The organism is Candidatus Phycorickettsia trachydisci (assembly GCF_003015145.1).
Taxonomy (GTDB): domain Bacteria; phylum Pseudomonadota; class Alphaproteobacteria; order Rickettsiales; family Rickettsiaceae; genus Phycorickettsia; species Phycorickettsia trachydisci.
The window spans coordinates 980,413-1,038,083 of the sequence record NZ_CP027845.1 but is presented as its reverse complement, the minus strand read 5'-3'; the positions used below and the strand labels follow the sequence as shown (position 1 = coordinate 1,038,083).

The 57,671-nt window shown below is 34.4% G+C and carries 43 protein-coding genes and 2 tRNA genes (2 of these 45 only partly in view); 22 read left to right on the top strand and 23 right to left on the bottom strand.

The genetic code is table 11. The features are described 5' to 3' along the window. A protein-coding gene (locus tag phytr_RS04525) for a phosphatase PAP2 family protein (protein WP_106874689.1) crosses the window boundary here: on the bottom strand, positions 1-559 show its 5' portion. The gene continues 149 nt to the left of window position 1, outside the view; the window shows 559 of its 708 coding nt (coding positions 1-559); it begins with the start codon at positions 557-559; the stop codon falls past the left edge of the window. A gap of 12 nt (positions 560-571) precedes the next feature. Here phytr_RS04525 and phytr_RS04520 point away from each other — a divergent pair, with 12 nt between their 5' ends. After that, positions 572-2,245: a ribonuclease J gene (locus tag phytr_RS04520; RefSeq protein ID WP_106874688.1), complete on the top strand. Its 1,674-nt coding sequence runs from the start codon at positions 572-574 to the stop codon at positions 2,243-2,245. Further along, a complete protein-coding gene (locus phytr_RS04515) occupies positions 2,232-3,218 on the top strand; it encodes a polyprenyl synthetase family protein (protein ID WP_106874687.1) in 987 nt (328 codons plus the stop codon). Before phytr_RS04520 ends, phytr_RS04515 begins: the two co-directional genes overlap by 14 nt. 62 nt (positions 3,219-3,280) lie before the next feature. On the opposite strand, the gene phytr_RS04510 is transcribed toward phytr_RS04515, so the two are convergent. After that, entirely contained in the window at positions 3,281-6,085 is a 2,805-nt protein-coding gene (locus tag phytr_RS04510) for a sodium:solute symporter family transporter (RefSeq protein WP_106874686.1), read from the bottom strand. A 53-nt stretch (positions 6,086-6,138) separates the two neighbouring features. Further along, positions 6,139-8,736, bottom strand: coding sequence for a sodium:solute symporter family transporter (locus tag phytr_RS04505; protein ID WP_106874685.1), 2,598 nt, complete (start codon positions 8,734-8,736; stop codon positions 6,139-6,141). A 263-nt stretch (positions 8,737-8,999) separates the two neighbouring features. Between phytr_RS04505 and elbB the strand changes: the two genes are divergently transcribed. After that, positions 9,000-9,656, top strand: a complete 657-nt coding sequence (elbB, locus tag phytr_RS04500) for an isoprenoid biosynthesis glyoxalase ElbB (protein ID WP_106874684.1) — start codon at positions 9,000-9,002, stop codon at positions 9,654-9,656. Between the two features lie 4 nt (positions 9,657-9,660). Here elbB and phytr_RS04495 read toward each other — a convergent pair whose 3' ends face one another. After that, on the bottom strand, positions 9,661-10,167 hold the full coding sequence (locus phytr_RS04495; RefSeq protein ID WP_106874683.1) for a hypothetical protein: 507 nt from the start codon (positions 10,165-10,167) through the stop codon (positions 9,661-9,663). A 253-nt stretch (positions 10,168-10,420) separates the two neighbouring features. Here phytr_RS04495 and phytr_RS04490 point away from each other — a divergent pair, with 253 nt between their 5' ends. Beyond that, positions 10,421-15,883, top strand: coding sequence for an ankyrin repeat domain-containing protein (locus phytr_RS04490; protein ID WP_106874682.1), 5,463 nt, complete (start codon positions 10,421-10,423; stop codon positions 15,881-15,883). Positions 15,884-16,039: 156 nt separating this feature from the next. Here phytr_RS04490 and phytr_RS04485 read toward each other — a convergent pair whose 3' ends face one another. Beyond that, positions 16,040-17,614 (bottom strand): ankyrin repeat domain-containing protein, encoded by a 1,575-nt coding sequence (locus phytr_RS04485; RefSeq protein WP_106874681.1) that lies wholly within the window; start codon positions 17,612-17,614, stop codon positions 16,040-16,042. A gap of 307 nt (positions 17,615-17,921) precedes the next feature. On the opposite strand from phytr_RS04485, the gene phytr_RS04480 reads away from it, so the two are divergent. Both phytr_RS04480 and phytr_RS04475 read left to right on the top strand, forming a co-directional pair. Then, on the top strand, positions 17,922-19,250 hold the full coding sequence (locus phytr_RS04480) for an ankyrin repeat domain-containing protein (protein ID WP_106874680.1): 1,329 nt from the start codon (positions 17,922-17,924) through the stop codon (positions 19,248-19,250). Positions 19,251-19,429: 179 nt separating this feature from the next. Continuing rightward, positions 19,430-20,572, top strand: coding sequence for a hypothetical protein (locus phytr_RS04475; protein WP_106874679.1), 1,143 nt, complete (start codon positions 19,430-19,432; stop codon positions 20,570-20,572). Between the two features lie 221 nt (positions 20,573-20,793). Here the strand turns inward: phytr_RS04475 and phytr_RS04470 are convergent, their stop codons facing one another. Further along, positions 20,794-21,627: a hypothetical protein gene (locus tag phytr_RS04470; protein WP_106874678.1), complete on the bottom strand. Its 834-nt coding sequence runs from the start codon at positions 21,625-21,627 to the stop codon at positions 20,794-20,796. Positions 21,628-21,937: 310 nt separating this feature from the next. Between phytr_RS04470 and phytr_RS04465 the strand changes: the two genes are divergently transcribed. Then, positions 21,938-22,024, top strand: a tRNA-Leu gene (locus phytr_RS04465). A gap of 114 nt (positions 22,025-22,138) precedes the next feature. Here phytr_RS04465 and phytr_RS04460 read toward each other — a convergent pair. The 3 genes from phytr_RS04460 to phytr_RS04450 are packed head-to-tail and all read right to left on the bottom strand — an operon-like array spanning position 22,139 to position 25,856. Continuing rightward, positions 22,139-23,008, bottom strand: a complete 870-nt coding sequence (locus phytr_RS04460) for a sensor histidine kinase (RefSeq protein ID WP_158706865.1) — start codon at positions 23,006-23,008, stop codon at positions 22,139-22,141. Positions 23,009-23,033: 25 nt separating this feature from the next. Beyond that, a complete protein-coding gene (locus phytr_RS04455; RefSeq protein ID WP_106874676.1) occupies positions 23,034-24,716 on the bottom strand; it encodes a sodium:solute symporter family protein in 1,683 nt (560 codons plus the stop codon). A 60-nt stretch (positions 24,717-24,776) separates the two neighbouring features. Next, complete coding sequence (locus phytr_RS04450; RefSeq protein ID WP_106874675.1) at positions 24,777-25,856, bottom strand: hypothetical protein; 1,080 nt, start codon at positions 25,854-25,856, stop codon at positions 24,777-24,779. Between the two features lie 147 nt (positions 25,857-26,003). On the opposite strand from phytr_RS04450, the gene phytr_RS04445 reads away from it, so the two are divergent. The 5 genes from phytr_RS04445 to phytr_RS04425 are packed head-to-tail and all read left to right on the top strand — an operon-like array spanning position 26,004 to position 31,999. Further along, positions 26,004-27,032 (top strand): LptF/LptG family permease, encoded by a 1,029-nt coding sequence (locus phytr_RS04445; RefSeq protein ID WP_106874674.1) that lies wholly within the window; start codon positions 26,004-26,006, stop codon positions 27,030-27,032. Beyond that, positions 27,033-27,740 carry a bifunctional demethylmenaquinone methyltransferase/2-methoxy-6-polyprenyl-1,4-benzoquinol methylase UbiE gene (gene ubiE, locus phytr_RS04440; RefSeq protein ID WP_106874673.1) on the top strand — a complete coding sequence of 236 codons (708 nt, stop codon included), beginning with the start codon at positions 27,033-27,035 and terminating at the stop codon, positions 27,738-27,740. Further along, positions 27,737-29,107, top strand: a complete 1,371-nt coding sequence (gene ubiB / locus phytr_RS04435; RefSeq protein WP_106874672.1) for a 2-polyprenylphenol 6-hydroxylase — start codon at positions 27,737-27,739, stop codon at positions 29,105-29,107. The genes ubiE and ubiB overlap by 4 nt, the downstream gene beginning before the upstream one ends. After that, on the top strand, positions 29,091-31,124 hold the full coding sequence (locus phytr_RS04430) for an LPS-assembly protein LptD (protein ID WP_106874671.1): 2,034 nt from the start codon (positions 29,091-29,093) through the stop codon (positions 31,122-31,124). Before ubiB ends, phytr_RS04430 begins: the two co-directional genes overlap by 17 nt. A 5-nt stretch (positions 31,125-31,129) precedes the next feature. Beyond that, a complete protein-coding gene (locus phytr_RS04425; RefSeq protein WP_106874670.1) occupies positions 31,130-31,999 on the top strand; it encodes a hypothetical protein in 870 nt (289 codons plus the stop codon). Here phytr_RS04425 and phytr_RS04420 read toward each other — a convergent pair. The 4 genes from phytr_RS04420 to phytr_RS04405 all read right to left on the bottom strand — a co-directional run bounded on the left by phytr_RS04420 (position 31,996) and on the right by phytr_RS04405 (position 36,831). Beyond that, positions 31,996-32,586 carry a hypothetical protein gene (locus tag phytr_RS04420; RefSeq protein WP_106874669.1) on the bottom strand — a complete coding sequence of 197 codons (591 nt, stop codon included), beginning with the start codon at positions 32,584-32,586 and terminating at the stop codon, positions 31,996-31,998. The two genes, phytr_RS04425 and phytr_RS04420, sit on opposite strands and share 4 nt — an antisense overlap. A 104-nt stretch (positions 32,587-32,690) precedes the next feature. Then, positions 32,691-34,988, bottom strand: coding sequence for a penicillin-binding protein 1A (locus phytr_RS04415; protein WP_106874668.1), 2,298 nt, complete (start codon positions 34,986-34,988; stop codon positions 32,691-32,693). Between the two features lie 3 nt (positions 34,989-34,991). Further along, complete coding sequence (miaB, locus tag phytr_RS04410; protein WP_106874667.1) at positions 34,992-36,308, bottom strand: tRNA (N6-isopentenyl adenosine(37)-C2)-methylthiotransferase MiaB; 1,317 nt, start codon at positions 36,306-36,308, stop codon at positions 34,992-34,994. 61 nt (positions 36,309-36,369) lie between these two features. Continuing rightward, positions 36,370-36,831 carry a DUF2670 domain-containing protein gene (locus phytr_RS04405; protein ID WP_158706864.1) on the bottom strand — a complete coding sequence of 154 codons (462 nt, stop codon included), beginning with the start codon at positions 36,829-36,831 and terminating at the stop codon, positions 36,370-36,372. Between the two features lie 236 nt (positions 36,832-37,067). Here phytr_RS04405 and phytr_RS04400 point away from each other — a divergent pair, with 236 nt between their 5' ends. After that, the gene (locus phytr_RS04400; protein WP_106874665.1) at positions 37,068-38,249 is read left to right on the top strand and encodes an ankyrin repeat domain-containing protein; all 1,182 of its coding nucleotides are present in this window, start codon (positions 37,068-37,070) and stop codon (positions 38,247-38,249) included. A 134-nt stretch (positions 38,250-38,383) separates the two neighbouring features. Here phytr_RS04400 and rpsD read toward each other — a convergent pair whose 3' ends face one another. Further along, positions 38,384-39,004, bottom strand: a complete 621-nt coding sequence (rpsD, locus tag phytr_RS04395; protein WP_106874664.1) for a 30S ribosomal protein S4 — start codon at positions 39,002-39,004, stop codon at positions 38,384-38,386. 154 nt (positions 39,005-39,158) lie between these two features. Here rpsD and phytr_RS04390 point away from each other — a divergent pair. From phytr_RS04390 to phytr_RS04360, 7 genes are all read left to right on the top strand, one after another. Beyond that, a tRNA-Arg gene (locus phytr_RS04390) sits at positions 39,159-39,235 on the top strand. 18 nt (positions 39,236-39,253) lie between these two features. Then, the gene (locus phytr_RS04385) at positions 39,254-40,510 is read left to right on the top strand and encodes a 3-deoxy-D-manno-octulosonic acid transferase (RefSeq protein WP_106874663.1); all 1,257 of its coding nucleotides are present in this window, start codon (positions 39,254-39,256) and stop codon (positions 40,508-40,510) included. Next, positions 40,500-41,429 (top strand): tetraacyldisaccharide 4'-kinase, encoded by a 930-nt coding sequence (gene lpxK / locus phytr_RS04380; RefSeq protein WP_106874662.1) that lies wholly within the window; start codon positions 40,500-40,502, stop codon positions 41,427-41,429. Before phytr_RS04385 ends, lpxK begins: the two co-directional genes overlap by 11 nt. 85 nt (positions 41,430-41,514) lie before the next feature. After that, the gene (locus tag phytr_RS04375) at positions 41,515-42,060 is read left to right on the top strand and encodes a DUF4410 domain-containing protein (protein WP_106874661.1); all 546 of its coding nucleotides are present in this window, start codon (positions 41,515-41,517) and stop codon (positions 42,058-42,060) included. Between the two features lie 391 nt (positions 42,061-42,451). Continuing rightward, positions 42,452-42,655 carry an IS1 family transposase gene (locus tag phytr_RS06540; protein WP_106874660.1) on the top strand — a complete coding sequence of 68 codons (204 nt, stop codon included), beginning with the start codon at positions 42,452-42,454 and terminating at the stop codon, positions 42,653-42,655. Positions 42,656-42,999: 344 nt separating this feature from the next. Continuing rightward, entirely contained in the window at positions 43,000-45,099 is a 2,100-nt protein-coding gene (locus phytr_RS04365) for a hypothetical protein (protein ID WP_106874659.1), read from the top strand. Positions 45,100-45,130: 31 nt separating this feature from the next. Next, positions 45,131-45,625, top strand: a complete 495-nt coding sequence (locus tag phytr_RS04360) for a hypothetical protein (protein ID WP_106874658.1) — start codon at positions 45,131-45,133, stop codon at positions 45,623-45,625. Between the two features lie 66 nt (positions 45,626-45,691). Here the strand turns inward: phytr_RS04360 and ndk are convergent, their stop codons facing one another. Beyond that, on the bottom strand, positions 45,692-46,114 hold the full coding sequence (gene ndk, locus phytr_RS04355) for a nucleoside-diphosphate kinase (RefSeq protein WP_106874657.1): 423 nt from the start codon (positions 46,112-46,114) through the stop codon (positions 45,692-45,694). A gap of 263 nt (positions 46,115-46,377) precedes the next feature. On the opposite strand from ndk, the gene phytr_RS04345 reads away from it, so the two are divergent. Next, entirely contained in the window at positions 46,378-47,670 is a 1,293-nt protein-coding gene (locus tag phytr_RS04345; protein ID WP_234352481.1) for a bifunctional folylpolyglutamate synthase/dihydrofolate synthase, read from the top strand. A 189-nt stretch (positions 47,671-47,859) separates the two neighbouring features. Here phytr_RS04345 and lpdA read toward each other — a convergent pair whose 3' ends face one another. The 8 genes from lpdA to phytr_RS04310 all read right to left on the bottom strand — a co-directional run bounded on the left by lpdA (position 47,860) and on the right by phytr_RS04310 (position 54,982). Then, positions 47,860-49,233 (bottom strand): dihydrolipoyl dehydrogenase, encoded by a 1,374-nt coding sequence (gene lpdA / locus phytr_RS04340; RefSeq protein WP_106874654.1) that lies wholly within the window; start codon positions 49,231-49,233, stop codon positions 47,860-47,862. Positions 49,234-49,239: 6 nt separating this feature from the next. Then, positions 49,240-50,445 (bottom strand): pyruvate dehydrogenase complex dihydrolipoamide acetyltransferase, encoded by a 1,206-nt coding sequence (locus tag phytr_RS04335; RefSeq protein WP_106875041.1) that lies wholly within the window; start codon positions 50,443-50,445, stop codon positions 49,240-49,242. Positions 50,446-50,458: 13 nt separating this feature from the next. Then, complete coding sequence (locus tag phytr_RS04330; RefSeq protein ID WP_106874653.1) at positions 50,459-51,442, bottom strand: pyruvate dehydrogenase complex E1 component subunit beta; 984 nt, start codon at positions 51,440-51,442, stop codon at positions 50,459-50,461. Next, positions 51,439-52,401 (bottom strand): pyruvate dehydrogenase (acetyl-transferring) E1 component subunit alpha, encoded by a 963-nt coding sequence (pdhA, locus tag phytr_RS04325; RefSeq protein WP_106874652.1) that lies wholly within the window; start codon positions 52,399-52,401, stop codon positions 51,439-51,441. The genes phytr_RS04330 and pdhA overlap by 4 nt, the downstream gene beginning before the upstream one ends. A 140-nt stretch (positions 52,402-52,541) precedes the next feature. Next, positions 52,542-53,231: an ankyrin repeat domain-containing protein gene (locus phytr_RS04320; RefSeq protein ID WP_106874651.1), complete on the bottom strand. Its 690-nt coding sequence runs from the start codon at positions 53,229-53,231 to the stop codon at positions 52,542-52,544. Positions 53,232-53,324: 93 nt separating this feature from the next. After that, complete coding sequence (lpxC, locus tag phytr_RS04315; protein WP_106874650.1) at positions 53,325-54,170, bottom strand: UDP-3-O-acyl-N-acetylglucosamine deacetylase; 846 nt, start codon at positions 54,168-54,170, stop codon at positions 53,325-53,327. A 126-nt stretch (positions 54,171-54,296) separates the two neighbouring features. After that, positions 54,297-54,437 (bottom strand): hypothetical protein, encoded by a 141-nt coding sequence (locus phytr_RS06405; protein ID WP_158706863.1) that lies wholly within the window; start codon positions 54,435-54,437, stop codon positions 54,297-54,299. A gap of 239 nt (positions 54,438-54,676) precedes the next feature. Then, the gene (locus tag phytr_RS04310; RefSeq protein ID WP_106874649.1) at positions 54,677-54,982 is read right to left on the bottom strand and encodes a hypothetical protein; all 306 of its coding nucleotides are present in this window, start codon (positions 54,980-54,982) and stop codon (positions 54,677-54,679) included. Positions 54,983-55,393: 411 nt separating this feature from the next. Here phytr_RS04310 and phytr_RS04305 point away from each other — a divergent pair, with 411 nt between their 5' ends. Then, positions 55,394-57,671 carry the 5' portion of an ankyrin repeat domain-containing protein gene (locus tag phytr_RS04305; RefSeq protein ID WP_158706862.1) on the top strand. 473 nt of this gene lie beyond the right edge of the window, so only the first 2,278 of its 2,751 coding nucleotides appear in the window; it begins with the start codon at positions 55,394-55,396; its stop codon lies off the right edge, out of view.

Below are 57,671 nucleotides of genomic sequence, written 5' to 3'. Positions count from 1 at the left end.
AAATGCCCGCATGAAAAAACCCAGCAAATCTTCTTCTTGATACTATAAAGGCAAAAGAAGTCAGATAGTAAGCAGCTGCAGCGTGGCCCGAAGTAAAGGAACAATTGACATTACATTGATCAGATAATACAAAAGGTCTTGAAAAAATTTTATGGCCCCCAAATTTTTCTATTTCTATTGGTCTTGCCCTACCAAACTGATTTTTAAATAAGGTATTTACAATCAAACCAGGACCAATTGCAAGAGAAATTATTAAATATATAAGGGTTCTGTTAATTTTTTTATATAGAAAGTATTGGTATATGAGTATACAAAAGTATATAATAGCAGCAGTATTAATTATCAAGAGAGTATACTTAAAGCTAAGCATAGCGAGGTAGTGATGCCTGTAGTAAAACCCTTGATTATAAAATAAGTTGGAGAAAGATATATCTAAATCAGGCAATAGAAATAATATCGTAAAGATTGATCCAAACGTAAATAACCAAAAAAATATGATGCTTTTATAGCAGTAGTTCTCGGCGGCTTTGTCGCCTAATTTTTTATAACTTTTTTTCATAAAACATATTATATGTCATTTGATCTAAAATCCCATAAGGATAAATTATTATTTATTCCATTAGGTGGTACAAACGAGATAGGAATGAACCTAAACGTATATCACTTTCAAGGCAAATTATTAATAGTAGACTGCGGCAGCGGTTTTGCTGATGATTCAACTCCAGGCGCTGACATGGTAGTTGCAGATCTACATTTTCTCACCGAACATAAAAAAGATATTTTAGGCATGATTTTAACACATGCTCATGAAGATCATTTAGGAGGAGTTCTATTTTTATGGTCAGAATTGCAGTGCCCTATCTATACTACTGATTTTACAGCAAGTTTCTTAAAAATAAAGCTTTCTGAGTTTGATATTGCAAGTGATATTAAAATTAACACCTTAAGACCGGGTGGAAGATTTGCATTAGGGCCCTTTGATATTGAGCTTGCGCCTCTTACGCACTCAGCCCCTGAAATGCAGGCCCTTATGATCAGAACAGAAGTTGGTAATATCCTGCACACCGGCGATTGGAAGTTTGACCCAGATCCAGTTGTAGGCAATCCACCCGATTTAGATTTATTTAAAAGCTATGGCGATGAAGGCGTACTTGCTTTAATTTGCGATTCAACTAACGTCTTAAGCGAAGGACATTCTGGCTCAGAGGGACATTTGCGAGATAGTTTGATAAAATTAATAGCGGATTGTCCTAACTTAGTTGTAGTTACAACATTTGCATCAAACTTAGCAAGATTAGATACTCTTATCCACGCAGCAAAAGTAGCTGGTAGGAAAGTTGTTTTAAGTGGTAAAAGCTTGCACCGTATGACTAGCGCAGCTCAGGATAGTGGTTATTTGGAAGATGCGGTATTCTTAAGTGATAAGGAAGTTAAATCTTACCCAAAAGAAAAGTTATTAGTCATTGCAACCGGCTGCCAAGGTGAACCTCTTGCTGCAATTAATAAGATGGCAGATAATTCGCATCCTTACATTAATTTATCCGAAGGAGATACTGTTATCTTTTCATCAAAAATTATTCCAGGCAATGATAAACGTATTTTCCGCCTATTTAATCAATTTATCCAAAAGAAAATTGAGGTAATTACAGAAAAGGATCATTTTGTACATGTCTCTGGCCATCCATGCGTTGATGAACTAAAGAAAATGTATGAATTAATTAGACCAGATTGCGCAATTCCTGTACATGGAGAGCCAATCCATATCCATGAACATGGACGTCTTGCAAGATCTTGGGGAGTTAAAAATGTTGTAGAAGTTAGAAACGGCTCAGTTGCATACCTCTGTCCTGGCGAATCACGCCTAGTTGGCACAGTTAAAAGTGGATATTTTGCAATTGATGGTAATTGCTTAATACCTAATAACTCAGACATATTTAAGTTTAGAAGACGCATGAGAGATGGAGGTCTTGCAATCGTCACTTTAGTGTTCAATAAGCACTACGATCTTGCGACAGAACCAGTTATAAACTTCCCCGGAGTACTAAGCGACATACTTGATGGACCTGAAATTAAAAAGATTAGGAATAACTTGGTTACTTTAATCAACAAAAACAAACCAAATCCAGGTTCTGATTTTAAGGAGAGCGTGCGGAAACTTGTGGCATCATTTATGAAAAAAATATTCCAAAATCAGCTAGGTAAAAAGCCCATAACAATAATCAACATTGAGAATGCAAGAGCTTAAACAACCTAGCAGCATAGAGAAAACCCAAAATTTTCTTGCGGATGATATCAAGGCTTTGGAGAATCTAATGCTAAGTTGCTTTGCTGGAGTAAGCGAAGATTTAATACAGGATATTGCATCGCACCTTTTGATCAAGGGTAAGGGTAAAATGATAAGACCCTTGCTCTGCATGCTGACAAGTAAAATGCTTGGCTATAAAGGCGATGCGCACATAAAACTTAGTGCATCTATTGAGCTAATACACCTAGCAACCCTTCTGCATGATGATGTTATAGATGAAAGTGATATGCGCAGGTCTCTACCTACTGCAAATGTAATTTGGGGTAATAAAGCCAGCATCTTAAGTGGCGATTTTTTCTTTAGTAAGGCTTTTAAATTAATGGTCTCAGCTGGATCGCTGGCAAGTTTAGATGTACTTGCTGATACTGCCAGTAAAATGGTGGAAGGGGAAGTGAAGCAAATGCTGAATTTGCAAAATAAAACTTTTATTTCCCAAGAAGATTATTTCCAAGTCATAGAATATAAGACCGCTAAACTCTTTTCTGCTGCGTGTAAGGTAGCAGCCTTAATATCTCAAGAAGAATATGTAGATACATTAGCAGAATTTGGCCATTTATATGGAGTAATATACCAAATTCAAGATGATACAGCTGATTATTTTAGCAATAGCACCGGCAAACTTAGAGGAAAAGATTTTCTTGAAGGAAAAATCACCCTGCCATTAATAATGCTTCAGAATAAGGTAAATCAAACCGAAAGAGAAGTGATTGAAAAAATCTTTGAAAATGAGCGTTCTCAACAAGACTTAGATAAAGTGTTGAGCTTAATGAAAAAATATGAAATTCTTAACGCTCTTGAGATCAAGGTAGGTAAGCTAGCAAATCAAGCTAAAAATTTGTTAAACAATATAGCGCGCTCAACCCAAGCAAAAAATCTGTTAACGGATTTGGTCAACTGGCTGGCACATCACTAAACTATTTATCAATTTTTAGGCACTGTCAACTAAAATTAACAATGCTTAAGCAAAAAGTGCGGTTATCTTAAAGGTAAGGTAACCGTAAACAAGGTCCAACTCTCTCCGTCACTTTCGGCTAAAATATTTCCCTGATGAGCGGTCACAACCTTCTTACATAAAGCAAGACCAATACCTCTACCACCAGAAGGAGTTCTAGTTTTAGAGCTAACCATAAATTCTCCAAACACCTCCAAAAGCTCAGAAGGAGGTATACCTATACCACTATCTCGAACATAAAGACGTAAGAATCTATTACCTAACCTCTCCAATGTAATTTCAATCAAACCATGTTCGCAATACATAATTGCATTAATGATAAGATTATCAAGCATCTGCTGTAAATAATACTTATCACCCCAAATACGAATTTCTTCATCAGGTAGATTAACGATAAATCCTCGCGTTGAATCCTCTTCTTCATAAAGCTTGCGACAAGTTTTAATACGTTCTTGTAGAAGCTCTGAAAAGTTTATGTCTTCAGGCTTTAGTTGAAACTCATTCTTATTTAATTTTGCTAAACTTGCAAGGTTAGAATCAAAACTCTCTAAACGCACAAAACTTTTAAAAATTACCTCTGCTGCTTCCTTTTTTTCCTTGTCGCTCAAGTTATCATGGGAATCATAAAGCATCTGAGACATGGCCATAATACCAGTCATAGGAGTATGATACTCGTGCTGCATATTACGGATGAACTCAGATTTTAAAGATAAAGCATCCAAAACTTGCTTTTCTTGGGCTACTAATCTGGTGCCAAGGTGTAATACTTTCTCCTCTACAAGTGATTGGCGCTCTTGCTTTGGTTTGATAAAGATAATCAGTAAGCTTCCTATAAACAATAAAATGTAGATTAGCTGTAACCTCAATGATATTGCCTCTAAGTTTAAAGAACCAGGGAGATAGATATTAGCGAAATTAACTGAGAACACCGCTCCTAAAATAATCATTGTTAAAGCCCATTGCCACCTTACTAGAACCGCAATCATGATAAGATTAATCATTAGGATCATAACTTGGAAAGTAGAAAAACTACTTATTATAGCAAATAAGAATCCTATAAATATTAGCCCATAAAAGGATACTATATTCCATACTATATGCGCTATGACTTCGCATCTTTTCCATGGCTCAAGCCATAAAGGATAGCTCAGCAAAGCGGTGGCTGAAAACAATACTGAAGGGGTAATAATTTGGAATAATTCAGAGAGATTCAGCTTAATATAATGATTGACGGTCGCCATATTAGCATACAGAGATATGCAAGCAAATAGCCCGGTATAAATATACATCAGCTCATTATTAGGGCTGTTTTTTTCCATAAATTTGGAAAAATTGAATTCCTTAATGGATTTAATGAACTTCTTTATTCTAGCACTTCTTTCCTGTTTTATGGCAATTAGAGGCGCTTGATCCTTGATACCAATCCAACCACCTTCTTGCCTTAAAAGATAGTGGCTAGCAAATAAGAACACCATGTTAGCTACCATACCTGGTATTATTCCTGGTATGTGTTCAATTTGTAAAAATTGCTCCCAGGTAAATACTGTAATAGCTCCTGCGGCCATACCGATTAATACTGCTTTAGTGCTGCTGCGAAAACCAAACACGGCTAATAAGAAAGGCACTGTAACTACAGGCATATAAAACATATGAGCAGCGATTAAAAACTGCATTAAGCTAATTTTACCTGTACCGATATTGCTTGCTAGAGATAATCCAATCGCTCCAAGCACCAAGATGGCTGAAATAATACGCGTTATAAGCAATTCTTTTTTAATTTTCATTCCTAAAGGCTTGCAAAGATCATGTACAAAAAGCACAGAAGCTGAGTTAGTATAAGAGTCAGCTGTCGACATTATCATAGCCATAATACCAGCTAAAATAAATCCTCTCAAACCGGGATAAGATTGGTCAAAAATAATAAATTTTACTACGTTTATAGGTACTAGATTAGGGTGAGCAGAAAAAGTTAAAATACTGATAAAATCTATTGATATGATAATGAAAAACCAGATAAATCCAGCGATCACAAAGGATTTGGTAATTTGTCTTGTATCTTTTGAGATTGCTACCCTTTGAAAAAAAGCTGGTCCAAAACCAGGTATACCATTAAATAAAAATAAACATAAGTAATATAAAGATTTAGGTCTAGTAAAATCAAAGACTTCATGAAAATTAAAGAATCTTTGCGTCACTTCAGGATGTGATAGGATACTTGAAACATGCATCTTATCAAAGATAAAAAATGCTAAAGTCGGTAGCATTGTAGCAAAGGTAATGAGCTGTATTACGTCAGTAAATGTTACAGACCTCACGCCCCCTAGGGTTGAATAAAGACCCATAATAACACCCCCCGCAATAATTCCATATTCTGTTGGACAATTAAAACAGTAGGAAAAAATCAAACCCGAAACTTGTAACTGAGCCGCAATAACTCCCACAGACATTGTTAATCCGGTGATAGCCGTAATAGCTCTAGCACCTGTACCATACAAATCTCCCATGGCTTCTGCTATGGATAGCTTATCTAAAAACTCTCCCATACGCGGTGCTAGAATTATACCTATTGAGAACATACAAATAACGTCTGCGCAATCACCTAAAATCTGATATAGGCCATTTTTATATGTCTCTTCCACCATGCCAAAAAACACATTACCACTAGCCCAAGTAGCAACAATTGTAGCGGCAATAGTAGCTGTAGTAAAATTCTTATTACCTATCGCATATTCTTTAATGGTTCTAACGCCGTAACTTGAAAATAGCCCTATTACTACGCTAGCTAATAAGAAACTTATAAAAATTATCGAATCAAGATTTAAAGTCATTATTTAATATAATTAGGGATTAAGATATTTTGTAAGATCAGTTTGCTCCATTTTTAAGCTATTTTTATACGTAGACTTAAAGACTTAGTGCCTAGCTTTTCTAAGCTAATATTAATGATCCCTTTAGAACAGTTTACAATTGCATTTATAATTAAATTGTCGATCATTTGTTCTAAATATGATCTATCGCCAATAATTTTGATATTTTTATCTATACTTAAAACAAATTCTCTCTTGGAATCCTCTTCTTCATATAGATTACGGCAAATCTTGAGTCGCTCACTAATAAGACCAGCAAAGTTAATTTCTTCGTTCGCAAATTCAAGATTTGGAGCCGTCAATTTACTTAGGTTTGCAATATTTGATTCAAAATTTTCTAAACGCACAAAACTTTTTAGTATTATTTTAGCAGCCTCTTGTTTTTCAGTACCACTTAGGCCGTCATAAAAATCAAATAGCATCTGAGATATAAATATAATATCGTTCAGAGGCTTATGCCGTCTTGTTTGCACGTTATTTTCAACGTTTAAAAGAGATAACGTTCTCATCATTTCTTCTTCTTTGGCTAAAATCTTTCTTCTTAAATAATTAACCCTTGAAGTAAGAAGCGTTTCTTGTTCTTGTTTTGGTTTGATAAATACTATTAACAAGCCACTGGTTAGCACTAGCAAATACATTATTTGTAATTTGATAGCATCACTACTTAAGGATAGGATGCTTGGGAAATTGTGCTTTGTTAAGAGAAATGTCGACAAGATCCCGGATGTAGTCATCGTGATTGCCCATTGCCATCTAACTAGCATTGCCACAATAATAATACTTATTGTTAAAAGCATTACGTGGAATGGATCAAAACTACTTAACATCGTCAGAAGGAATCCTGTACAAATTAGTCCATAAAAAGCAACTATATTCCAAGCAATATGCGCTATTGCTTCTTTTTCTTTTAAATAGTTGGGCCACAAGGGATAGCTGAGCAACGCAGTCGCTGGAAGTAAAACCGATGGAGTAATAAATTGGAATAAACCAGGAAAGCTTAATTTAGTATAGTAATCGATGGTTGCTATGTTGGCATACAAAGATATACAACAAAATAGTCCTGTGTAAATATACATTAACTGATTATTAGGACTGTTTTTCTCTATAAATTTTGAAAGGTTAAAACCCCTAAGAGAAGTAATGAATCTTTGTATTTTTTCACTTCTTTCTTCTCTTATAGCAATTAAAGGAGCCAGATCCTTGATACCAACCCAACCTCCTTCTTGTTTTAAAAGATAGTGGCTAGCAAACAAGAATGTCATGTTAGCAATCATGCCAGGTATTATGCTTGGTATGTATTGGATACCCAAAAGTTGTCCCCATATAAGTACCGTAATAGCCCCAGCAATCATACCAATTAATACCGCCTTGCCACTACTGCGAAAACCAAAAATAGCTAGTAAAAAAGGCACTGTGACTATTGGCATATAGAATGTATTTGCAGCTATTAAGTTTCGTATTAAGCTATATCCCTGTCCTATACCACTTGATAAGGCTAACTTAATAGATACCAGTACTAAAATAGCTGACGTAATACGCATTCCTAGCAATTCTCGCGTAATTTTTATTCCTAAAGGCTTACAAAAATCGTGCACAAACAATACTGAGGCTGAGTTATTATAGGAGTCTGCAGTAGAGATGATCATAGCCATAATACCAGCTAAAATAAATCCTCTCAAACCTGGATAAGATTGCTCAAAAATAATAAATTTCACTACATTTGTAGGTGCTAGATCTGGGTGAGAAGCGAAAGTTAAGAGACTTACAAAATCTATGGATAAAATGATAAAAAGCCAAATAAATCCAGCAATCACAAAAGATTTAGTAATTTGTTTTGTATCTTTGGCAATGGCAATCCTTTGGAAAAAAGCCGGCCCAACACTAGGTATACCATTAAATAAAAACAAACATGCATAATATAAAGATTTGGAGTTAGTGAAATTAAATACTTCACCAAAGCTGAAAAATTTCCTTGTAACCTCGGGACTTGCTAAGATACTCGTTACATGCGTCTTGTCAAAGATAAAAAACGCTAACGTAGGAACCATTGTAGCAAAAGTAACAAGCTGTATTACGTCAGTAAATGTTACGGACCTTACACCTCCCCATGTTGAGTAAAGACCCATAATGATGCCGCCTATGATAACTCCATATTCTATTGGACAATTAAACGAGTAAGAGAAAATTAAACCAGCAACTTGTAACTGAGCCGCAATAATACCAGCAGCCATTGCTAAACCAGCTATAGCAGTAATAATCCTAACATATTTACCATATAAACTACCCATGGCTTCTGCTATGGATAATTTATCCAAGAACTCCGACATGCGGGGAGCTAGGATTATACCTATTGAAAACATGCAAATAACGTCTGCACAATCACTAAAGATTTGATATAAGCCATTTTTATATGTCTCTTCCACCATACCGAAAAATGCATTTCCGCTAGCCCAAGTAGCAACAATCGTAGCTGCAATAGTTGCTGTAGTAAAATTTTTATTACCTATCGCGTATTCTCTAATAGTTCTAACACCATAGCTTGAAAACAAACCTATTAACACGCTAGTGAGCAAAAATCCTATAAAAATTATCGAATCAATATTAAAGTTCATGTTATTGACTTGGTATATGATTGTATTTTAAAGCAATTTTAACGGCTAAAGTCATTAAGATATCTGGCCAATAATAAGTTATATATTTTATTATATATCATTCGTGTTTATTGATAAACTAAAAAAAATATAAAATTTAATACTTATTGTTATATCCAAATGACAAGGCCTAAATAACCCTTGGCAAAACAAAATTATTTATCAAATATGGATTATTTCATTTTTATATAATAGTATTTAATTAAAACCATGTTTATAGTTCTATGACAAAAGTAGCTGTAGTAATCTCCGGGTGCGGATTTCTCGATGGAGCTGAAATTTATGAATCAGTATTTACATTACTTGAGTTAGATAGGCATAATGCTCAGGTCAAAATTTTTGCGCCGAATTTAAAGCAAACTCGTGTAGTTGATCATTTAACCAATCAAGAAATGAGTCAAGAACGTAATGTATTGGTTGAATCTGCGCGTATTGCTCGTAGCAAAATTCAGCCATTAGATCAGTTAAATGTCAAAGAATTTGATGCATTGATCTTACCAGGAGGATATGGTGCTGCCATTAACTTATCTGATGTGGCATCTAAAAATGCCAGCGCTCACGTTATTGATAGCCTGAAAGCAACAATTCATGAATTTAATACTACCTCCAAACCTATCGGTGCTATGTGTATCGCTCCAGCGTTGTTAGCAATTGCATTTAAAAACACAACCCAAATTAAAATTACTCTAGGTGATAGTAATCCGCTTATATCTCAAGCAGGTGCATTAGAAGAAACATGCAAAGCTGAAGACGTAGTAGTAGATGCGACAAATAAAATTGTTACAACACCAGCTTTCATGCTGAATGCTTCTTTAACCAAGATACATCTCGGTATTAGCAAACTAGTGAGCAAAGTATTAGAGATGTCTAAACACTCTTAAAGTTTTAGGATTCATGACTTACTTCATTATCTTGGTTACCTATAGTACCTATACTATTATTTGTAGCTGGAGTTTCGTGATTATCTTCTTCTCCACTGCAATTTTCTTGCAAAGTCGTCATTAGATCAAGATGTCTCATCAAAAGATAAGTCTCTTCATCTCCTAATATTCTTACCACCTCTCTTGGATCTTCATCGGTAACCATTGCAACATTACTAAAATCACTGCATTCTGACTTTCCCGGTTCTTCGGAAGATAAATTCCCAGAAGTAATATCTTTTAGGAGTTTCTTTTGATATTCTACAATCTTAGCCAGCTCCTCTGGAGTTACTTGAGATGGGGCCTGCAAGCATTTGAGCATTAATTCTTTAGACACAATTCCTTCTGACTCCTGACTTAAGAACTCAGATAGTATCAATTTCTTTTCCTGATTTAATCCTCGAAAATCTTTACTAAACTCATTGATTAATTTTAAAAGCGGTTTATCAATTGAGGTTTGATTAGAATTCATTTTTTATACCATTTGTTGATTATACCTTATATCTTATAATTCTAAATAAACTTAACAACAATCAGTTTTTGCAAAATAATCCTGTAAATAGATATATAATTAGATATCACGCCCTTAACTTCTAAGCTTTTCATACATTTTGATTGATGTACTAAAAATCACCTTAACAGGTAATATATTAGGAAATATTTTTTAAAAAACTTTGTATTACTAAGTAATGAGTTATTATAGTTACGAAATAATACTTTAAAATATGACAGACAATTGCGCATTATTACTCAACGCAGCTTTAGAAAATAACCTAGACAAAATAAAATCTTGCGTAGAACAAGATTGCTTGCCCCTTGATGCTGCTCTTGACGATGAAGGAAAAACAATTTTACACATAGCTGTACAAAAGGGATACCTTGAGTTAGTGGAATATATTGTAGAAAAAACTCCTCAATTAATTTTAAAAGCAGATAAGGAAGGTAATTATCCCTTACATTATGCTGCAGAAAATGGTTATGCCGAAATAACTCTTGCTATTTTACAAGCAGACAGAATGGCTATTAACCTTTTAAACAAAAAAAATCATACACCCTTCAAGGTAGCTGTAGATAAAAAGGATATTGATATAGTTGCGATAATATTAAGAGAATGTGGGTCTATATTTAGGGTAAATCCTTTAGATGTAGCAATAGAAAACGATGACGGTCAGATGATAACAAAAATTATAGAAATCTGCCCAGAATTACTCGATAGAAAAGATCAAGAAGGAAACGCACCCTTACACCCAGCCATAAATAAAGCTAAGGCTGTATCAGTAAAGGGAATTCTAGAAGCAAACCCCAAAGCGATATTTTCTAAAAATAAAGACGAATCAACACCTTTAAGTCCGATATTACGAGAAGAATCTCAAGATGTCGGTGAAATCCTTGAAGAGTCAGATGTTACAGAGTGGGAGTTGTCAGAAATTCCAAAAGCTAACCTAACTGATACAGAGAAAACAGAAGCGATAAGGGTCATCTTAGAAACTCATCCCCAAATCATTCAAGTTAGGAATGAAGGGGGAAAAACACTCGCGCACACGGTTGTGACAGGACAAAATACTGCTTGTCGTAAACTTGCGACCGAAATATTTAAAAAATATCCCGAAGCTAAATTTCAACAAGACAATCAAGGCAACACTCCATTACATATAGCTATACAAAATAATAATACACAAGTAGCCAAAACAATAATTGAGCAAGGCATCGACATCCTTGAAATATACAATAAAGCAGGTAAAAATCCATTACATATAGCCACAGAGTCTTATAATTACGAAATAGTAAAATTAATCTTAGAAGTTGCAAGCTTTGAACTTGTTAAAAAAGGTACTAGTAATGCCGAGAGAGTAAATTGTTTACACATTGCTGCACAGCTAGGATACGATGACATAGTAGAATTAATTTTATCTAAACATCAGAGCCTTCTCTACACACAAACTGCCACAACCAAATCTACAGCTTTGCACCTTGCTGCTTTATATGATCATTTAGAAGTAATAAAAGTTATCTTAAGGAAAAGTCAGGATGCTATAAAATTAAAGGATAAAGATGGTCTGACTCCTCTTGATCTGGCTATTAAAGAAGATAATTTAAGTACAATAAAATCTATTTTAAAATATTGTAAAGAAGCTCCTAGCATTCAAAACACTTTGGTACAAACAGCTGCTCACAGCGCTGTAATGTTTAATAAACTTAAGGCATTAAAATTAATATTAGGATCATATCCTCAAACGTGTGATTCAGCAGTGAAAATTAAAGACTCAAATGGTTGGACTCTATTACATCATGGAGCAGCTCAAGGACATTTAGCAATCGTAAAGCATCTCGTGAAGGAGAAAGCTCAAATTGATGATATAACTTCTCAGCAAAATTCGCCCCTACATCTAGCTGCATGCTTTGGTCACAATGATGTTGTGGATCACCTTTGTTCAATGGGGGCTGATATTAATTTGAAAAATCAAGATGGTAAAACCCCAATAGATAATGCCATAGAAAATGGACATCCTCAAGTAGTGAGAACTATATTAAAAGAAAGCTTAAAGAATGATCTCTATTTTATAGCCAACTCCAGCAAGGATATATTAGCTAAGTCCATAAAAAGCGGACACCTTGAAGTAGTAAAAAGCATATTAGAAGAAATTTTAAAAAATGATCCCGGTTTTATAGCCAACTTTGGGGGAGAATTATTGGCTAGAGCAATAGAAAGTGGACAAGTGGGGATAGTATATTACCTCATTGCACATAAAAATATTATTCACCTTAAAGCTATGCATTTAGCAATTAAGTCAGGGCATTTGAACGTGATAGAACTACTTAAAGAATATGGTTATGAAATCGACTTAACAAACTTAAATGGATATACTTCAGCACACTTAGCTGCAGAAAACGGAAAATTACACGTCTTAACTTATCTTGTTACACAAGATCCAGGTATTATTAATGTTAAAGATAGTAACCTTAACTCCATCCTACATTCAGCTGCAGTTAGCGAAGACTTAAAAACAATACAATATTTGGTCAAACGAGGTCTAGACATAACGGCTTCAAATGTGAAAGGCTTTACTCCATTGCATCTTGCAGCTATTTTTGGACGTACAAATATAGTGCAATTCTTAACTCAACAAAAACAGTTTGCCGGTAATCTCGACATCAAAGATAGTCAAGGTGATACGCCTTTAAGTTTAGCAGTCAGAAATGCTCATTTAAAGTTAGTGAAGATGCTTTTAAAACAAGGCGCCAACCCCAATGCTCAAAATAATGCAGGCTATAGGCTTATTCACTTAGCAGTTATTAGCAATTCAACCGAAATGCTCAATTATTTATCTGACCAAGGGCTAAGGTTAGATATCTTATCAGAAGATGGTTTACTACCATTACACCTAGCTGCCATCGAGGGCAAAGTAAAAATGATCCAGCTTTTCCGTAAGAAAGGTCTAGATATTAATCAGGTTGATAATGAAGGGCTTACACCTTTTGATTTAGCGGTGAAAAATGGCCAATTAGAATTAGTTAAGTGGTATTTAAAAGAGTGCAACGATCTAAACATAAGTAGCTATAATGATCATCCTGAAAGCTTAATAGAAAAATCATCAACAGAATTTATACAACTACCATTAAATAAGAAGAGCGATAACTCTATACAAAACACACCCTTGCATTTAGCCGCACAAAAAGGCTATTTACATGCAGTTAAATTGTTGATAGAAAGAGGGGCTGCGATTAATGAATTTAATAAAGATAAAAATACACCTTTACATTTAGCTGTACAAAATGGACATGTCACAGTCGTTCAAGAACTTTTGAGTAAAGAAGCCAATACTCAATTACGAAATAAAGCCGGTCAAACACCTTTAGATTTAGCCAAAGCAGAAGGTAAACAAGAAATAGTTGATTTATTAACTATTCCTCAAACCTCTTCGCAAGAACTAATATACGAAACCTCACCTCATAAAATTAAAAAGAATAAGACGCAAAAAAGTACTCAAAGTTTAGTCAATAAAGAAGTTATTGAATTAAAAACAATATCGGAGAATGCTATAGACATAAAGACTTCACAACAAAATATAGACAATACATTGGATGCTCAAGGTAACTCACCTTTGCATGTAGCAGCGATGCAAGGTAATACAGAAAAATTAAAACAACTGTTAGATGAATCAGAGACGAGATCTCAAATAAATGCTCAAAACAAAGATGGCTCTACTCCATTACACCTAGCTGTCCAAAATGGTCATCTCAATGCCTTAGATACTCTTTTGAAATATAGCGCAGAAAATAAGCAAAACAAAAAAGGAAATAATCCTTTACATTTTGCTGCTAAAAGTGGCAATCTGGAAATTGCAAAATTACTCTTAGCAAACGGCGCCGAAGTTAAAGTTACCAACAAAAGTGGTAATAGCCCACTACATTTAGCATCTCACAAGGGTCACCAAGAGTTAGTAATATTATTCCTAGAAAATGGCGCCGAAATTAACTTACCAAATAACAATGGAAATAACGCTTTACATTTAGCTGCGCAAAATGGATACATAAAAGTAGTTGAATCGCTGCTAGAAAATGGTATTGATACCGCAGCTCTTAATAAAGAATCTAAAACGGCCTTAAAGATTGCTATCGAATCTGGGCATCAGGAAATAGTTGCAATACTCCAAAATAGCATAGATACCCTAGCAGAAAAAGCTAATAAACAAGAAATACTAGAGTCAAAAGAGGCATTTTCAAAAGGAATCAAACACGAAATAACCTCTAATTTACATCAAGCTAATGTGACATCCGCACCCTCGAAGATGCATATGGAAAGACCAGTCGACCAAGCAATAAGAAGAGGTGCAACACTAAAAGAGTCGGCATTTGATTTATTTAAACGCGGGATTGACCTACATTATGCGGCAAAGATTAGTTATCTAGATGCTATAGATACAATTTTAAAAGTAGGGGCTGATATTAATGCTTTGAACATCCATGGTCAAACACCATTATATTTAGCCATATTTTATGACAAATATCATTCAGCGCAAAAACTTCTCAAAAATGGAGCTAAGGTAGAAGCATTGTACCCTCATGGATTTAATCTTTTGCACTTGGCAATACACCTTGATAAATCAAAATATTTTATTAAACTGTTAATCGATCATACCACCAATATTGAAGCTCAAGATACTGCGGGCAATACCGCTGGACACCTTGCTACCTCAAAAGGAAGAGGAGATATATTAAGTTTAATATTAGCTAATAAAGCGGATATAAATGCTAAAAATAAACATGGCGACACATGGCTCCACGTAGCTATGATCTATGGGTATAAAAATTTAATAAATTTACTTTTAGACGAAGGAGCTGATATTCATGCCTTAAATTTTCAGGGACAAACTCCTTTATCCCTAGCAGTATCTTACAACAAGATGGGAATGGTAACAGAATTAATTAAGAAAGGCGCCAAAGCTGAACTAATGGACCTATATAAATCTATAGCTTTTTGTATGCCTGAAAATTTCATTATATCACTAGTAAATACATTAGATGATGTTAATGTTAAGGGTAAGGACGGATATACTTTTGGACACATTGCTTCATTATATGGACTTCAAAAGGTTTTAGATTTCTTATTAGATAAAGGTGCCAATATACACTCTTTAAATGATTTTGGTCATACATGGCTTCATATGGCTACTGTGGGAGGACAAAATAGTACTATACAATTCCTACTAGCAAGAGGAGCTAAAGAGAAAGCCAAAGATTTTGCCGGCAACACTCCTTTACATTATGCAAAAACGGGAGAAACCGTAAAACTATTGATTGAAAGTGGCGCAGATTACTCAGCATATAGTAGGAAAAAATTGACACCATTAGACCAAGCCATTTTAAATTCTTCACCCGAAGTTATTGCAGAACTTATAAAATATAAGCCCCAGCAACCTAAAGACTATCGTGACTATGGGTCCCTATATAATACGTCACAAGATAGATCGCCCATAATCTCAAAAAGTAAAAAAATCTTTCAAAAAAGCAAACAAGACAATGCTGCTACTAAATCGGTTGTCCAGTTTATGAAATCAGATGAAACATCCCTAAAACCAGGGGGAATTACATTAGATGAATCTCATACCTCTAACGATAAAGCTTACGCACATACAGACGAAGGAGAAGTAAAAAGTTTAGGCGAGGAACTGGATATCAATACGTAATTAATTGCACAGGGCACAATTAACTATTACAGCTTATTCTAGGGGGGGCTGCCAATCTTTTTTCTGTTATTGCTAGTTCTATATGCTAGTTAAAAACCTCTTGGGTTATGGGATACAATATTTTATTCATAAAATACCTAAAAATCATCCCACCTTCTATCTTTTAGGTGATTTTGATCTATCTTTTCGTCCTTGTTCTTTTTGTTGTTGTAACCTATCTTGACGAGAAAGGCCTCCAGTTTGAGTTGGACTAGGAGAGCGACTTCTGGTAGGTGCAGCGCCTCCACCTTCAAATCTATTTTGCCAACGATTTGGTGAGGTTGGCTCTCTTGAGCTTTCACGTGCATGATTTGTTGGGGAATTCAACCTAGATTCCTGCGCTCCTCCACCATGAGCGGCACCTTCTCTATGTAACCCTTGATTACTATTCGCAGTTCTTGTTAGATTTTTATTAGATGGCTTCTGATTTTTAGAAGGAGTGGTATGTGTTGGATTTTGAGATGCTATTCTAGTAGGGGCAGCTCCTCCTTCTTCCTCTCGAACTGCTGCGAACAGTCCTTGACGTATCCTGTTAAGTTCATCGGGAGCTAAATAAGAAGTCAATTCCAATAACAAATTATCGTCGCGTTTGGTGGTAAAGTCTTTGTATATATGATCTCTGATTGATACTGTGGAAAGATTCTCGGGATCGATGCCTCCATCCATTGATCCAATTATGCTCCTTATATATGGAAGATTATCTTCTTGTAAACTTTTGAGGTGATTTTTAATGTCTTGATTTTCAGGATAGACTAATTGCATTTCCAGTAAGGTATCATGAATTCTTCTATATCTATTAAGTGATACGGATCTACTTCGCTGGCTTTTTATACTCAGTAAAGCTACTGGTTTTAAATCCTCTAAGGCTATATCTAATCCTTTTATAACCCGCTTCTTTACATTTTGTGATAGAGTTGTGTCTTGCTCAACAGAATGTCTTAAGTTGCGCAACCCTCTCCACATCATCTCTACAGGTAAACGGCGGGTACTATAAATTTGCCTCAATACTTCCGTATCTATTAAGCTTTCAAGAATCATTCCGCGCAGCGTTACAGGAGAATTTAAAAGGCCTAAGACTGCACCATATCTTGCATGCATTAGGGCAAAACGCAAATGGTCTGGTATATCTTGGTTTCTTATAGCACTTCTATTATTTATGTCTAATGTATTAACATCAGCACCTCTTTCAAGTAAAAGATTTACTATATTAGGGTCAGTTGCAACGTTTGAAAGATGTAAAGGGGTTCTACCCCTCTCATCTAAAGCTCCAATAGCAGCTCCTCCTTCAACTAAAGCGCTTACTATATATGGGTTATTACGCTCAACTGCAATGTGTAATGCCGTCGAACCAGCTGTATTTCTTGCTTGAATATCTGCTCCTATAGCAATTAAGTTATTCATCAAGTCTCTGTTACCGTATATTGCAGCTAAAAGCAAAGCTGTATTACCACCTGGATATCTTGCTTCAATATCTGCTCCCTTTTCAACTAGAGCTCGAATTAGTTCCAAGACTCTTCCTTGATTACCTGGACGAAGAGAGAGAGTTACAGCAAGGTCTAGAGGTGTTAGATTACGCCGTCCTTTTTCATTAATATTTATGTCTGTTTCCTCTCGAACCATCCGTATCGCTTCATCTATTCTCCCGCTTGTTAAATGATCAAATAATTCATTAAATTTTTCTTCTGGTGTCATAGCATATAAATTTCAGGCTTTTATAGTATTTATAAACCTTTTAGAAAATATATTCTTGTACAATATAATAGTTTTAATAAAAACGTTTGATAATGCTTTGTAAATATCACAATTCTATATCTTAGATATTGTATTAGTAAGATATCTGGTAAGTATTTAAAAGCAGATGACTGTTGTTAATCGATAACAGTACGTACTTCTTATATTAATCTCAAATTATAATGGATGTAGAAGGTGTGTAAAATTTTAGTACCAGTAGATAGCAGATATGCTACAATTCACTTAATCATTAATTAAATTTCAATTTATGCCAAACGTCAGCGAAATATATTCAGCTATTAAGGATGATGATATGGACGCTGTCAGATCTCTATTAAAACAGGGAGTTGATATCAATTCTAAAGATTCTGAAGGATTTACACCTTTAATGTATTCTGTAATGCGAGGATCTAGGCCTTTTCGGGATGTCAAAATAGAAGAGCCGTTAATAGACGTATCTCAAACCGTGGAGACATTAATTAATCTTGGCGCTAATCCTCAAGATATAGATAAATCAGGTCTTTCGTCATTAGGTATATCTTTACAAGAAGGACAATTTAATGCTATAAGGGTTTTGTTACAAAATGGAGCATTTAATCCTGATAATGAGGATTATCATGAGTTGTTACGTTTAATTGCTGGGTTTTATGACTATGAAATCCGACATATGCCAGAGGCGCGCTCTTCAATGCTCAAGAATTTAAATGACGCAACCAATTGGTTAATAGCATATGGTGCATCAATAATGCAATCTAATACCTCACTTAATTATATAATTGACCATCAATGCAAATCTACATTGATGGGTTGTACTCAAAACCCTATAATCATGCTTACCTCTTTAGCAAATGTTTTATTTGAATGTGAAAAAGTGATCAAATCCGAAGCAAATCTAGAATTTACTTTGGCATATGAAGTCTCCGAAAGCTTGAAGTTACATAATTTATTTATCATGATTCAAAAAGCAAAAGATAATCCAGCGGAGTTAAATAAAGTATTAGATCTTGATTATTTATATCTCCCTATCGAAGAACCCACATTAGCACAAGCCTTGCAATACGAAGGTTTTGACGAAGTACCTAGATTGCCAATCGATACTGTCGGAAATTTCGTCAGAGAAGAAATGCAAAATGCACAAAACCTAAAAAGTATGTTCATTTTGCTTTTAGAAGTAGAAAGAATGCATAATAGTCTTTTAAAATTAGAAAAATTAGACACGAATATAAATAGCTTATTAAGTGAGTTAAGTGATTTGGATACTTTAAGTTTAATACAATATGTAAAAGCAGTTTTAGCAGAAAAAAAGGGAAAATATTTAATTAAATGGTCTACTCAAAATGACGCCCCCTCTCAAACTGACAGTAGTTTAAAAATACCAAATGACGTAATAAGTAATATTGCTGAGTTCTTACCTCACAAGATTTTTGGTATTGTAGCAGCGTCTGGCAAAAATGCCCTATCTCAAATATGTGTAGGTATTATGAACAATGCTCTTGGAAATGATATCCCCGAAACCTCTACTGCGCATAGTGATATAGAATCTTTTAATGACTCAGAATTACAAGATATTACAGGAAAATTAGCAGAGCAGTTATAAGCAATTCTATTAAGTACTGTGACCTATAAATGCACTATAAATAATAGTTTATAGTTATCATTCTTAATATTATAAACCTTAACTTTTGTGTAACAATCTAAGATTTTAATTAAAAACATTTGACATTGATTATAAAAATTGTCATTATACGAATTATATAACTTTAATATTTCTTTTTTATGAGCAGTATTATTAGAGTAGAATCTGGATTAAGAAGTTCCTCAGCAATTGATCCCAGAGATAACGATTTGGTTCAAAACGATTCATTAAGTAATATATCTTTCAAAAACTCTTTCGATTCTAGTAATCTAAACCACCTATCCTCATCACAAATCTCTGATGATTCTCTAACTCAAGTGATTACTCCTGCAGATTCAGAAGAATCAAATGCTGGTTGGACTAATTCTGTAGGATGGGTCCACGATAAGTTAGCGCCCACAGGAAAATTACTATACCAAGCGGGTAAAAAATTACCTATATTAACTTTAAACGGACTGAATATAATTTACGAATACAAGCAACTTACAAAACACAAAGACGCTCTAGATAAAAATATATTTCCTTCTATCCCAGAGCCTCCAAAAGCAAAATATGAAATAGCATCATGGGTTTCTCCCAGCGCTTGGTATACATATTGGACCCAAAGCAATAATCAAAGTACATATACCTCCGGCTCTTCTAATATAATGCAAAATCCTTTCGAGTATCTCAAAGATGTAGCATCCGATAGAATCAATACGGCAGCTGATAATTTTCAGAAGATGAATCCGATAGAGCTAGGTCAAATTGGCTCTAGTCTAATTAACTTAGGTCATGGTGTATACAATCGGAATTGGCTGCAAGCTGGTGTTGAAGTTTTTAGCATAGGAAAAAAAACTTTCTTTAAGAAAAAAGATCCTAATGAAAAATTCAAAGAGATTAAACTAACAGAACACATAGATGGTTTTACAGCACTTAATTTGGCTAACCATATATCTGATGGAGCTGATTCATTCTATAAAATTTATAAATCAACCCAAAACATTTTAGGTGCTTATTCAGATCTTTCTCCTTTGGCATCAGAAGCATATCTTGGCATTAAGGATTTATCAAAAACAACAGCAACTAAAGCTTATGATAAAGGTACGGAAGTTTATGATATCCTCAAAGATGGTATAAAAACTGGCAGTATGTACGATGCAGCTCAAGAGTTATTAATCGGGGAGTATGATTCAATTAGTCAAGAGTTTGAAATACCAAACTATTATCATGATGATTTATTAGCGACAACCTCTGGAAACCTAGAACCTTGGGAACATATGTATGGAGTGAGTGGGGCTTAATTAAGTATAGGAATTAATGATATAAATGAGTTAACGACCACATTTGGAGTCTCATGATGCAAAATATCATACTCTTCAAGGCTCTACCGATGAGGAATAAAATAGTAAACTCTATATTAAACAGTAATGTAGAGCGGGTAAATTATCTTAATAATAGTTATTTATATTGGATAATCAAAGCCCTATTTTTAAAACATTTAATTACTGCTGATAAACTGACTTTATTGCGCAACGTCGAAAAAGTTTATATCTCCTATTATTGACGGATCCAAAATTTCTGTCAAATAATCATCATCTAAGCTAAAATAGCATGCTTGCTCTGGTTGCTCTTCAGGCTTAATACATGGATTAGCCTCTATGAGCTTATTCAATTGTTTTTCAAGTTTGCAGTATTTTTGTTCGGTCTGCGTTATAAGTTTTTGTAACCCCACACATTCTTTTTGAGCTGACGTGAAAGATTGTTTTGCTTTGTCTAGAAAATGTTGTAAGGATTGAGCATCCTCCTTTTCTTTAGATTCTTCTTTACGTAACTTATTGAGTAATGATTCCATTTCGTATATATTGTTACAATTTTCAACAAACGAATCTAATTGAGTTATAATTTGCAAAACGCGATCTTGTAGTGTTTGGTCTATTTGCCAAATGAGTGAACTGTTTGATACAATTTGCCTGTCATTTACTATTTGTGGCGATAATGCTCTCAGTGTGTCTAGGACTTCTTGCCACGTGAACTGAACAGGACTTTGTATATAAAAATCTCTCGGAAGTGCCTCTTCTGTCTCATGGAGTTTTAACTCAGTCTGCTCAATTCGAGATTGATAAAGTTTTATCTGTTCATTTGTTATAGATAAAAGCCCTCGGGCAGTTAAAATATCATCTCCTGTATCCCAATTTTGCTCCGCTACTTTTAATTGGCATTCTTTTTTGCGTAAATCTGAATCAAGATGGTTTAATTTTTTATATAAGCCATCCAAATCTAACTTTATCTTTTTAACTTTTGCTTCTACCGTAAATTTATCAGAATTTTGCGATCTTTTTCTTTTGTGCCCAGCCATAATATTTATTTGAAACAATATTTTAATCTACCTATGTCATAACATATTAAGCAACTTTTTATAACATGTTTTGATCAAGTTATAAAGAACTTAATTTCAAGTTAATAGATTATATATCAACAGCATGTTAGCTGGCATTTGCAGCTGCCTTTATCTGAATGTCAAATATATAGTTTACTTCCCTTGTTAAGGTCATAGCCAAGCCCATAAGATCAATTGGCTTTGATTAAAGTCAAAATGACATAGTGCTTAAGGTATTTAATATTTAATCTTGATATTCTGGTAAAAACTAAGTATTATTGTGCGTGATGCCCGCGTGATGGAATGGTAGACATAACGGACTTAAAATCCGTGGGACCTTGTGTCCTTGCCGGTTCAAGTCCGGCCGCGGGTACCATTCCTTTAAGATACTTCTTCTTCCTGGCTTCCTTCTATCGGAATTGCAAAAAAGAACGTTGCCCCTGGTTTATCATAATTATTTTCTGCTCTGATATATCGCAAAACGCTGGACCTAAATCCTAATATAAAGCCTTAAAGAATTAGGTCCAAACTTTTCTAAATGAATTGTTATAGTTTTCGAAGTGCAGTACATAATGGCATTGATAATCAAATTATCAACCATTTGCTCAAAATAAAACCTATCGCCTAGTATTTTAACGTTTTCTGAGATATTTAGAATAAAATTCTTCTCATTTCCCTCCTCCTCATAAAGCTTACGACAAATTCTCAAACGATCCTGAATGAGGTAAGTAAAATCTATCTCTTCCTTCCTTAAGCTGACATCATCCCGAGCAAGTGCATCAATGTTTGCAAGATTAGCCTCAAAATTTTCAAGCCTCATAACACTCCTCAAAATCAGCCTCGCAGTCTCTTTTTGTTCTTCATGACTTAAATTCTCATAAAAATCAAAAAACATATGGGCTATAGACATATTATCCCCATCTTTTTCATAATATTGATCCAAATTCTGAACCTTAGAATTTGATGACATGGCTTGTATCATACATGCTTCATAAGACAAAATCTTACTTTTGAGATGTTTAATCCTTGCCATCGCTAATGTCCGACCTTCTTGTTTGGGCTTCAGGAATATGAGAAGCAGGCTACTCATCAATAGCAATATGTAGGTAATTTGTAGTTTTATAGACCCTTGATTAGCAGCAATTAGTTCATAAAAATGGTAATTACTAAAACGCCATGCAACAAGAATGCCCCCTAGTATCATAGTTAAAGCCCATTGCCATCTGACCAAAAGAGCTATTACTATCAAATTAACCATCAAGATCATTACTTGAGGAGAGGCAAAATTACTGGCTATGGCAAACATAAATCCGACAAAGACCAAGCTATAAAATACAGCAATATTCCAAATTACCCTCACTATCGTTTCTTGGCTTTTTAAGGAATCACGGCCAGACAGGATACAGAAACAAAGACGTTGCCATACAAAGAACTATCGGCACTGCAACTTCGAAGAACTTACCAAATGTATGATCGTAATTAACGGTAATTAGGTTTAAGTAAAAGGATAGGAAGCAGAAAAAGCCTGTATAGACGTACATAACCTCGCTATTAGGACTATTTTTTTCTAGAGGCTTGACGAAGTCGAAGTTTATTATGGAATGAAAGAATTGACCAAGCTTGAAACTTCTTTGCTGCTTGATAGCAATGAGGGCTTCTTTGTCTTTTATACCAACCCATCCTCCTGGTTGGCCTGTGAGGTAGTGGGTGCCAAAGAGGAAAATTATGCTTGCTATTATTCCTGGTATAAAGCTATCTATTGTTGAGTCTGAAAAAAGTACTTTCCAAAGAAATATAGTTATCAATGATCCTGTCATTGCAAATAATACAGATTTTTCGGAGCTTCTAAAACCGAAAATTGCAAAAATGAAAGGAATACTGACCACTGGTAAATATAGTCCATAAATAGATATCATTAAATTTAGGATGCTACTGACTTTTAAAGCAATGAATATTGCTATTAGACCCGATACTATAGATGCAAGTCTAGCAATTAAAAGCTCGTTTTTAGAATTAATAATTTTTAAAGGTTTACAAAGATCGTGTGCAAAGATTATAGATATTGAATTTATTAAAGAATCAGAGCTAGACATAAGCATAGCCATAATACCTACAGCAACCATACCCTTAAAACCATCATAATGAGTGTAATGATTAATTATATACCGTACCAGATCATCAGGATTTACATTGGGATTATCACTATACACTAATATCGTTAGTCCAATTGCTACACATTGTACTAATAAACAAAGTAGTCCAGCTATTTTAAATGATTTTACTACTTGTCCTACACTACTTCCCATGGATATTCTTTGAAATATTGTGGGCTGAAATTCTGGAATTATAAATACCATACACATAGCAAGCATTTCATAAAATCCAGGATTATTAAGATTAAAAGCAAGTTTATAGTCAAAAAGTGGACTAGTAGTAATAGTATTCCATACCATTGTACCATTGCCTTCACCTAATGCTTGCCAAACAACTATAGTAATTATGGGCATCACGCAACCAAATGTAAAAAATTGGATAATATCAGTGAAAGTTACCGCTCTAATTCCCCCCAAGGTAGAATAGGTAATTACTATAACCGCACTCATGATGGTTGCATATTCACCAGAGGTGCCAAAAATAAGTTCCATAATTTTGGCTGCAACCTTAAACTGCACAGCTAATGAACCTATTGATCTAATTAAGCTAAATGCCACTGTGGCCATCCTACTTCTTTGACCGAATAACTCCCCCATACTTTCAGCTATAGATATTTTACCTAGAAATTCTCCCATACGTGGAGCAAAAATCCATCCAATAAAAAATAATAAGGATGCGTCTATAGCTGCTGGTATTAGAAAATAGATCCCTCTACGATAAGTTTCAATTATTCCATACGAAACAAATGAACTTCCAACCCAAGTTGCAATTAATGTAGCCACCATTGTTGCTGTAGAAAAATCCCTATTGCCAATCGCGTATTCTGAAATGTTGGTGACTTTTTTACTGCTGATTATTCCAAGAAAAAGGCTCAAAATGAGGAAAGCTGAAAAAAGAACTAAGTCTAAGTTCATTGTAAAAATTGTTTAGTTATAAAGACTTAGTTATAATCTTAATAAAAAATTGTTTGAGGATCAATTACAAATCTCCACTATGTGATTATCTCCTAAATAACTTCTATAACCCATTGTGTCATCAAATTCATCAATCTGTTCATTACCACCCTCTATCTCTGGAATTACAGATGATTGACGATGCATTAGATAAGCTAGCTTAATTGATTTTTCAGTTAATATCCCCTCTTCTTTACACACTTGTTCTACAATGCTGTCTAATCTGAAACCTTCTGCCCTAAGTTTCCAAACTTTTTTAAATGCTAAATAATATTTCAGATCTCCCTCAAATAAATCATCTGGATTTCGTATTTGACTGTGAGAAATGTTGTTATCAATTTCGTGTGTTTGAGCTGTTAATTCCACCCTGTTTTTAAATGCAATTTCCATGAGCGCTGGATCTACTCGCTCGTTTATGCCTAAAGTCTTGTATACAGATAAATTATCCGAGGAATCTTTTATTATATCAATGGGAAACCTTTGAGCAAGTTCGTCTACATTAAATGAAATGTGATCACATGGGTTAGTAGATATGGGTTTAAAAATCTTTAAGAAATAAGGTAAAATTGCTTTTACATCAACTGTAGACTCAAGCTCAGATATTGCTATAAATTTCATAATTTTAGGTATTTCTACCAAATCTTTATCATTGATGTTATCACTAACTCCTATTTCTTGGTATAAATAGTTCTTTGCTGCTATTATTCCTGAATTGATGTGTATGAGCTTAACTACCGTGAGGAGCATCAGAATTTTCAGCCAATTCATAGTATCTGCTACATGATAAAAATTTTCATCCTCTCCATTGCATATACTAAACATAACTGAGATTAGATTTTTGGCTCTATGAATTATGGGATCTTTTCTATTGCCATCAAAAAGATGTACTGCTAAATTAAGATCTCCGTTTTGAAATATTTTAATTACATCTCTTACGGGTACGTACTTAGTCGATATATTAGGATCTTTGGCAAGCTCATAAGCTAATTCACGAGCTTTGAGAGGGTTATTCCAACATTTTTTGGTCTCGTAGGCCTTTTTGATGGATCTGGCAAGCAGCTTGGCTTGTCTTTCTTCTTGCGATTGGAAGCAACTAAACATAAAAGTACCCTTAATTTTATTTTAAGGATACTTCAAGCTTTATGTGCGCCGTAATCAAAAGCTAAAATTTATCATTAAATAATTGCTATAGTTGTTCGAGGGACATAAATCTATTATTCTCTAACTTGGATTAATTTTATTTGGATAATGAATATTTGTTTTCAGTATATACTCAAGTCTTATTTTAAAAGACTGTTTAGTGTATTATTTATCACTGCACTCGTAATTTATTTAACTAACTCTTTTGAATTACTGGGAAGATTCAGGGATCACAAACCTCTTTTCTTACTTCAGCTGTCTGGACTTAAGCTTCCTTATCTCATTTCTGAGATAAGTCCTTTGATTTGTATGCTTAGCGTTTTGTGGCTTGTTAATAACTTAGTTAAGCAGAATGAATTTATAATTTTTTTTAATAACTGCATTTCCATCCGTCGCATTATAAAATATCTAGTCCTTATTAACTTATGCTTTAGTTTGTTTTTATTACTCTTTATATCACCTATATCAAGCAGGTATCTTGCACAATATGACCAAACTATAGACTACTTAAGAGGCTATGATGTTAGTCGCGATAATTTATTTTTTAAGTTAAAAGGAGAGAAATTTATTCACATAGAAAGCTTAAGAAATAATTTACTTTCTGGTATTACGATAGCAGAAGTACAAGCCAATGATCTTAAACGTACTACTTTCTGTAGCCTAGGCAGAATTAAGCAAGCCGGTCAGTGGAACCTGGAGGATTGTGATATTAAGGATGGAAATGTTCAAACTCATCAAGACAATTATATTTTGCAAACTAATGTTAAGAAAAAAGATATTAGATATTTCGAATATAGTCCTTATCATTTACCATTCTGGAATTTACCTAATTTGGTTGTTTCGTTACAAAAATTAGGTATGCCTAGTAGTTTTGTAGAGCTTTATTTTTATAAACAAATTACAAGACCTCTTGTGGTAATTTTATTTTCATTGATGCCGTTTTTCTTTTTTGACTTAGAAAAACACAAAATATGGCTTAATAGTTCTTATGTAATTGTTGCAAGTTTTACTGGATTTTTATTTTTAAGCGTAATAGCAAATATCCTAACGCACTATACTAATTCTGCTGTTTTATGTAGTATAGTTCCTATAGCTGTTTTCTTATTTTTTATATTATTTAGAATTTCGCATATATAAATGTATACTTCATCTTTTATCAGTGATGTATTTACCTCTGTTGCAAGTAAGTACGATATTATGAATGATGCAATGAGTTTTGGTCTGCATCGCTTATGGAAAAAGCAATTTTGCTCCCTAGTCAAAAATCCCGGAGCTAAAATATTAGATGTAGCAACAGGAAGCGGTGATATTGCATTTGGATTATACAAAAGGGCGCTGAATTTAGGATTAACCCCTGATATTATTGGGGTGGATATTAATCCCGCAATGCTTTCTTTGGCAAAAGTCAAAAAACTTGAAAAGAATATTACCTGTGGTCTAGATTTTATGGAAGCAGATAGTACAGATCTTCCCTTTAAAGATAATACTTTTGATTACTATACTATATCTTTTGGTATAAGAAACATTCCTGATATATCTGAAGCTTTACAAGAAGCTCATCGAGTATTAAAACCAGGTGGAAAATTTTTGTGTATGGAATTTGGTAAGCCTTGTTTGCCAGGTATTAAACAGGCTTATAATTTTTATTCCAATTATTTTATACCTAAAATGGGAAGTCTCATTGCTGGTAATAGAGATGCCTACCAGTATTTAGTTGATAGTATTAGAGCATTCCCTGATCGTAAGAAGTTCTTAAGCATGATGCAAGCGGCTGGTTTTAAAATTTCTTATGGAAGGAGTTTAAATTTTGGCGTTGCTTCTATCTATGAAGGATATAAGGCATGAAAACTTTAGGGGGATTGTTAAGGCTAATTCATGTAATTAGTAAATATAGGATTTTTGATGAATTTATCAAAATAAAGGGTTCTATATTTACCCGATTTTTCTATCGTATTTTAGTAATTATTTTCTCTCCCATCAGATCCTCTGGGAAATTGGTAGATGCATTAAAAGAGTTAGGGCCTATTTATATCAAATTTGGACAAACTCTCTCTACTCGTCCAGATATTATAGGACAAAAAGCATGCCAAGACCTAAAAGACTTACAGGATCGCCTAGAGCCTTTCCCATTTGAGGAACTTAAACAAATTTTTCACAAAGAAACCGGTAAAATTCCAGATGAAGTATTTGCAAATTTCGATGAGCAATCTGTTGCCGCTGCTTCTGTTGCACAAGTTCATAAGGCAGTTCTTAATTCAGGTGAAGTAGTAGCTGTTAAAGTATTGCGTCCCGGTATTAAAATTAAATGTCAGCAAGATCTGAAAATATTAAACTTTTTAGCTCGTATTATTTCCCGCCTTTATCCTCAAACTAATAATTTTAAATTCTTAGAGGTACTCGAGATCTTTGAGGGCAGTATGAAAATGGAGCTAAATTTGCGAATGGAGGCAGCTAATTCATCAGAACTAAAGGACAACTTATCTAGTGATATCGGAATATATATACCACCTGTGCATTGGGATTTGACTACAGAAAAGGTACTTGTGACAAAATGGGTAGAGGGAATCTCGATTTATGATGTGGAATCAATCAAAGCTCAAGGGTTAGACCCAATAGAAATTTCAGAAAGAGTAGCGATTATGTTTTTTGAGCAAACATATCGTGACGGCTTTTTTCATGCAGACATGCATCCAGGTAATATATTTGTAACATTAGAAGGACAAATTGCTTTGGTAGATTTTGGCATTATGGGAAGGCTATCTCCAAAAGATCGAGTCTCTGTTGCGCAAATCTTACAAGGCTTCCTGCGTAGGGACTACATGCAGGTTGCAAAAGTGCACTTAAAAGCTGGATATATTCCAAAGGATACTGATCTTGCATTATTTGCAGGATATTGCCGCAGTATTTGTGAGCCAATTGTAGGTCTTGCTTTGAAAGATGTGTCAATTAGCAAAATTCTAGCTCAGCTTTTTCAGGTGATACAAGAATTTGGTTTAGATATACAGCCTCAGCTCATTTTATTACAAAAGAGTATGATTTTAATCGAAGGTGTAGGAAAAATTTTAAATCCAGATATTAACATGTGGGAGCTTGCTTATCCTTGGATGGAAAAATGGACGATTAAGAATCTTGGTTTTGAGGCTAGGATTGTAAAGTTTATTTCCAAGATTAAGCAATCAATTGAAAAGCAATTGTGTGAAGAATTTAGTTAACCAGATTTTTAAGTATTTGTGCCTTCTGATTCCTTCTTTAGGATACTCAATGCTTTTTAATGGAACCAACTTATTTACAGATCAGCTTCATTACGATGAAAGGAAGGGCAGTTTCGTAGCCAAAAAGAACATCTTAATTGTCCGTGATGATGACCTTTTACTTGCTGATGAATTTGAATTTGATACTAAGACTCATAGTTGGAAATTTAAAGGTCTTGTAATGTTGCAAGAGGGTGGGGGGCATATTGTGACAGGTTATGATTTAATCGCAGAAGATCATTTTAATCAGCTTGAATTTCGAAGTGGCTTTTTAAGCTTGCCTAAAAACAATATGACAATTACAGCTGATAGGATTGAAAGAAATTATCATGATTTTGATTTTGATGCTCCTTGCTATACTGCCTGCACGCGGGGTATGTTTCAAAACCCGATATGGCAAATAAAGGCTAAAACTGCTAATTTTAATTCCAAAACTCAAGTAGTAGAGGCAAAGAAAGTACGTTTTGAGGTTTTTGGTAAGCCCATTTTTTTTATGCCATATATGAAATTTACGGGACCTAAATCGTTGCATCAAAATGGATTTTTAATCCCATCTATCTCACATGGTAAAACCTTAAATACACCTTTTTATGTACGTCGTAAGAGCAACGTGGATCTGACAATAACTCCTCGTTTTAAGCTTAAACCAACAAACATAATTATGGAAAGTGAGTTTAACCATCTGACATCCAGTGGTAGTTATAAGGTGCAAGGAAGTTTAATGAAAACAGATGAATTTTCCACAAATAAGTCAGTACTCCAATATCATTTGTTTAGTAACGGGCAGTTTAAAATTAAAGATTATGATGCTGGTTTTAATTTAAAAAGAACTAGAAATTCAGGGTATTTAAAAAAGTATTATGATATCCAAGATCCATACTTAGTCTCTGATATTTGGATGCAAAAAATTAATGGTCCTGATTATATAAGGTTTGAAGCTTTAGATTTTCAAGACTTGCGCAGTGAGGATGAAAGATCATTTTGGCTTCAGGATACATTTGTAGCGCCCTTAATTCGGACTAAAAAAGTTTGGAATATAGGAGATGACTTATACTTATCCATTCAAAACAACCATTTATTCTATAAAGCTGGCTCTAGGTATAACGCCCTTCGCAGCTCTAATGCCCTGGCATTGACTAAGGTAATACAGATATATGACCATCAAATAGATTTGAGTCTATATGATAAATTTGATTTTTATGGTTATAAGTATCGTTGCTTAGATCAGCAAGATACGGGTACTTTTGCTCGCAACTTACCTGAGATACATACAACATGGAGATATCAAATTTTTAGTAATAAGTTTATAATTGAGCCTATTGCATCATTTAATTCAAGTCTTGGGAGGTATAAAGAATTAAAGATACCAACTATAGATTCGGACAAAAACGGTTTAGCTGATGATCTAAACTTGTTTCGTCACAATATGTTTTATGGCAAAGACTATGATGAGCATAAAAAACGCCTCAGTTATGGGGTGAATTTGCTATTCCTTGATAGAAACACATACTCGGCCTTTTTGGGTAAAAAACACGATTTATATGATGCTCGCCGCAGTCAAATAGTAGGCTCTGCAAGTATCTCTAATAAATCTGCGGAAATTTATTATAAATTCAATTTGTCAGATAAATTTAAACTAAACCTAGGTCAATTAGGCATAACTAGATTTACTGATGATTGGAGTTTGGATGTTTCGCTTTTTAATATACGTTATAATACAACCAGGATACTTGGATTGGGAACAAATGTGCGTTACAACATTAATGAGAATTGGTCTATAGGGGGAGGGGCAAACGTTGATCTTGCAAAGAACCCTTTCATTTTAACCAAATCAGTGGAGGTGACATATAATTATGATTGTGTTAGAATATTTGCTAAAATAGGAAGTAATTTTAGTAAAGATGGTTTGGACCATAAAAAGAGAAAAACCTGGTCTGATTTCTCCTTCCAAATAGGTCTTAAAAGCTTAAATATGTAAGAAGTATGCTGTATTTGATTTTGTTTAGTTTAATTGCAAGTGTTGCTAGTGCAAATGAAATGGTTGCCGTCGTAAATAAATCGCCTATAACATCTTATGAGATATACAAGGTGAAGCATTTAGCGACATTGTTTAATGCTCATGACGGCTCAAGTGAGATGGACAAAAAACTTAATTCTTATGCTCTTAATACTTTAATTACTCAGAGACTGATTGGAGATAATAAAAAATTTGAGAGTCTTAAAGCAAATGATAAAGAGGTTGATGAAGCAATTGAGGTCATTGAAAAACAATTTAAGCTTTCTAAAGGCTACTTGAAAGATATGACTAGCGAAAAAGGTGTATATGATTTTTTCAAAAATAAGGTTGAATTTGATATTCTAGTTGACAATATTACTAAACAAGCCTTGATGCCAAATATTCAGGTATTTAACGATGAAGTAGAAGATTTGGTGGTCATCGGAGGAGGTGCTAAAATTAACACAGATCTTTTGATTTTTACAAGCAAAGGCCTCGATAAGAAATCATATAAACAAATGCGAGCTTTAAGAGGTAAATTAATTAATACAAAAGGAGAATTAAAAGAAAAAATTTATGAATCTTTTGCCCTCAAAAATGAATTCAAAGGAGATATCGAAAAGGCTCCATCTAGCTTCCAAGCAGTTGCTAGAAGCATGAAGCCAAAAGATATTAGTAACGTTTTGAAAACCTCAGAAGGATTCAAAATCCTTGTAATGCGTAACAGAGATATAGCTGATTTGTCAAAAGAAGATAGAGCTGCTTTAGTGAATGCTATTGCCTCTAACAAGATGAATGTGGCAATGAAGAAGCTAGACAACCAAATTCAAGAAAAAGCTTATATCAAAATCTTTTAGATCATAAAATAGTCTCCTAGATTAAAGTTCACGCCATCACCATATAACTTGCCTATATCGCTATTTAAACCAGAATTTTCTACATGATTTTCTGCCGAATGTTCTTCTTTACAACATGCAAGAGATTCGTCGTCTGACCAAAATGCTTGAGAGTCTAAACTATCTTTTGGAAATGGACTAGAATCACCTGATGAGCTGCTTGTAAAGCTGTGAGATGAAAAATCTAAAGATTGATCGTATTTTATTCGAGAAGGCGATTCGCACATTTCGGCATTTTTCACCAGCCCTTCATCATTTTTAGATAATTCTTCGAGCTTTTCTTTGATGCCTGAATCATCTATTCCCAACCACTCTTTAAGATGAGCTATATCATGCTCGGGCAATCTTTTGACGATATTGTAGGCTATTAACCTAGGATCTTCTTGCATTATTTTCACAATCACTAACATTAAGTCATATGTTGAAGATGATGGCTTATGCAGCTCAAGATCTGACTGGTTCAAATCTTCCCGACATTCTAAGTCAACATCTTCCTTAGTATTAGGTATTGATTTGTGTTCTTGTTTCCCTTTATTAGTTTTAATCACTTTATATATGAGCTATTTAGATTAAAATTCATTAACATCGAAGAAGCCTATCATAAGAATAAAAATAAATCAATGTTTATACAAGCATAATTTAATACCAGAGCTTAATATATGTCAAAATTCTCTAATTCTTTCTGATTAGGTTCGAGTTTTTGGAATGGATCATTATTCTCATCAAGAAATAAATTCTTTTTGAATGCTTCTAGAATTGAAGAGTCAGTTTGTTCTTTTTGGCCAGTATGAGGATTAACATATTCCAAGGAAATGCTATCTGGGACTTTAAAATCTAATGATGGCTCATCCTTAAAAGCGTTTTTAAATATATCAACAAAAATTGGTAAGGCTACACCTGCGCCTGTTGCTTTTGCCCCCAGAGTTTTAGGATGATCAAAGCCTACGTAAGTGCCTATAACGATTTTAGGTGTAAACCCAACGAACCATGCATCTAAGCTATCGTTTGTAGTGCCAGTTTTGCCCGCAATAACTTTATTCAACGATCTTGCTGATGCGCCAGTCCCCCTTTCCATAGCTCCTTTTAGTAATGAAGCAATCTGGTAACAACTTGCATCATCCGAAAGGTTAATATATTCAGGATCGTAACTTAGTTGAGGCATTTGATCTACGGAAGTTTTATAGTGCCTGTTATCTCTCTTATATATGATATTACCGTGCTTGTCTTTTATAAGTTCTATAAAATGAGTTTTGATCTTATGGCATCCATTTGCAATACCGCCGTAAGCACTAGTGATTTTACTTAAAGTAGTCTCAAGTGAACCCAAAGCCATTGAATAAAATTTTTGAGGGTCATCATTAATACCGTAGCGTTTAATAATTTCGGCAATATTACCTAGTCCTACCATTTTTGCTAGCTGTACAGTGACTGTGTTACGAGATTTTTCTAAAGCAGTTCTAAAAGTAATGGGGCCCAAGAAAGTTTTACCATAATTTTGAGGGCTATATATTGGCAAGCCTGGTCCTTGGTATATTTCAATAGGTTTATCTTCAATTATCGTGTTAGGCTCTATGCCATATTCTAAAGCTGAGAGATATATAAAAGGTTTGATGAGAGAACCGGGTTGTCTTTGAGCCTGTGTTGCGCGGTCAAACTTACTTGTGTTGGAATCATATCCACTCACCATAGCAAGAACTTTGCCCGTATTTGTATCCATCATAATAACCGCCCCTTCTACTTCTGGAATTTGAGAGAGGGTGCAAGAATGATCATTTATTGTAACTGCAATTACGTCTCCAGTTCTTAAACCATGTGTTGCAGTCCATTTAGGTATTTGCAAATTCCAGGTCTTGTCATCTAAAGTTCCTACTTTTATCTGATCTTTTGAGACCTTTAGTACGACTGCAATCTTGTCATCATGCAGTTTAGGAATCTTTGCATTTTTTAGATCATTTTGCCAATTGTCTATGTTTTCAAGGTGAATAATTGGTCCCCTAAATCCTTTAGTTTGATCATATCTTTTGATACCCCAAATAAAAGACTTTTCGGCTTGTTTCTGGTATTCTGAGTGCAATGGAGTGATAATCGTTAATCCCTCTTTGTAAAATGTATCATATCCTAACATGTCGATAACTTGCTTTCGCACTACTTCTGCATACCCATCAGCTTGAAACCTATCTTTATCAAGGGGCTTACTTAATATAATAGGTAAGCTAGTAGCCCGCGTAGCTGACTCATGACTAATATATCCATCTTCTTCCATACGCCTTAGTACGTAATCTCTGCGCGCTTTAGCTTTTGCATAGTTTTGGTCCGACCTAAAGAGAGAAGGATATTTTGGCAAGCCTGCAAGTAGTGCTGATTCACCTAAATCAAGCTCTTCCAAAGGTTTATTAAAATATTGCTTAGCTGCGCTTGCAACACCATAAGCACCTTTACCAAAAAATGTTTGATTTAAGTATAATTCAAGTATTTTATCTTTGCTGTAAACTTGAGAAATTTTATAAGATAGAATTGCCTCTTTAATCTTTCGTTTCAAGGATCTTTCGGGGGATAAAAAGAACATTTTGACTACTTGCTGGCTTATAGTCGATGCCCCTTCCATTCTTTTATTTTGTATAAAATGGATACAATTATTAATAATCGCACGGATTAGGCTGGTTATATCTATACCGTGATGAGAGTAAAAATTTTTATCTTCTGCAGCTATGAAAGCTTGCACCAAAGACACAGGGATGTTCTCAATTGGGACAAATACTCTACGCTCTTTTGCATATTCCTGAAGAAGTTTGCCATCTGATGAATATATCCTTGTAACTGAAGGTGGATTATAGTTAGCAAGCTCAGCGTAGCTTGGCAGATTTTTCGAGAAATGATCAAATATCAAGTATGCTGCGCCTAAAGCGCATACAGAGAGAAAAAATAAAACCTGAAAAATCCTTTTGATCATTATCTAAGCAGCTATACTGCCTGCTAAACTATTTAAAAATGCATCATGAATCTTAACTTTCATAATCTTGTTATGCAAATTTTGGGTCTCGCTCTTGACATATACGGACTGCATGTGTGGAGATTTGCCAACAACTTGATTATCAAACTTGCCGTCCTTCATAAAAAGTATAGGCATTGTTTTGTTGATAAAGTTCTTATTAAATGATAATTGTTGCTCTTGAAGTTTTGCTTGAAGCGCAATCAGTCTTTCTGTCTTGATATGATCAGGAATTTGCTTGCGGGTTGCAGCTGGCGTTCCAGGCCTTGGACTATATTTGAAAGAAAAAGCTTGAGCATAATTGACCTTATCAACTAAATCCATCGTAGCTTGAAAATCTTCATCTGTTTCATCCGGAAACCCAACGATAATATCTGATGAAAAAGACATTTCAGGATTCGCTTTGCGTAATTTATCTATAATCTCCAGATACTGAGATGAGGAATATTTACGGTTCATTAACTTTAAAATCTTATCAGATCCTGATTGGAATGGTAGGTGAAGAAATGGCATAAGTTTTGGCTCACTTCCATGCAGATCTATTAGATCCTGATCCATATCTATTGGATGAGATGTTGTATAACGTATCCTCTCAACTCCCCTAATACCAGCAATATGTCTGATTAAGAAAGCAAGATTTACTTCTTTACCTTCAAAAGTTTTCCCATGATAACCATTTACGTTTTGCCCAAGGAGTACAATTTCTTTTGAGCCCTTTTCAACCATCTGCATAACTTCACGATAAATATGCTCAACTGGTCTTGAAAACTCAGCACCTCTGGTATAAGGCACAACACAAAACGTACAAAACTTATCACATCCTTCTTGTACTGAAACAAAACTTGAAGGTCCCTGGAATCCATATTCTACAGGAAGCTCATCAAACTTTTTTTCCTCTATGAAGTCAAGTTCAATTGCTTGACCCTTGGATGCTTCTTTGATAAGACGAGGCAAGTTATGATATGATTGGGGCCCAACTACAATATCTACAAATGGTGCGCGCTTGAAAATCTGATCCCCTTCTGCTTGACTAACGCATCCTGCAACTGCAATCAGACAATCTTTTTGGTTTTTAATTTTTTTAATTCTTCCTAATTCTGAATAGACTTTTTCAGTAGCCTTTTCCCTGATAGCGCATGTGTTTAGGATAATCAGGTCTGCTTCATCTATTTCTTGCGTATCACTGTATCCAAGGGGTTTTAGTACGTCTTGCATTCTGACGGAGTCATAAACATTCATTTGACATCCATAGGTTTTAACAAATACTTTTTTGTCGCTCATATTGATCTTTTAATTAATATAGCTAACATTATAGGGAATTAGAGCGATAACTGCAAATATATTAAGGCAGAATTATTGGAGGAGTGGTACTAGAAGATGAGCTTGTGTCAGTACTAGCCGGTGCGTTTTGGGTGTTTGTATTTGATATTCCGCTAGATGGTAGTCTCGGAATGCCATTTGTATTTGATTGCGTTCCTGCGTTATTTGAATCATTTTCTAGTACTCCTTGCATCCTATTTTTGAGGCTATTTTCCAGATCTGTATCTTCTTGGGTAGGAGCGTAGCGGTTTGGTTCACCTAAACATTTCCAAAATTGGTTTAAATCGGTAATTAATGGCATGCAATTTTGTGCTGCACCTTTAATTTGGCTAGTCGCATCTATTAGCATAGCTTCAGCCTTGGCAATAACTCCCTTATCTCTTAATGCTGTATAAGTTGAATATAAAACAGAGAAGGCCGCAACTACTACAATAATATACCATTTGGCAACCAATGCCTTAACAAAGGCTTCTACAGGATTCATGTTATTAATCTTTTCAGTTGCATAACACTCAAAACGCATGAATATATAATATCTCTATTTAACCTAATATAGTCTAGGAAGGCAAAGATTTAGAGGTATAAACTGAAACTTTTAATATTTTGCTGTATTTTAGTTTCTATAAGAACAATCAAAGACAACTTAAAATCAAAAGAAGAGAATTTACAAGTTATCAAATAAGTATTATTATGTAACTAAATATATTTTAAGACATAGTTATGTTAACTAAACTTTTAAGCCTAATTAATGCAATAAATGCACAAATAAATGCAAGCGCTATGGAACTTCAGCTAAATGTAGCAAAAACCCTTCCTATACCTGCGGTTGAATATGGAGAATGGAATCCTTTTATGCTTTACTGTCGTTATAAGAATCGTGACAATATTAGGAATAAATTTTCTAAGGAAATTAACAGCGCTATAGAAGAGGTGATAAAGGAAGGTATTGATTTAACATCTTCTGATCTCACCAATAAGATATTAAAGTTAATTGATGAAGGATTTATTGGTTCTAACAACTTACTGCACTTCAAAGAAACTGATTTCAGTACTAAAGGATCTAGCTTGATGACAGCTATCAGAAGCCAAAATAAAAAAGCTATAGATCAATTTTTAGCAAATGGAGCAGACTTAAACTTTAAAAGCAAATCTGGTTCTACCCCCTTACACCGTGCTGTTGAAGCTGGAAACATTGAAATGATAAATTATCTTCTTGCAAAAAACGTTGATCTAAACACTGTAAATGAGCATGGATGTCGTCCTTTATATGACATATTTATAGAGAATACACAGACATTAATAGGAAAAAGTGATGAAAAAAAACTTGAAATTTTATCTCTTTTTACAAAAGCTGGGGTTAACTTTAATCTTGATTCAATAGGAGGCACATTATTCGAATCATTACTTACCCTAACCGATCCAGAAATTGAATCTTATGATGATCCTTCAACAAAATTTAAAGCAGCATTGATAGTCCTTGGTTCAAAACAAGATATAAATCTAACGGAGAATTTAATTAAATTTTTTACCAACAAAAATAATATAAATGAACTTTTCTCTCAAGTAGGTTATGACAAAGAGAAAGTTATCACTGGATGCAAATTATACAAGGCTTTAATGCAATCTAATAATGATGTACAAGAGGTATTAGAAAATATCTTAGCATTAACCAAACATCAGTTTGAGCTAATTAAAAAAGATTTGGATGATATTGATCTAAAAATACTTACAAGCTCTATTACAAAACTTGAAATAGATGAAATCTCTGAACTGCATGGCATATTAACTGATTTGGGCTTACAGGACTTCGACGTTGATGGTAATATATGCATGTCTGAAACTACTTCAATATTACCTGATCTAATGACGGGGGAAGAAATGACTGAATTATCTACTATTTAATTTGAAAAAAGTAATGCAACATCCTGTAAACACCCATGGTTCTAAAACAAGATCAGAATAAGAACTATTGATAAGTTTTAGAAGTTTTTATCAAGTGAAATTTTATGGCGAGCTCAAAGTCCGCCATATGAAGATTACCTAGAATATAGCTCTACAATAAGACTTACGTCTGGCTCGAAAGGATATGGAACAGATGAAATCTCATCAGGAAGCTTAATGAACTGCCCACTGACTGTATCTTTGTCAAGAGAAAGATAGTCTGGTACATTTCTTCTGATTTTATTCAAGCTTTCAGCAATTACAGGTCTACCAGAATAGTTTTCAACTACTTCAATCTTATCACCAGGCTTTACTTTTATGCTTGGAATATTAACTACTTTGCCGTTAAGCTTTACGTGCTTATGAGATACAAGTTGTCTTGCGGCAAAGATTGTTGGAGCAAAGTTAAGTCTATAAACAATTGCATCAATTCGACTTTCAAGTAAGCCAACAAAATTTACGGCAGAGTTGCCTTTCATCTTGCGAGCCTTATCGAAAATACCACGGAATTGAGATTCCGTAATACGTCCATAGTGAGCTTTTAACAGCTGTTTTGCTCTTAAGTGTTGACCATAATCAGATGCTTTAGCTGATTTTGACTTGGCGTGTTGACCAGGTCCATAGTTTCTTTTTGCGTAAGTATTTTTATCGCTCTCCCAAACGTTACTTCTTAGTTTGCGGCTGATTTTATACTTTGCGGTAATAATTTTCGTCATTAATCCAATATTTAAATGATATACGGCATAATTCCAGATAACATAATAACCTATTCGTTAATTTTATACAAGCAAATTTTTAAAAGTGATTTTATCTCATCAAAACAGACCTTTATTTTTGACTGTATAAAGTGTTATAATCACCTCGCATAAGGCATCCGTAGCTCAGCTGGATAGAGCTTTGCCCTCCGGAGGCAACGGTCATTGGTTCGAATCCAATCGGGTGCACCAACTTTATATATAGAGTATATGTTATATTTGTATGCTTACAATATTTTAAGCATTCTACTTTTACCTTTTATTCTTTTGCACTTTATATTTAGGGTTTGTAAAAAAAAAGTAGACCTTACTAGGCTGGGTGAAAAATTAGGAATAGCAAAAATTCAAAGACCAGATGGAGAGTTGATATGGCTGCATGCAGCAAGTGTCGGAGAAACTTTTGTAGCTTTAAGGCTTATGGAAGAATTATCGCAAGATGGGAAATATTTCTTGCTCACAACCTGCACTACGACATCAGCAGAAATAGTAGCAAAACAAAAATTGCCTCACTTAATACATCAATATGCTCCATGTGATTTTAGTTTTTGCATAAACAAATTTTTAAATTATTGGCAGCCTTCTATTGGAATTTTTATAGAGTCGGAAATATGGCCTAACAGAATTAATCTGACAAGCCAAAGGTTTAAGATTGCTCTCCTTAATGCACGTATGTCTGACAGATCTTTTGCTAGGTGGAAGCTTTGCAAGGGCTTTATGAGTTTTTGTTTAAGTAAATTTAGTATTATCCTTGCTCAAAGTAAGGAAGATCGCGTGCGTTTTGAATTGCTAGGAGCAAAAAATGCAATTTATGCAGGCAACATTAAATATTCCATTACTCCTCCAAAAGTAAACAGCAAAGATCTGGAAACCATAAAAGATCAAATAGGTAATAGATCGGTGTTATTAGCAGCAAGCAGCCACGAAGGAGATGAAGAATTTATCTTAAATTGCTATGAAAAGCTCAAAAAAGATAAGTTAAACTTATTATTAATAATAGCCCCAAGACATCCTATCAGAGCTGAGCAAATATTAAATCTAATTAAAAGCAAAGGTTTTACTTGCTCTAGAAGAACTCAAAAAAATCCTGTAACATTAAACACAGATGTATATTTAGCAGACACAATTGGTGAGTTAAGTCTGTTTTATTCCTTAGCAAATGTAAGTTTCATAGGGGGCTCATTAAAAAATGGTGGCCACAATATATTAGAAGCTTCATTTTTTAAGACATTTATAATTTTTGGTCCTGATATGAGTAATTTTAAAGAAATTGCCTCAGAGTATCTTCAAAATAATGCTGCGGCAGTATTTAGAGATGAGACAGAAGCTACTAATATAATAAAAAGCGCTTTAAATAACTCTCAACTTATTGAATTGCAAAATGAGGCAGCAAGCACTATATTAAAGCAAAAATCTCAGATATTAAGTATTTATATTCAACACTTAAACACAATATACAATGTATCCTAAATTTTGGAATTCTAAATCTATTATTTCAACTCTATTACTTCCCTTAACTCACATATATGTATGGTTCAGTGAGCGTAGAAAAAGATTAGCAAATCCTATACATTTTGGGATTAAGACTATTTGTGTAGGTAATATAACCGTAGGAGGAACGGGCAAGACTCAGTTCGTTATGTGGCTTGTACAAAGACTCAAAAATATTAAAACTGTTATTGTTTCTAAGGGTTACAAATCAAACTTTATCGATCCTCAGATAGTTGGCAAGTACGACAGTCCTGAGCTGGTGGGAGATGAGCCAAAATTAATGAGTAAGATCACAGATGTAATTGTAGCTAAAAATCCTGCCGATGCATCGGATTTAGTGGCTCAAATCAACCCAGACCTGGTCATCTTAGATGATTTTATGCAAAATCCATATGTAACTAAGGATTTTAATATTTTAATTATAGATGCTGATCGCAATTTTGGGAATAACCGATTACTTCCGGCTGGCCCCCTAAGACAAACATTTGAGTCTGCTAAAAACCAAATAGGTTTAATAATTGCGATTGGCTCAAGTCCACAACGCCCCAATAATCTGCTAGATGGAGCTTTTTATGCTCAAATTACTTCTGAAAGTGAATTAGATACAAATAAGAAATATTTAGCATTTGCAGGAGTTGGAAATCCCGAAAGATTTTTTTCATGTATAAGTCATTTAAACATAGTACGTAAGGTTACATATAGCGATCATCATAATTACCTATCTCAAGAACTATACTCTCTTCAAAAAGCCGCAGATAAACTGGGTGCCACTCTGCTAACCACTCCAAAAGATGCTGTAAAGTTAGTGAATAAATTAAAGTTTGAAGTTTTTGAGCCAAAACTTCAATTTGAAAACCCCACAGATGAGGAAAAGATTTTATCTATCTTATCTCAGTAAATATAAAAATAACAAAATATTACATTGACAATCTCTAAAAGATAAAATAGAATAATTTTTATTAATTTTATTACATTAACCTTTTATGAGAAACTTAATATCTAAAAATTTCATATTATTAATTATATCTGTTATATTATCCGCTTGTGGTAGCACGCTACATATGCATGATAAGAAAGAATGTAAACAATATACTAGAGTTATAATTAACGATTTTAAAGACAAAGCCAGTAAAAAACATAATGATCCACACGTTATTGCTGAAGGTAAACGTTTTGCTGATATGATAGCTCGTGAGATGTTGAAGAAAAATTTATTTGCTCAAGTAGATAGAAACGTTGAGTCAGACGAGCCGGCATTATTAATTGATGGCGAAATCATCAAATATCAGGAAGGAAATGCAGCCTTACGTATGATAATAGGACTTGGAGCTGGTAGTTCAACTTTTAAAGCTAAAGCCCACTTAAAAGACAATGAAACAAAAAAGACTATAGGCAATATAGATCTTAATCAAACTAGCTGGGTCCCAGGAGGCGTGTTAGCTGGTGTGCAAGATATTCAATCTCATCTACAATCTGCAGCAACAGGTGTTGCAAATAAATGCTCAAAATTTAAACAGCAAGACAACTAAATCTTATCTCTAAACAAAAAGCTAGAATAATAGGGCCGCAGGGCCCTTTAAGTATTATAAAAACAATTCAGATTATCGTTTTCAAAAGTTGCCAAAAATTGACTATGGTCATTCTCATTGTTTCCTAAAAAAAGCTTCCAATATAGGCACTGCACAAACTAATGCTTTTAGATCTTTTGAAGATTCCGCTACATCTTTTGAAATTGAAGAGAGGGGGCGACAATTGATTTATAGCATTATACTTCTCTTCTTCGTCTTTCAACAGATGGGACAGGGCCTAATATGCAACTAATCTTTTAAATGTGAGCCTAATCGATAGGTTTAGTGAGCATTTATTCCTGTTTGTAATAACATATTTATTAATACGCTAATATGAAAGCAGTTGAAATTGATGAGATGCCGCATTATACCCAAAAAACAAAGAAAAATATGGATATGGTTTGCTTTTTATCGTGCCACAAAAAAGTTCTTGGTCATTCAAGCTGGCTCTCATGGTAAGAAAGCATTAAGGAGTTTACTATCCAAGCTTGATAGGTACAAAATTAGAGTATTTTGTACAGATCACTGGAAGATTTATAGGAGCTTAATTCCCTAAGAGCAACTTATTCAAAGCAAGAAACAAACAACTATAGTTTAAAGCATTAACTACAATCTTAGGCATTACTTAGCACATTTTAGAAGAAGGTCTAGTTGTTACTTGAAATACCTTGAAAGGGTTGAACTTTCTTATTATTTCTTATTCGAGTCTCATCTAACTATCTTTGCAGTAGTGCAATGCCAAGCTGTTATTTGATTTTTATAATAAGATATTGGGCATGTCCTTTTTTCATATAATGTCAGATATATAAATTATATGATCTTATTACAATGATTAAATGTCATTTTATTGGTAGTATATATCTGTTAAGATGTAAGATAAATAATCAATAAAATTTAAATATGACAAAGTTAGGCAAAACTGCCAAGCAAAGTATTAATAAAAGTGTTATCAATTCCATTAATCTAGAACCCTTAACACCTTATGTAAAAAATGCTCTACAAGAAGATATGTATTTTCTTTCGAGTCATCCCAGTACTTTTAAAACGGCAAGACAGATATATAAAGTTCTAGAAAGCAATAAAACTGAGAGGGATATAATGAGTATTGTATCCATACTAAGATTAGCTGCTATCAACATTTGTTTCCAGGTTAATTGCGGCAAGATTACACTAGCAGAATTTGAACCAATTTTTAAATTTTTTAATGAAATACCTTATTTACTGGAAGAAAGTAAAGTAAGCCAACCAGGAAAGAATGACACTTTTTTTCTTAAAAGAATCATTAATAACAAATCGGGATGGAGAAAAATATGTAGTCCCAAAAAAGCAAAACAAATTCTTTTTGATGAAGAGTTATGTTCTCAAGTTCCTCAGCGCCAATTCTTTGATCTTTTGTCACCATATAAACACGCAGCTGAAGTAATTAGCATGTTATATCAAGGTGAATTAGTGAAGAGTGGGGATGTTAAAAAGCTTTTTTTCAAAATCGATGATATAGATACTTCAGTTTTTCAAATAAATGACATTGCAAAGTGTAGCAATAGAGTTTTAAATAGAGTTTTAAATATTGTCACAAATTCTTATTCAGTGATAGCTGGGGATGAATTATGGCATAATTTCATAAAAGTAATCAAAGCTCATCCTATTGATTTACTATCGTCCCTAACGATAAATATTCGCCTATTAAAGGATGTAGTATCGAAAGATCAAGTTACTATCGGCTTTAATTTAGCTCAAGACATTTTAAATATTTTTGCTCAGGCCCTACCAGATGAATTAGGTAAAGAAATAAAATTTTTACAAAAAGATGAAAATGGCAATATCAACTTATCTTGGTTGAAAGAGATGGATAGAGTGGTGGAAGCATTTAACAGCAAATATGCTTCACATGTACCAAACAGCCATGTGTCAATAGAGCATGCTTTGACAATGATTTGCAGATTATACTGCATAAGTAAAAATCCGATAGAGGGTCTAGCAGTAGCATTAAAAATGAGGCAAATCAATCCAATCAATCAATTTAGAGAAAATGGCGGCTTAGCACAAGTAGCGTGTGATTTAAAAGAAGAAGAACGAGAGGTATATTTTACAAAGCTCACAAATTCTCTTACATTAATTCCTCAAGATGCGCGAGAAAAACTTTTAAGGTGGTTAAAAATGAGTTTTAAACATTCTAGTTCATATGATCAAGAATTTCTCCAAGAATATGAAACATTAAAATTTCACCTGGAAGAAGCTATAAGCACAATCCCAGGATCAGATCCTTTGATTAGAGATATCAAGACACTTTTTTCAATAAAACAACCATATTTTTATACGGAAAATAATGATCTCAACCAAGTAGAAAATTTATTGAGAGATTTAGAAAATAACAACGATATATCTCATAAAATCAAACAGGAGGCAAAGATAAAAATACTGTATCCTTTGTCTTTTAAGCCAGGATTTTCTAAATTTATAGATATGCTTAGATTCGAAGATGTGCATGACCCACTTGTTATGATGAAAATAGTTATAATTCATCTCAATGCGTGTAAAAATACGCCTGATATGTTGGAACAAAATCTGCGCCAAGCATTTGAATGGTTAAAAAATGTCAATAAGTTATTTTTTGAAGACAAAGAGTGTGTAGATGCAAAACAACTAAGCTTAATTAACCAATTTGTCATTATGGAATTTATGAAGCTTGGTGTAGATTACTGCTATATCCAAAAAGAGTTATTTTACATACCTTATAAAAGTTTTGAAAATCTAATTGTCTATCTTCATCAACATAAAATTTCATTTAATGTAGGCTTAGGGGAAATGTTGACCATCTGTATGCCTGGTTCTGACATAACCTTAGAGGAAGCACTACGTACCTCTCATAGTTTAGGAATGGTTAAAGATGACGTATTTTGGGATTTAATAAACCAATATTACAAGGACATTAAAGGTACTACATTAATAGATCCCTTAACTCCCACCAATCGAAACAAGAGCACCTTCTTGGATTATTAAGGGTAAAAAATACACCCCGAGTAATACAGAATTGCAAGATGAAAGTAGGAAAATCTATGCAGTTAAGTCTCCTAAGCTTGAATTAGATAAGATTTTAGAGAGGCAAGTTGATTTAGCTTTAGATAAAGGTCTGGTGAAAAGAGAATTAGGACCCCATGGCTTCAAAATGTATGAATTTGGCAAAGCGGGAAACAAAGCAGATCAATTATATAAAGCATATTTCAAAATCTCTGAGGGATTGAGGATCCAGTGTAAGCTGTATTTAGATGAAGCCACGGGAGCCAAATTAGCTTATGGGTATAAAATAGTGCCTCATGATCAAGTGGAAGCCTTTAAAGTACAGAGACCAGAAGCACATGCAAGCATAATAGATCAAGAATATACTGATACTACTCTTGAATCTAAATGTTCAGGAGGCGGAGAAGAAAATGCTGCTAAGGAAATGGGGTTTATGCTGCACATATCTTTTAATATGGATGATTTGAGGAGTAGAATGGGGGATTTGGATACCGAAGAAAATATATAATTAGTACTTTCATATTGTTACTACTTGTGGCGACTTCATTAATGAAAACCAAGACGCCACAAATAATTATTTTAAAATTTCATCTTGTGCAAAAAAGAAGCTAATTTCTCTTTCTGCAGATTGTGGGCTATCAGAACCGTGGACTGTATTGAAATCTAAACTTTCTCCTAAATCTCCCCTAATGGTTCCTTCAGCTGCCTCAGCAGGGTTTGTGGCTCCAATCACTTCTCTTGCTTTAGAAATTGCATTTTCTCCCTTAAGTACTATAGGAATCACAGGCCCTTCCGTAATGTTTTTCACTAAAGTAGGAAAAAATGGACGCTCTTTATGCTCGGCATAAAATTCTGCAGCGCGCTCTGATGTTAACTGAACCATTTTTTGAGCTGCAACTTCAAGACCTTCTTCTTCAAAATATGCGACTACAACGCCTGAGATGTTTCTTCTTAAGGCATCAGGTTTAATCATTACAAATGTTTTTTCTACTGACATATGCTTTCTCTTATCTGGTTAATATAAAAATAATAACCATAATATACAAAAATTAAAATATTTGAAAGCATTAATTTATAAATTTAATATTAGCATCAGTATTTTGCGTAAGTAAATTAGACTCTTTTAAGATATTATTGAGGTAATTTTCATAGCTATGATAAGACAATTTCTTAGATATTTTTAGCAAAATAGGTAAGAATAAACAGAGAATATTAGTATTATTTACAGTACATAGCAAAAGATATAAAAAACAAATCCTTATGGTTTTCATGCCCCATTGGCCTAAGCCTTTAAACTTTAAGCCTATAAACTATAATCTAGACAATATGCAACATCTGCTTGAGATCCTAGGTAATCCCCAAGATAATTTGCCGCCTACAATTCATATAGCAGGAACAAATGGCAAAGGTTCGACTAATGCCTATATTAGGAGTATTTGCAAGGCAGCAGGTTTATCATATCATGCTTATACATCACCGCACCTTATAGACTTTAATGAAAGAATAGTTCTGCATAATGAAAAAATCAGTGATGAATATTTATTTGAGTTATGCGAGACCGTAAGGATTGTTGCAGAAAAAGCAAGCTTGCAGCCAACATTTTTTGAAGGCACAACTGCAGTTGCCTTTTTGGCATTTTCGCGCAAATATGCAGACTTACTGATCTTAGAGACTGGAATTGGAGGACGTTTAGATGCAACGAATTTAGTGCAGAAACCTCTAATGAGCATTATTACGCCAATTTCGTTCGACCATATGGACGTTTTGGGGCATACGTTATCGAGTATTGCGTATGAAAAGGCCGGAATTATAAAGCCGCATGTAGCTTGTGTTGTTAGCAGCCAGGTTCCCGAAGTAGAAGAAGTACTGTTCAAAAAAGCATATGAGCAGAATTCGCCTTTTATTTTGTATGGCAGAGATTTTGGAGTTCACAAGACTCAAGATGGCTTTGAATTTATGTCTCAGTATTTAAATTGCAATTTCCCTATGCCCGCTTTAAAAGGAGATCATCAAATCTTAAATGCGGCAACAACAATCGCTGCTCTTAGCTTTGGGCAAAATCTTTTCGAGTTTAGCCAAGATCATTTCGCAGAAGGTTTGAAGAATGTATATTGGCCAGCAAGAATTACGCAAGTAAACGAGTGCCGTAAATTTATAACTCAAAGTCCTAATGTTAATGTTTGGGTAGATGGGGCTCACAATCATCATGGAGCAAAGGTTTTGGCAAATTGGATTAAAGATGAATTATCTGGAGAAATTAGCCTTATCATTGGTATGACTAAGAATAGGGATGCAAATCTTTTTTTGAGCGAGTTTGAAGGTATATTCAATAATATATATACGGTGCCTGTAAAAAGCGAACCTCTTAGTTATTCATCAGAGGCTTTGGCACAGCTTGCTACTCATTTTAAACCTACTTCTTGCAAGTCTTTAGAAGATGCTTTATCACAAGTAAAGGCTGACCATCTTATTATCACTGGTTCTTTATTCTTAGCAGTAGATGTATTTAAGCTCACTAGCATAATGTCCACTGAAAATTGGACAAAGTGTTAAGAGAGTTAGTGTATAATCAACTTAAATTAATAAAGATACAGTAGCTTGCGACTAGGCACTGTTAACAAACTAATTCTTTTTGAGTAACTATCATTTGTCAATTTCTATACGATTTGACTAAATCTCTAGTTATTTTTAGTAAATATTTTAAGAAGATCTTATATTATGCAAAAAATTAGCAAAGGCTATCTAAATATGTATAGCCTTACCATAAGCATCTAGTACGGATTCGTGCAACATTTCAGATAATGTTGGATGAGGAAAGATTGTATGTATAATTTCTTGCTCAGTCAGTTCAGATGTTTTTGCAAGAACATAAGTATTGATCATTTCGCTAACATATGGACCTACCATATGCGCACCTAGAAGCTCACCCGTTTTTGCATCAAAAATAGTTTTAACAAGGCCTTCAGTGTATCCTGATGCAATTGCTTTACCATTAGCAAAAAATGGAAACTTACCAACTTTTATCTCTTTACCCAAGCTGCGAGCCTTTGCTTCAGTAAGTCCAACACTTGCTACTTGTGGATCACTATAAATACATCCTGGAATATTAGTTTTATCGATAGGCTTTACCTTGTGACCTGCCATAAACTCTACGCACAGTATTCCCTCATGACTTGCTTTATGTGCAAGCCAAGGTGCTGATATTACGTCTCCAATAGCAAATACTCCCTTTTCATCAGTTTGCAAGTATTCATCAACTTTGATTTGGCCATCAACTACTTTAACTTTTGTCTTATCAAGCCCTAGATTTTCGGTATTTGCAACAACTCCAGCTGCGACAATAACCTTTTCAACTTGCAAGCTAGATGGTCCTTTTTTAGTATCTAATTCTAGTGTTAGCTGAGCACCTTTTTTCACGCCTTTAACTTTAGCCTCTGTAATAATCGTGATTCCTTTCTTCTCGAAAGACTTATGTGCGATTGTAGCAATTTCTTCATCTTCATTGAACAAGATCTTATCTTGCATTTCGATTAGAGTAACTTTAGACCCTAAGGAATTATAAAAAGATGCAAACTCAATGCCGATTGCACCTGCACCGATAATTGCTATACTTTTTGGTAAATCCTTTTGAATCATTGCCTCTTTATAAGATAGGATTTTTGAACCATCAAATTCTAAGCCGGGAATTACTCTAGCCCTTGCACCCGTTGCGATAATGATATTTTTTGCCTCATATGTATTGGCGCCTACCGAAACTTTTGAATTACCAAGTAACTTAGCTTCCCCCTCTATGATTTCGACTTTATTCTTCTTTAATAATGACTTAACACCTTGACCAAGTTTGGCAGCAGCTTCTCTAGATTTTTCGACCATACTAGCTAAACTTGCTTTAGGAGCACTAACCTCAACTCCATAATCCTTTGCATGCTTGATAGCATCTAATACTGCAGCTGATTTAAGTAAGCTTTTTGTGGGTATACATCCCCAATTTAGACAAATCCCTCCTAAATGCTCTCTTTCAGCAATAGCAACTTTCATACCTAACTGCGCTGCTCTTATAGCTGCAACGTATCCTCCGGGACCTGCGCCTATTACTAATAAGTCGAATTTTTGCATATAATTTTATATTAAAATACTAAGCGGCTCTTCTAGATAGCCTTTTAATAACTTCAAGAACTCAGCTCCTAAGACCCCATCTACTACCCTATGATCACATGATAAAGTAAATTCTATTACGTTCCCTACAACAATTTGACCATCTTTCACTACAGGCTTTTGATTTAAGGCACCAACTGCCAAGATGCAAGATTGAGGAGGATTGATAATTGCAGCAAAATGCTTAATACCAAACATTCCTAGGTTAGATATAGTAAAATTTCCTCCTTGGAACTCTTCTAATTTAAGCTTGTTTTCTTTAGCTCTAGTAGCTAAACTTTTCATTTCATTCGAAATATTAGATAAAGATTTAAGGTCTGTATCTTTAATGATAGGGGTAATTAAGCCTTGATCTACAGATACGGCAACTGATACATCAACGCTGCTATACCTTTTAATACCTTCATCACTCCAGCTGCTATTTACTCCTGGTAGCTCTTTAAGAGCTAGGCCGCACGCTTTGATAATGAAGTCATTAATAGAGATTTTGGTACTGCTTTTGGAGTTAATCGCGCTCCTAACCTTTAGCAATTCATCAACTTGTGCCTCAATATTTAGATAAAAATGAGGTATAGTTTGTTTAGACTCTGTTAACCTTGATGCAATTGCCACCCTCATAGCACTGTGTGGTACCAACTCTACCTCTTGAGCTACTACTCTTAGTCCGTTGTTTGCTAAAAACGCTAAGATATCTGATTTAACGACTCTGTTGTTAGGGCCGCTACCTTGTAAAGTTTTTAGATTAATATTGTTTTGCTCGGCCATTCTTTTTGCAAGAGGCGATACAAAAACTTTTTCTGCTGGTTTTTCTGGCGCCTGAGATTTACAAGCTGGTGCAGAAATTTCGATATGTACTTTTTCTTCTGGCTCAGCTTTTGGACTAGAAGGCTCAGGAGTTTTTTCAGGTACTTGCAAATTACTTGCCTCTTCCCCATCTTCTAAAAGCAACCCGACAATACTACCTACTGCTATATCCTTGCTTTGATCTCCTATAACAATTTTGCCTAACTTCCCATCTCCAGGAGCTTCAACCTCCATAGTAGCTTTATCGGTTTCAACATCAAAAATAACTTCTCCGGATGAAACCTCATCTCCTTCTTTTTTATACCACTTGATCAAATTTCCTTTCGTCATAGTTGGCGATAAAGCAGGCATTAAAATATTTATAGGCATAGCAACTTTATATTTATTTCTGTATATAACACACTTTTTTTGCAGCAGCAATTACTTCATCTAAGCTAGGTAGAGCTAATTTCTCTAGATTTTCAGCATAAGGCAGCGGGACATCTTTACCTGTCACAAATTCCACAGGAGCATCTAGATAATCAAAAGCTTTTTGCATAATGATTCCAGCGATACTAACTCCAATACCCGCAAAAAACCACCCTTCTTCAACAGTAACAACTCTATTAGTCTTTTTAACTGAGCTTAGTATTGTATCTTCATCTAGTGGCCGCAAGGTTCTAAGGTCAATTACTTCAGCATCAATTCCTAAGTTTGCTAACTCATCTGCTGCTTTTATGGCTAGTTCCATTTGGCGCGAAAAACTTATGATTGTGACATCTTTTCCTGTGCGCACAATTCTAGCCTTACCAATTTCTATATCGCTCACCTCATCTGGTACATCAAAAGTATGTCCATATAAGATCTCGTTTTCTAGGAAGATGACAGGATTAGGATCTCTAATAGCGCTTTTTAATAAGCCTTTTGCATCTTCTGCGCTATATGGCGCAATAACTTTTAGTCCAGGCACATGAGCATACCATGCAGAATAATTTTGGCTGTGCTGAGCTGCGACTCTAGCTGCTGCACCATTTGGTCCACGGAAGACTATAGGACATTTAATCTTCCCACCTGACATGTAATGCGTTTTGGCTGCAGAATTAATGATCTGGTCGATTGCTTGCATGGCAAAATTGAAGGTCATAAACTCAACTATTGGCTTTAATCCTCCAAAAGCAGCGCCAATTGCAAGACCAGTAAATCCGTGCTCTGTAATAGGTGTATCAATAATTCGTTCAGGTCCAAAATGCTCTAGCAAATCTTGTGATACCTTATAGGCACCTTTATATTGTGCTACTTCTTCGCCCATAAGGAAAACTGTTTCATCAGCCTTCATTTCTTCATACATCGCATCTCTTAATGCTTGTCTAACTGTAATTTGAGTCATACTTGTATATAGATATCTGTATATAATTCTTGTTCCTGAGGCAGAGGAGAGGTTTCTGCAAAACTTGCAGCCTCTTTAATGACTTGCTTAATTTCTTGATCCATCTCTTTTATCTGCGCTTCATCTAAGTACTTTTTAGCTACAATCTGCTTTTTTATACGCTCGATTGGGTCATTTGCCTTATATCCTTCTACCTCTTCTTTAGTTCTGTAAGTAGCTGGATCAGACATTGAATGGCCACGATAGCGATAAGTTTTTACTTCCAAAATTTGAGGAATGTTAGTTTTTCTTATCTCATCGGTAGCCTTTTTGATTGCTGTATAAGTTTTTTCGAAATCCATACCATCAACTTGCGCGCCTTTAATACCTAAAGACTCTCCTCTTTTATATAGATGAGACTCACCTGTAGACCTTGCAACAGATGTTCCCATAGCGTATTCGTTGTTTTCTATAATGTAAAGTACTGGTAAAGACCAAAGCTCAGCCATGTTAAATGCCTCAAACATTTGACCTTGGTTGGCAGCACCATCTCCTAAAAATGTATAGCAGATATTGCCTGTTTTTCTATACTTTTGAGCAAAAGCCAGACCTGTTCCTATTGGAATTTGGGCAGCAACAATACCGTGGCCTCCATAAAAATGACCATCTGTATTAAATAGGTGCATTGAACCTCCTTTGCCTCTTGACGAGCCAGTATCTCTACCTAAGAGCTCAGCAAAAACGTATTTTGGATCTATTCCAGATGCAATAGTATGACCATGGCAGCGATAACTTGTCACTGTTGGATCGTTAGGCTTTTTTGCAGCAAATGTAGCTGCAACTACGGCTTCTTGACCTATGTATAGATGGCAAAAACCACCTATCATTTGCATACCATAAAATTGGGCACATTTTTCTTCAAACCTGCGGATAAGAAGCATCTGCTTAAGAGCAGAGATGTATAAATCTTTGTTTAACATTAGAGAAATTTTCTATATTAGACAAGTTTTATAATCGTTTCTGCGGTCCTTTTTGTCAAGCAAAAATTCTTAAAACGCTTTAATGAATAAAGGTGTGATAAATTTTCTAAGTTGACTCATCTGTCAAAACTATAATTTCTTCATCTTTGCTTTGGAGAAGGGGGTTTGTCAGAAATTGATCCAACCCAACTTGTACGATTCGTAACGTCTGTTCCCTCACTAATATAGCCTTCAGCGACAATCGTTGAAGAATCGTAGCTAGCTTTTTGTTCTTTTGACTTTCGATGTTCTTCTATCATTGTAGCTATTTCAGTTAATCCACGTTCACGTGCATAAGCCTCAGGTGGTAGGGTTTTTATTCTATTAATCTCCTGAGTGCGTTCTCCATTAAGAGTTCTAAATCCTCGAGAATCTCTTTCGCGGATTCTATATATTCCTGTGCGATAAATAGGTTCATCAACGTTTAAGCCATAATCTAAGAGTAGCCTTAGCATTGCAGTATCTCCTCTTTCTATGGCGCTAAATAATATTGTCTTTCCGTTACCTCGGTTATACAGGTTAGGATTTGCGCGCTTATCCAGGAATAGCTTTACAACTTCAGGAGAATTACATTCTACTGCTGTTTGCAGAGGAGTGGGCCTGTCGCTTTGTTGTCTATCTGGATTAGGGATTTTTTCTAATATTGCCCTTACTATTTCTATATTCTGACATGCAGCAACTTTTTGTAGAACAAGACTATCTATATCAACTCCTTGACTTAAAAGTTTTTCTACAGTTGTCAAGTCACTTTTATCTATTGCTGATATCAAATCTATCTCCTTACCGTCCATTTTGATATGTGTATTTTGTTATTATCACAAAATAGAATACTTTATAACATTACGTTTTCCTAGAGTTTTAGTGATATCTTTTCAGCAATGCTTCTAGCAAACGATATAATTGCTTGAATCTGAAAAGATTTTGCGAAGAATTTGATTGTTTAAAAAGTGACCACTTTTATGACAGCGGAAGTTGCCGATAACATTGCCAGCGGTGTAAAAATCACCTATTGAGTCTAAGATTTTATGCCTTACGAATTCATCTTCGAAACGTAGATCTACTAATGCTTTATCTTGCTCATCGATTCCAACAGCATTTTGAAGACTAACGCCAAGAGCAAGACCTCTGCTGTTTAAGTATTTTAAATCGCGCACAAACCCAAAGCTACGTGCTGCAGCAATCTCATCTTTAAATATACTATTATTGTTAAATGTCATTTGCTGCTTTCCAATGATGCTGCTTGCAAAATCTATAGATGTGTCAATCTCAAGAGTATCATCGGGCTTAACTGTTATAAACGCATCACCATGAGATACTTCAAGTTCTTTTAAAATTTTAATGGATTTTCTTTTGGTATCTAATATTTTAGTGCCAGCACATTCTAGCATGAAGATAAATGGTCTGCTGCTACCATCCATAATAGGAACTTCGGGACCATCGATTTTAATAATAAGATTATCAATTTGGAAGCTGTAAAGAGCGGCCATGAGATGTTCAATAGTAGATACTTTTACTCCGTGTTCGTTTGAAACTATTGTTGAAAGGTTAGTTTCTGTGACATTATTATATGTTGCTTGTATTACGTTTGGATGTTTTGTAACATCTGTGCGAATAAAAACAATTCCAGTGTTTGCAGGAGCGGGCTCTAAAATCAGTTGAGACATCCTGCCACCATGTACACCCTCTCCATAACAACTCATAGATGTACAAATGGTAGCTTGATAATTCATAATATTTACGTTAATTTAATATAATCCTTCATTATAATAATCCAAAAACGATAAATTTATAGGATTATTATATTACAAAATATTACGAAGTATGTGCAAACTACATTTCCTGAAAACCTGCAGAGTCTAATCTGTGTCATCTCCAGTAATCTCAACTGTAGTGCTATAAATTTCTAGGTCGTCTGCTGAGTATTGTGATTGGTGATACTTATCGTATAATTTTGCTGGGATTTTATTCGTTTCTTCCATATTAGTTATATTTTGCATGTTCGTGTTATCTATTTTTTGAAATGATTTTGGCGAACCTGTTGTAGATTTTTGTTTTTCAGTGTTGTCGGTTGCGGCTATTTTAGAATTTTTATTAAAAAACTTTTGGCTTAACCAGTTGAAGGAAGCTTTAGTTTGTTTAGTATGATTTTGTTGAGAAGTTTTATTTGTAGAATTTTTTTAAACCTGTATTTGAGTGATGTATAGTTTCGCAGCTTTTGGTGTCAGTTTCTTCATACTTATATTGTATTTTGCATTTCGTTGATTGAGCCACCATTCTCTTTAGTGTTTTTTAGATTTTTGATGAAGGTTATGATGCATAGTGAATGGTTTATCTCATTAATTTGAGCTAACAGTTGTTTATTGCTCTGGGCTGTATAGATGAGTTCGCTTAATAACCCGTTTGCTCTATACTGCAATTCGTGATTATCTGGAGAATGGTATAATTTTATTGCTAAGTCTATATTACCTTCTGCCAAACATTTAACTAGATCTCTGACAGGTACATAATGTGTAGCGATTGTTGGATCGTCTAAAAGTGTCATCGCTATGTTAACCCAGTCATCATTACTTTCGTTATGTATTAAAAGAGCACTGTCTTTATTTGCATTGTTAATAGCTTTTGCTAGAAAATGTCCATTTTGTTCGTAATCATAGTCTTTAATATGTTTCGAGTATTTCAGAATAGAAGGTTATGATAAAAATAATTCATTATTTTTATCGTATACTAGAGATAAAAGTAGTAATAACAAAGATTTCCTATAAGTTATTATTTGATTTTTTCTTTGTTAAAAGATCCCAAACATTATTAATTTTTTATTTTTTAAATTACTTTACTGTTATATATTATATTTTTTAGTATATTACTGAACTATAATTTAATAATATGCGATATGCCAACCATTGACACACATAACAGGATCTCCAAAGCAAATAATTTACATAAGAGATTCACAATGTCTTCTATTGACATAGATATGAATAATGAGGCAAAGATTTATCCTGATAAATTAGAAGAAGTATCATTTCCGATCTTAGGTGAGTTAGGCCAGAAAAAATTCAACTTGTTATTTGCTGCAGCCTTAAAAGGAGATGGTAATGAAATAATGCTTTTATTGCGTCAAGGAGCGGCTCTGCATGCTCTATCACCTAATGCATGGGGTTTAGCGCATGCATTAGCGTGTGGAGTAAGAGGAGAATTTTTAGAAGCGCTACTTGAAAAAGGTCTTAACCTTAACCTTGAGGGGCCTAATGGTATGGTTCCTATTCAGTTGGCTGCAAGGTCTAGTAATTTAAATGTTATTAAGTGGTTCATAGCAAAAGGTTTAGGGGCGAGAGATTTAGAAGACTTAGACTTACTTCATCATATAGCAGAGGGGAAGGTTAATAAATTGGCAGATGAGTTTAAAGATGCCCAAAGTGATGAAGGGGAGGATGTTTTTTTACATCAGACGATTACGTCAAAATATCTTATAGAAGAGCATAAGCTAAGTGTAGACACTAAAAATTCAGATAATTGGACACCGTTGCATCTAGCTGCTCGTGAAGGTAACACGGTACTTATGGGCCTTTTAATAAATTCTGGGGCTAACTTTAACTCTCCGGGGCATTTAGATAAAACTCCACTGCACGAAGCAATTAGTGGTGGACACCTTGAAGCGGTAAAGCTTTTAGTTTCACTAGGGGTAAGTCTTCAGGATCCAGATAGAAGTTATGATTCTTGTCCAATGCGTACAGCTCTAGAAAATGGTCAAATTCATATAGCAGAATATTTCATAGAGCAAGATGTTAATCCTTTGAGGGGTAGTTATGGGGTCGACCTAATATCTTGTGCGATGAATGCCATGCAGCTTCATGTAATGAAATGGTATTCTGACCTAGGTGTTGAAATAAAGAAATATTTAAGGGATAGGGATAGTGCGCAGAACCCTAAGTTAGATGTAGAAATATTGAAATGGCTTAAAAGCATAGATTTTGATCTAACGCAGCCTTTAAATTCAAATACTCTAATGCATATAGCTGCTTTAGATGGTCAGGTAGATGTTATGGAGTACCTAAGAAAGCAAGGATTGGAGCTTGATGAGGTAAATTATCAGCTAATGACTCCAGTACATAGAGCGGCTTGGAGCGGTCATTTAAACGTTTTAAAATATTTAAAGTCTCAAGAAATAAATTTAAATCAAGCAGATAAAGATGGTCAAACGCCTATTTTTTATGCTATTCAAAGTGGCAATTTTGAAGTTATTAATTACTTAATTGAAAATGGTGAAGATTTAAAAAGAAAGGATAAGTATAATAATAATCTTCTTCACATTGCAGTACGTCAAAATAATATATCTATTATTCATTGGCTTTTAAGTAAGGGCGTTGCAGTTAATCAAATCAATGATGATGATGATACTCCTTTTGACGAAGTTATTAAGTCTGATACAAAAAATGTAAAAGTGTTAAAATTATTAGAGGCTTATGGTGCTCGCGTTATTCCAGAAGATATTGAAGAAGTTGGAGCTGATATACTTTATAATGAAGGATCTATGTCGGATGGTTCTGGTGTTAAAGCAATAAGAATCGAACTGATAAGTTGGTTTGTAGAGCATGGTCTATCGGAAGGTTTCTTAGAAGAATTCGTAATCTCGTTAATTTATGAATGTTGTAAGCGTGGCAGGATAGATAAGCTGAGTACCCTAGAAAAATATATGGATGGGGTGCCGTTAAAGATGAGAAATGTTCAAGATTTAGTTAAATATGCTGCGATGCACCAAAAATCCAGTATTTTAAAATGGCTTGAAGTAAGAGAGATCGATTTCACAGCGACTTTCTTTAACTTAGAAGATGATACCTACAACATTAATTGCCAGATATTTGCAGCAAAGTGGATTGCTGATTATGGGGTTGAGGCTCATATATCAGCTACCGTAGGGGAAAGGTTATTCAAGTATGCAAATAGGTATGATAATCCTAAAGCGGTAGAATTCATTCAAAATATAAAGACAACTTGTGGAACAATTGAGTCGCCTAAAAATATAGATCAAAATCTTTTATATAATGCAGTAGCCTTGGGTAATATTGAGCTCATAAAAAAGTTCTATATGAAAGGAGGGAATCTTAATATATCGGATCAGGAGGGTAACACTCTATTACATCATGCTTTAAGTAAAAAGGCCTCAGATGATAATTCAGAGGTTATAGAATTTTTGATAGAAAATGGTATCAGTCTTAATGCAACAAACAATC

Coding starts and splice junctions, on each gene's coding strand:
- phytr_RS04520 (WP_106874688.1), top strand. CDS start 572: ATGTCATTTGATCTAAAATCCCATAAGGATAAATTATTATTTATTCCA.
- phytr_RS04515 (WP_106874687.1), top strand. CDS start 2,232: ATGCAAGAGCTTAAACAACCTAGCAGCATAGAGAAAACCCAAAATTTT.
- phytr_RS04510 (WP_106874686.1), bottom strand. CDS start 6,085: ATGACTTTAAATCTTGATTCGATAATTTTTATAAGTTTCTTATTAGCT.
- phytr_RS04505 (WP_106874685.1), bottom strand. CDS start 8,736: ATGAACTTTAATATTGATTCGATAATTTTTATAGGATTTTTGCTCACT.
- elbB (WP_106874684.1), top strand. CDS start 9,000: ATGACAAAAGTAGCTGTAGTAATCTCCGGGTGCGGATTTCTCGATGGA.
- phytr_RS04495 (WP_106874683.1), bottom strand. CDS start 10,167: ATGAATTCTAATCAAACCTCAATTGATAAACCGCTTTTAAAATTAATC.
- phytr_RS04490 (WP_106874682.1), top strand. CDS start 10,421: ATGACAGACAATTGCGCATTATTACTCAACGCAGCTTTAGAAAATAAC.
- phytr_RS04485 (WP_106874681.1), bottom strand. CDS start 17,614: ATGACACCAGAAGAAAAATTTAATGAATTATTTGATCATTTAACAAGC.
- phytr_RS04480 (WP_106874680.1), top strand. CDS start 17,922: ATGCCAAACGTCAGCGAAATATATTCAGCTATTAAGGATGATGATATG.
- phytr_RS04475 (WP_106874679.1), top strand. CDS start 19,430: ATGAGCAGTATTATTAGAGTAGAATCTGGATTAAGAAGTTCCTCAGCA.
- phytr_RS04470 (WP_106874678.1), bottom strand. CDS start 21,627: ATGGCTGGGCACAAAAGAAAAAGATCGCAAAATTCTGATAAATTTACG.
- phytr_RS04455 (WP_106874676.1), bottom strand. CDS start 24,716: ATGAACTTAGACTTAGTTCTTTTTTCAGCTTTCCTCATTTTGAGCCTT.
- phytr_RS04450 (WP_106874675.1), bottom strand. CDS start 25,856: ATGTTTAGTTGCTTCCAATCGCAAGAAGAAAGACAAGCCAAGCTGCTT.
- phytr_RS04445 (WP_106874674.1), top strand. CDS start 26,004: ATGAATATTTGTTTTCAGTATATACTCAAGTCTTATTTTAAAAGACTG.
- ubiE (WP_106874673.1), top strand. CDS start 27,033: ATGTATACTTCATCTTTTATCAGTGATGTATTTACCTCTGTTGCAAGT.
- ubiB (WP_106874672.1), top strand. CDS start 27,737: ATGAAAACTTTAGGGGGATTGTTAAGGCTAATTCATGTAATTAGTAAA.
- phytr_RS04425 (WP_106874670.1), top strand. CDS start 31,130: ATGCTGTATTTGATTTTGTTTAGTTTAATTGCAAGTGTTGCTAGTGCA.
- phytr_RS04415 (WP_106874668.1), bottom strand. CDS start 34,988: ATGATCAAAAGGATTTTTCAGGTTTTATTTTTTCTCTCTGTATGCGCT.
- miaB (WP_106874667.1), bottom strand. CDS start 36,308: ATGAGCGACAAAAAAGTATTTGTTAAAACCTATGGATGTCAAATGAAT.
- phytr_RS04405 (WP_158706864.1), bottom strand. CDS start 36,831: ATGAATCCTGTAGAAGCCTTTGTTAAGGCATTGGTTGCCAAATGGTAT.
- phytr_RS04400 (WP_106874665.1), top strand. CDS start 37,068: ATGTTAACTAAACTTTTAAGCCTAATTAATGCAATAAATGCACAAATA.
- rpsD (WP_106874664.1), bottom strand. CDS start 39,004: ATGACGAAAATTATTACCGCAAAGTATAAAATCAGCCGCAAACTAAGA.
- phytr_RS04385 (WP_106874663.1), top strand. CDS start 39,254: ATGTTATATTTGTATGCTTACAATATTTTAAGCATTCTACTTTTACCT.
- lpxK (WP_106874662.1), top strand. CDS start 40,500: ATGTATCCTAAATTTTGGAATTCTAAATCTATTATTTCAACTCTATTA.
- phytr_RS04375 (WP_106874661.1), top strand. CDS start 41,515: ATGAGAAACTTAATATCTAAAAATTTCATATTATTAATTATATCTGTT.
- phytr_RS06540 (WP_106874660.1), top strand. CDS start 42,452: ATGAGATGCCGCATTATACCCAAAAAACAAAGAAAAATATGGATATGG.
- phytr_RS04365 (WP_106874659.1), top strand. CDS start 43,000: ATGACAAAGTTAGGCAAAACTGCCAAGCAAAGTATTAATAAAAGTGTT.
- ndk (WP_106874657.1), bottom strand. CDS start 46,114: ATGTCAGTAGAAAAAACATTTGTAATGATTAAACCTGATGCCTTAAGA.
- phytr_RS04345 (WP_234352481.1), top strand. CDS start 46,378: ATGGTTTTCATGCCCCATTGGCCTAAGCCTTTAAACTTTAAGCCTATA.
- lpdA (WP_106874654.1), bottom strand. CDS start 49,233: ATGCAAAAATTCGACTTATTAGTAATAGGCGCAGGTCCCGGAGGATAC.
- phytr_RS04335 (WP_106875041.1), bottom strand. CDS start 50,445: ATGCCTATAAATATTTTAATGCCTGCTTTATCGCCAACTATGACGAAA.
- phytr_RS04330 (WP_106874653.1), bottom strand. CDS start 51,442: ATGACTCAAATTACAGTTAGACAAGCATTAAGAGATGCGATGTATGAA.
- pdhA (WP_106874652.1), bottom strand. CDS start 52,401: ATGTTAAACAAAGATTTATACATCTCTGCTCTTAAGCAGATGCTTCTT.
- phytr_RS04320 (WP_106874651.1), bottom strand. CDS start 53,231: ATGGACGGTAAGGAGATAGATTTGATATCAGCAATAGATAAAAGTGAC.
- lpxC (WP_106874650.1), bottom strand. CDS start 54,170: ATGAATTATCAAGCTACCATTTGTACATCTATGAGTTGTTATGGAGAG.
- phytr_RS06405 (WP_158706863.1), bottom strand. CDS start 54,437: ATGCAAAATATAACTAATATGGAAGAAACGAATAAAATCCCAGCAAAA.
- phytr_RS04310 (WP_106874649.1), bottom strand. CDS start 54,982: ATGACACTTTTAGACGATCCAACAATCGCTACACATTATGTACCTGTC.